Annotated in this window: 54 protein-coding genes, 1 tRNA gene and 2 pseudogenes (2 of these 57 cut by a window edge); 17 read left to right on the top strand and 40 right to left on the bottom strand. The window is 61.9% G+C overall.

The window, feature by feature from the left end; all coding sequences use genetic code 11:
• The 8 genes in view from NPS58_RS05025 to NPS58_RS04990 are tightly spaced (at most 16 nt apart) and all read right to left on the bottom strand, a layout consistent with a single transcriptional unit that may run on beyond the window.
• Nucleotides 1-332: the 5' portion of an acyl-CoA dehydrogenase family protein gene (locus tag NPS58_RS05025; protein ID WP_274114080.1), read on the bottom strand. The gene continues 727 nt to the left of window position 1, outside the view; 332 of the gene's 1,059 nt are visible here — the first part of the coding sequence; the start codon lies at nucleotides 330-332; its stop codon lies off the left edge, out of view.
• 9 nt (nucleotides 333-341) lie between these two features.
• On the bottom strand, nucleotides 342-1,505 hold the full coding sequence (locus NPS58_RS05020) for an acyl-CoA dehydrogenase family protein (RefSeq protein ID WP_274114079.1): 1,164 nt from the start codon (nucleotides 1,503-1,505) through the stop codon (nucleotides 342-344).
• 9 nt (nucleotides 1,506-1,514) lie between these two features.
• Nucleotides 1,515-2,267, bottom strand: a complete 753-nt coding sequence (locus NPS58_RS05015; protein ID WP_274114078.1) for an enoyl-CoA hydratase family protein — start codon at nucleotides 2,265-2,267, stop codon at nucleotides 1,515-1,517.
• Nucleotides 2,264-3,388, bottom strand: coding sequence for an NAD(P)H-dependent flavin oxidoreductase (locus NPS58_RS05010; RefSeq protein WP_274114076.1), 1,125 nt, complete (start codon nucleotides 3,386-3,388; stop codon nucleotides 2,264-2,266). The genes NPS58_RS05015 and NPS58_RS05010 overlap by 4 nt, the downstream gene beginning before the upstream one ends.
• Nucleotides 3,385-4,305, bottom strand: a complete 921-nt coding sequence (locus tag NPS58_RS05005) for an enoyl-CoA hydratase (protein ID WP_274114074.1) — start codon at nucleotides 4,303-4,305, stop codon at nucleotides 3,385-3,387. The genes NPS58_RS05010 and NPS58_RS05005 overlap by 4 nt, the downstream gene beginning before the upstream one ends.
• A 16-nt stretch (nucleotides 4,306-4,321) precedes the next feature.
• Nucleotides 4,322-5,119 (bottom strand): CoA-transferase subunit beta, encoded by a 798-nt coding sequence (locus NPS58_RS05000; RefSeq protein ID WP_274114072.1) that lies wholly within the window; start codon nucleotides 5,117-5,119, stop codon nucleotides 4,322-4,324.
• A gap of 12 nt (nucleotides 5,120-5,131) precedes the next feature.
• A complete protein-coding gene (locus tag NPS58_RS04995) occupies nucleotides 5,132-6,007 on the bottom strand; it encodes a CoA transferase subunit A (RefSeq protein ID WP_274114070.1) in 876 nt (291 codons plus the stop codon).
• A gap of 11 nt (nucleotides 6,008-6,018) precedes the next feature.
• Entirely contained in the window at nucleotides 6,019-6,909 is an 891-nt protein-coding gene (locus NPS58_RS04990) for a VOC family protein (RefSeq protein WP_274114068.1), read from the bottom strand.
• A gap of 193 nt (nucleotides 6,910-7,102) precedes the next feature.
• Here NPS58_RS04990 and NPS58_RS04985 point away from each other — a divergent pair, with 193 nt between their 5' ends.
• Entirely contained in the window at nucleotides 7,103-8,272 is a 1,170-nt protein-coding gene (locus NPS58_RS04985; RefSeq protein WP_274114066.1) for an acyl-CoA dehydrogenase family protein, read from the top strand.
• Nucleotides 8,269-9,456, top strand: coding sequence for an acyl-CoA dehydrogenase family protein (locus NPS58_RS04980; protein ID WP_274114064.1), 1,188 nt, complete (start codon nucleotides 8,269-8,271; stop codon nucleotides 9,454-9,456). The genes NPS58_RS04985 and NPS58_RS04980 overlap by 4 nt, the downstream gene beginning before the upstream one ends.
• Nucleotides 9,457-9,562: 106 nt before the next feature.
• On the opposite strand, the gene NPS58_RS04975 is transcribed toward NPS58_RS04980, so the two are convergent.
• The 9 genes from NPS58_RS04975 to NPS58_RS04935 form a co-directional block, all read right to left on the bottom strand.
• Nucleotides 9,563-9,847 (bottom strand): hypothetical protein, encoded by a 285-nt coding sequence (locus NPS58_RS04975; protein ID WP_274114062.1) that lies wholly within the window; start codon nucleotides 9,845-9,847, stop codon nucleotides 9,563-9,565.
• Nucleotides 9,825-10,580, bottom strand: coding sequence for a hypothetical protein (locus NPS58_RS04970; protein ID WP_274114060.1), 756 nt, complete (start codon nucleotides 10,578-10,580; stop codon nucleotides 9,825-9,827). The genes NPS58_RS04975 and NPS58_RS04970 overlap by 23 nt, the downstream gene beginning before the upstream one ends.
• A gap of 157 nt (nucleotides 10,581-10,737) precedes the next feature.
• Nucleotides 10,738-11,493, bottom strand: a complete 756-nt coding sequence (locus NPS58_RS04965; RefSeq protein ID WP_274114058.1) for a hypothetical protein — start codon at nucleotides 11,491-11,493, stop codon at nucleotides 10,738-10,740.
• A 157-nt stretch (nucleotides 11,494-11,650) separates the two neighbouring features.
• Complete coding sequence (locus NPS58_RS04960) at nucleotides 11,651-12,406, bottom strand: hypothetical protein (RefSeq protein WP_274114057.1); 756 nt, start codon at nucleotides 12,404-12,406, stop codon at nucleotides 11,651-11,653.
• 157 nt (nucleotides 12,407-12,563) lie between these two features.
• Nucleotides 12,564-13,319, bottom strand: coding sequence for a hypothetical protein (locus tag NPS58_RS04955; protein WP_274114056.1), 756 nt, complete (start codon nucleotides 13,317-13,319; stop codon nucleotides 12,564-12,566).
• 20 nt (nucleotides 13,320-13,339) lie between these two features.
• Complete coding sequence (locus tag NPS58_RS04950) at nucleotides 13,340-16,810, bottom strand: T6SS effector BTH_I2691 family protein (RefSeq protein ID WP_274114054.1); 3,471 nt, start codon at nucleotides 16,808-16,810, stop codon at nucleotides 13,340-13,342.
• Nucleotides 16,811-17,102: 292 nt separating this feature from the next.
• Nucleotides 17,103-17,732 carry a nuclear transport factor 2 family protein gene (locus NPS58_RS04945; RefSeq protein WP_274114052.1) on the bottom strand — a complete coding sequence of 210 codons (630 nt, stop codon included), beginning with the start codon at nucleotides 17,730-17,732 and terminating at the stop codon, nucleotides 17,103-17,105.
• Complete coding sequence (locus NPS58_RS04940; protein WP_274114050.1) at nucleotides 17,732-18,505, bottom strand: SDR family NAD(P)-dependent oxidoreductase; 774 nt, start codon at nucleotides 18,503-18,505, stop codon at nucleotides 17,732-17,734. Before NPS58_RS04940 ends, NPS58_RS04945 begins: the two co-directional genes overlap by 1 nt.
• A 10-nt stretch (nucleotides 18,506-18,515) precedes the next feature.
• Nucleotides 18,516-19,259: an SDR family NAD(P)-dependent oxidoreductase gene (locus NPS58_RS04935; RefSeq protein WP_274114048.1), complete on the bottom strand. Its 744-nt coding sequence runs from the start codon at nucleotides 19,257-19,259 to the stop codon at nucleotides 18,516-18,518.
• A 265-nt stretch (nucleotides 19,260-19,524) separates the two neighbouring features.
• Between NPS58_RS04935 and NPS58_RS04930 the strand changes: the two genes are divergently transcribed.
• Entirely contained in the window at nucleotides 19,525-20,358 is an 834-nt protein-coding gene (locus NPS58_RS04930) for an alpha/beta fold hydrolase (RefSeq protein WP_274114046.1), read from the top strand.
• Nucleotides 20,359-20,448: 90 nt separating this feature from the next.
• Here the strand turns inward: NPS58_RS04930 and NPS58_RS04925 are convergent, their stop codons facing one another.
• The 5 genes from NPS58_RS04925 to NPS58_RS04905 form a co-directional block, all read right to left on the bottom strand.
• Nucleotides 20,449-21,666, bottom strand: a complete 1,218-nt coding sequence (locus NPS58_RS04925; protein ID WP_274114044.1) for an NADH:flavin oxidoreductase — start codon at nucleotides 21,664-21,666, stop codon at nucleotides 20,449-20,451.
• 15 nt (nucleotides 21,667-21,681) lie between these two features.
• A complete protein-coding gene (locus tag NPS58_RS04920; RefSeq protein ID WP_274115362.1) occupies nucleotides 21,682-23,265 on the bottom strand; it encodes a DUF1302 domain-containing protein in 1,584 nt (527 codons plus the stop codon).
• Nucleotides 23,266-23,437: 172 nt separating this feature from the next.
• The gene (locus NPS58_RS04915; protein ID WP_425313021.1) at nucleotides 23,438-25,036 is read right to left on the bottom strand and encodes a FadD3 family acyl-CoA ligase; all 1,599 of its coding nucleotides are present in this window, start codon (nucleotides 25,034-25,036) and stop codon (nucleotides 23,438-23,440) included.
• 20 nt (nucleotides 25,037-25,056) lie between these two features.
• Nucleotides 25,057-26,079, bottom strand: a complete 1,023-nt coding sequence (locus NPS58_RS04910) for a ferredoxin--NADP reductase (protein ID WP_274114040.1) — start codon at nucleotides 26,077-26,079, stop codon at nucleotides 25,057-25,059.
• 56 nt (nucleotides 26,080-26,135) lie between these two features.
• On the bottom strand, nucleotides 26,136-27,323 hold the full coding sequence (locus tag NPS58_RS04905) for an acyl-CoA dehydrogenase family protein (RefSeq protein WP_274114038.1): 1,188 nt from the start codon (nucleotides 27,321-27,323) through the stop codon (nucleotides 26,136-26,138).
• Nucleotides 27,324-27,600: 277 nt separating this feature from the next.
• Between NPS58_RS04905 and NPS58_RS04900 the strand changes: the two genes are divergently transcribed.
• From NPS58_RS04900 to dmpG, 4 genes are all read left to right on the top strand, one after another.
• A complete protein-coding gene (locus NPS58_RS04900; protein WP_274115361.1) occupies nucleotides 27,601-28,374 on the top strand; it encodes a glucose 1-dehydrogenase in 774 nt (257 codons plus the stop codon).
• A gap of 71 nt (nucleotides 28,375-28,445) precedes the next feature.
• Nucleotides 28,446-29,237: a fumarylacetoacetate hydrolase family protein gene (locus NPS58_RS04895; protein ID WP_274114036.1), complete on the top strand. Its 792-nt coding sequence runs from the start codon at nucleotides 28,446-28,448 to the stop codon at nucleotides 29,235-29,237.
• 37 nt (nucleotides 29,238-29,274) lie between these two features.
• Nucleotides 29,275-30,201, top strand: a complete 927-nt coding sequence (locus NPS58_RS04890) for an acetaldehyde dehydrogenase (acetylating) (protein ID WP_274114034.1) — start codon at nucleotides 29,275-29,277, stop codon at nucleotides 30,199-30,201.
• 10 nt (nucleotides 30,202-30,211) lie between these two features.
• Nucleotides 30,212-31,234 carry a 4-hydroxy-2-oxovalerate aldolase gene (gene dmpG, locus NPS58_RS04885; RefSeq protein WP_274114032.1) on the top strand — a complete coding sequence of 341 codons (1,023 nt, stop codon included), beginning with the start codon at nucleotides 30,212-30,214 and terminating at the stop codon, nucleotides 31,232-31,234.
• A 97-nt stretch (nucleotides 31,235-31,331) separates the two neighbouring features.
• On the opposite strand, the pseudogene NPS58_RS04880 reads toward dmpG, so the two are convergent.
• Nucleotides 31,332-32,825: pseudogene (locus tag NPS58_RS04880) on the bottom strand (DUF1254 domain-containing protein).
• Nucleotides 32,826-32,871: 46 nt separating this feature from the next.
• Nucleotides 32,872-34,326 (bottom strand): DUF1254 domain-containing protein, encoded by a 1,455-nt coding sequence (locus tag NPS58_RS04875; RefSeq protein ID WP_274114030.1) that lies wholly within the window; start codon nucleotides 34,324-34,326, stop codon nucleotides 32,872-32,874.
• Between the two features lie 375 nt (nucleotides 34,327-34,701).
• On the opposite strand from NPS58_RS04875, the gene NPS58_RS04870 reads away from it, so the two are divergent.
• Nucleotides 34,702-35,013: a hypothetical protein gene (locus NPS58_RS04870; protein WP_274114028.1), complete on the top strand. Its 312-nt coding sequence runs from the start codon at nucleotides 34,702-34,704 to the stop codon at nucleotides 35,011-35,013.
• Nucleotides 35,014-35,167: 154 nt separating this feature from the next.
• On the opposite strand, the gene NPS58_RS04865 is transcribed toward NPS58_RS04870, so the two are convergent.
• Nucleotides 35,168-35,770, bottom strand: a complete 603-nt coding sequence (locus tag NPS58_RS04865; RefSeq protein ID WP_274114026.1) for a TetR/AcrR family transcriptional regulator — start codon at nucleotides 35,768-35,770, stop codon at nucleotides 35,168-35,170.
• A gap of 4 nt (nucleotides 35,771-35,774) precedes the next feature.
• Nucleotides 35,775-36,221 carry a MaoC family dehydratase gene (locus NPS58_RS04860; protein ID WP_274114024.1) on the bottom strand — a complete coding sequence of 149 codons (447 nt, stop codon included), beginning with the start codon at nucleotides 36,219-36,221 and terminating at the stop codon, nucleotides 35,775-35,777.
• Between the two features lie 140 nt (nucleotides 36,222-36,361).
• On the opposite strand from NPS58_RS04860, the gene NPS58_RS04855 reads away from it, so the two are divergent.
• Entirely contained in the window at nucleotides 36,362-36,772 is a 411-nt protein-coding gene (locus NPS58_RS04855; RefSeq protein WP_274114023.1) for a tautomerase family protein, read from the top strand.
• 20 nt (nucleotides 36,773-36,792) lie between these two features.
• On the opposite strand, the gene NPS58_RS04850 is transcribed toward NPS58_RS04855, so the two are convergent.
• Nucleotides 36,793-37,245, bottom strand: a complete 453-nt coding sequence (locus NPS58_RS04850) for an Lrp/AsnC family transcriptional regulator (protein ID WP_274115360.1) — start codon at nucleotides 37,243-37,245, stop codon at nucleotides 36,793-36,795.
• 120 nt (nucleotides 37,246-37,365) lie between these two features.
• On the opposite strand from NPS58_RS04850, the gene NPS58_RS04845 reads away from it, so the two are divergent.
• Entirely contained in the window at nucleotides 37,366-37,983 is a 618-nt protein-coding gene (locus tag NPS58_RS04845) for a LysE family translocator (protein ID WP_274114021.1), read from the top strand.
• A gap of 63 nt (nucleotides 37,984-38,046) precedes the next feature.
• Complete coding sequence (locus NPS58_RS04840) at nucleotides 38,047-38,520, top strand: MaoC family dehydratase (RefSeq protein WP_274114019.1); 474 nt, start codon at nucleotides 38,047-38,049, stop codon at nucleotides 38,518-38,520.
• An 11-nt stretch (nucleotides 38,521-38,531) separates the two neighbouring features.
• Here the strand turns inward: NPS58_RS04840 and NPS58_RS04835 are convergent.
• The 3 genes and pseudogenes from NPS58_RS04835 to NPS58_RS04825 form a co-directional block, all read right to left on the bottom strand.
• Nucleotides 38,532-38,990 (bottom strand): annotated as a pseudogene (locus tag NPS58_RS04835) (PhzF family phenazine biosynthesis protein); the annotation flags it as partial.
• An 89-nt stretch (nucleotides 38,991-39,079) separates the two neighbouring features.
• Nucleotides 39,080-39,358 (bottom strand): SDR family oxidoreductase, encoded by a 279-nt coding sequence (locus tag NPS58_RS04830; protein ID WP_274114017.1) that lies wholly within the window; start codon nucleotides 39,356-39,358, stop codon nucleotides 39,080-39,082.
• A gap of 334 nt (nucleotides 39,359-39,692) precedes the next feature.
• The gene (locus tag NPS58_RS04825) at nucleotides 39,693-40,475 is read right to left on the bottom strand and encodes a Crp/Fnr family transcriptional regulator (protein ID WP_274114015.1); all 783 of its coding nucleotides are present in this window, start codon (nucleotides 40,473-40,475) and stop codon (nucleotides 39,693-39,695) included.
• A gap of 48 nt (nucleotides 40,476-40,523) precedes the next feature.
• On the opposite strand from NPS58_RS04825, the gene NPS58_RS04820 reads away from it, so the two are divergent.
• Nucleotides 40,524-41,081 (top strand): HD domain-containing protein, encoded by a 558-nt coding sequence (locus NPS58_RS04820; RefSeq protein ID WP_274114013.1) that lies wholly within the window; start codon nucleotides 40,524-40,526, stop codon nucleotides 41,079-41,081.
• 262 nt (nucleotides 41,082-41,343) lie between these two features.
• Here NPS58_RS04820 and NPS58_RS04815 read toward each other — a convergent pair whose 3' ends face one another.
• The 5 genes from NPS58_RS04815 to NPS58_RS04795 all read right to left on the bottom strand — a co-directional run bounded on the left by NPS58_RS04815 (nucleotide 41,344) and on the right by NPS58_RS04795 (nucleotide 45,014).
• Complete coding sequence (locus NPS58_RS04815; protein ID WP_274114011.1) at nucleotides 41,344-42,879, bottom strand: arylsulfatase; 1,536 nt, start codon at nucleotides 42,877-42,879, stop codon at nucleotides 41,344-41,346.
• A 158-nt stretch (nucleotides 42,880-43,037) separates the two neighbouring features.
• The gene (locus NPS58_RS04810; protein WP_274114010.1) at nucleotides 43,038-43,271 is read right to left on the bottom strand and encodes a hypothetical protein; all 234 of its coding nucleotides are present in this window, start codon (nucleotides 43,269-43,271) and stop codon (nucleotides 43,038-43,040) included.
• Between the two features lie 178 nt (nucleotides 43,272-43,449).
• A complete protein-coding gene (locus NPS58_RS04805) occupies nucleotides 43,450-43,650 on the bottom strand; it encodes a hypothetical protein (protein ID WP_051939439.1) in 201 nt (66 codons plus the stop codon).
• 317 nt (nucleotides 43,651-43,967) lie between these two features.
• Nucleotides 43,968-44,270: a hypothetical protein gene (locus NPS58_RS04800; RefSeq protein ID WP_274114007.1), complete on the bottom strand. Its 303-nt coding sequence runs from the start codon at nucleotides 44,268-44,270 to the stop codon at nucleotides 43,968-43,970.
• A gap of 441 nt (nucleotides 44,271-44,711) precedes the next feature.
• Complete coding sequence (locus NPS58_RS04795) at nucleotides 44,712-45,014, bottom strand: hypothetical protein (protein ID WP_274114005.1); 303 nt, start codon at nucleotides 45,012-45,014, stop codon at nucleotides 44,712-44,714.
• A gap of 134 nt (nucleotides 45,015-45,148) precedes the next feature.
• Between NPS58_RS04795 and NPS58_RS04790 the strand changes: the two genes are divergently transcribed.
• Entirely contained in the window at nucleotides 45,149-45,271 is a 123-nt protein-coding gene (locus NPS58_RS04790) for a hypothetical protein (RefSeq protein ID WP_274114003.1), read from the top strand.
• Between the two features lie 98 nt (nucleotides 45,272-45,369).
• Here NPS58_RS04790 and NPS58_RS04785 read toward each other — a convergent pair.
• Nucleotides 45,370-45,443, bottom strand: a tRNA-Cys gene (locus NPS58_RS04785).
• Nucleotides 45,444-45,751: 308 nt separating this feature from the next.
• Between NPS58_RS04785 and alkB the strand changes: the two genes are divergently transcribed.
• The 3 genes from alkB to NPS58_RS04770 all read left to right on the top strand — a co-directional run bounded on the left by alkB (nucleotide 45,752) and on the right by NPS58_RS04770 (nucleotide 49,848).
• Nucleotides 45,752-46,408 (top strand): DNA oxidative demethylase AlkB, encoded by a 657-nt coding sequence (alkB, locus tag NPS58_RS04780; protein WP_274114001.1) that lies wholly within the window; start codon nucleotides 45,752-45,754, stop codon nucleotides 46,406-46,408.
• Between the two features lie 77 nt (nucleotides 46,409-46,485).
• A complete protein-coding gene (locus NPS58_RS04775) occupies nucleotides 46,486-47,763 on the top strand; it encodes a bifunctional O-acetylhomoserine aminocarboxypropyltransferase/cysteine synthase (protein ID WP_274113999.1) in 1,278 nt (425 codons plus the stop codon).
• Nucleotides 47,764-47,934: 171 nt separating this feature from the next.
• Nucleotides 47,935-49,848, top strand: coding sequence for a DNA topoisomerase III (locus NPS58_RS04770; protein WP_274113997.1), 1,914 nt, complete (start codon nucleotides 47,935-47,937; stop codon nucleotides 49,846-49,848).
• A gap of 14 nt (nucleotides 49,849-49,862) precedes the next feature.
• Here the strand turns inward: NPS58_RS04770 and NPS58_RS04765 are convergent, their stop codons facing one another.
• Genes NPS58_RS04765 through NPS58_RS04755 form a run of 3 tightly spaced genes read right to left on the bottom strand, consistent with a single transcriptional unit; the run spans nucleotide 49,863 to nucleotide 53,427 of the window.
• Nucleotides 49,863-50,687, bottom strand: coding sequence for a class I SAM-dependent methyltransferase (locus NPS58_RS04765; protein ID WP_274113995.1), 825 nt, complete (start codon nucleotides 50,685-50,687; stop codon nucleotides 49,863-49,865).
• A 47-nt stretch (nucleotides 50,688-50,734) separates the two neighbouring features.
• On the bottom strand, nucleotides 50,735-52,828 hold the full coding sequence (locus tag NPS58_RS04760) for a TonB-dependent siderophore receptor (protein WP_274113993.1): 2,094 nt from the start codon (nucleotides 52,826-52,828) through the stop codon (nucleotides 50,735-50,737).
• Between the two features lie 56 nt (nucleotides 52,829-52,884).
• Complete coding sequence (locus NPS58_RS04755; RefSeq protein WP_274113991.1) at nucleotides 52,885-53,427, bottom strand: hypothetical protein; 543 nt, start codon at nucleotides 53,425-53,427, stop codon at nucleotides 52,885-52,887.
• A gap of 161 nt (nucleotides 53,428-53,588) precedes the next feature.
• Between NPS58_RS04755 and NPS58_RS04750 the strand changes: the two genes are divergently transcribed.
• Nucleotides 53,589-54,596, top strand: coding sequence for a GlxA family transcriptional regulator (locus tag NPS58_RS04750; protein WP_274113989.1), 1,008 nt, complete (start codon nucleotides 53,589-53,591; stop codon nucleotides 54,594-54,596).
• Here NPS58_RS04750 and rarD read toward each other — a convergent pair.
• Nucleotides 54,560-55,457, bottom strand: partial view of an EamA family transporter RarD gene (gene rarD / locus NPS58_RS04745; protein WP_274113987.1) — the 3' portion only. Its footprint extends 41 nt past the window's final position; only the last 898 of its 939 coding nucleotides appear in the window; its start codon lies off the right edge, out of view; it ends in the stop codon at nucleotides 54,560-54,562. The two genes, NPS58_RS04750 and rarD, sit on opposite strands and share 37 nt — an antisense overlap.

The raw sequence follows: 55,457 nt of genomic DNA, 5'->3' as shown, positions 1-55,457 counted from the left end.
AGCCGGGCCCGGGCCGGGTGATCGACCGGCAGGCTGGCCAGCAACCCGGCAGCCACGTAGGCGGTATCGGCCAGCGAGTCGGGAATGGCGTAGTAGCCCAGTTCCTGGGTCATCAGCGCCCACGCCACATCGTCCATGCCCAGGCCACCTTCGGCCTCGGGCACCGACAAGGCGGTCAGGCCCTGGGAGGCAATCTTGTTGCGCAAGTCCGGGGAGCGCCCGGCGTCGGTGTCCCAGATTTCCCGGAGCATTTCCGGCGCCGCCTCGGTCATCAGAAAACGGCTGATGGCCTCGCGGAACGTCAGCTGATCATCGCTAAAGGTGAAGTCCATGGCCTGCTCCTACTTCGGCAAACCGAGCATCCGCTCGGCAATGATGTTGCGCTGGATTTCGTTGGTGCCGGCATAGATCGGCCCGGACTGGGCGAACAGGAAGCCCTCCAGCCAGCCACCGGCATCGCCTGCGGCCGGGGCACTGGCCAGCAGCTCGCCACGGGCACCGAGCAGGCGCATGGCGGTTTCGTGCATCTTCAGGTCAAGCTCCGACCAGATGATCTTGTTGATGCTCGACTCGGCGCCGATCTGCGCGCCCTGGCTCAGGCGCCCGACCGTGTGGTAGGCCGACAGGGCATAGGCCTCGGCGGTCATCCAGCAGTCCTGCACGGCGTCGCGCAGGCCAGGATCGCGGTCGGCGCTGGCCTGGTGGGCCAGGTACAGTTCCACCAGCTTGCGTGCGGTGTACTGGAAGCGCGCCGGCGAACGCAGCAGCAGGCCGCGCTCGAAGCCGGCGGTGGCCATTGCCACGTGCCAGCCTTCGCCCTGGGCGCCGATACGATTGGCCACCGGCACCCGCACATCGTCGAAGAACACTTCGGCAAAGGCATCCTTGCCGTTCAGGGCCTTGATCGGCCGGATGCTCACCCCAGGGGCGTTCAACGGCACCATCAGGAACGACAGGCCATGGTGACGAGTGGAGCCCGGTTCGCTGCGGAACAGGCCGAACAGCCAGTCGGCGTAGATCGCCCGGGTCGACCAGGTCTTCTGGCCGTTCAGCACGTAGTGGTCGCCGTCGAGCAACGCCTTGCTGGTGATCGCCGCCATGTCGGAGCCGGCATTGGGTTCCGACCAGCCCTGGGCCCACATGTCGGTGCTGGCCGCCATGCGTGGCAGAAAGTGCTTTTTCTGCTGCTCGGTACCGAACTCCATCAGGGTCGGGCCGAGCAGCAACTGGCCATTCTGGTTGACCCGCATCGGCGCACCAGCGCCGTAGTACTCCTCTTCGAAAATCAGCCATTCGATCAGGCCGCAACCGCGACCGCCGAGCTCGGCCGGCCACATCACCATCGACAGGCGGCTGTCGAACAGCTTGGCTTCCCAGGCGCGGTGCTGCTCGAAGCCCTCGCGGGTGTCGTAGCTGGCCAGCGGTTCGGCCGGCAGGTTGTGTTTGAGCCAGGCGCGCACTTCGGCGCGAAAGGCGATCTGTTCAGGCGTATAGGTAAGCTCCATGGCGTTCCCTCAGAACTTCGCGTCGCGTTTTTCGACGAAGGCCCGGCGCGTCTGGGCCGAGTCCGGGCTGTTGTAGGCCTGCAGGGTGAAGCCTTGCTCCCAGCGGTATTTGTCTTCCAGGTTGCCGTCTTCGATACCGTTGAGCGCCTCCTTGGCGATGCGGATCATGTGCGGGCTCTTGCTGGCGATACGCCCGGCAATCTCCAGGGCGGTTTCGCGCAGTTGCTCGCGCGGCACCACGCGCTCGATGAAGCCGTGCTGGCTGGCCTCGCGGGCCCCGATGCTGTCGCCGGTAAAGAACAGGTAGCGCACCTTCTGCACCCCGAACAGGCGCTGCAGGTGGGCGCCGCCGCCCATGGCGCCACGGTCGACTTCCGGCAGGGCAAAGCTTGCGCACTCGGCGGCCACCACGATGTCGGCGGCACCGGTGATGCCGATGCCGCCGCCGAGCACGTAGCCGTGCACGGCCACGATCACTGGCACGGGGCTGCGGTGCACGGCCTTGAAGGTGGCGTAGTTGCCGGCATTGACCGCGACGATGCGCTCGGGGTGGGCGTCGAGTTCCTTGATGTCGACACCGGCGCAAAAGCCCCGGCCCTCGGCACGAATAACGATCACCCGCACCTCGGGATTGGCGCCCAGGGCTTCGATGTGTTCGGCCAGGCCCTGCCATTGCTGGCTGTCGAGGGCGTTGACCGGCGGGTTGGCGATCACAAGTTCTGCGATCCCGGCGTTGAGTTCAGAGGTAAAGGCAGGATTCACAGGGTTTCTCCAGTGTTCGCCAGGCGAATTGAGGGGGCAGGTTCACAGGCCGGCTCGCGCCGGGCCAACAGGGCGTTCAGACAGCGCTCGGCTTCCTCGGCGATGCCTTCGATGACCTCGCGGCAACTGAGCAGTTCGTTGATGGCGGCGGCCACCTGGCCGCTGGGCAAGATGCCCTCGTCGGGCAGGCCGTCGACCATCGAACGCTGCAACAGCACCGGCTGGTTGGCCGCCATCACCACCTGCGACAACGCCGAGGGGTCTTCACGCAGGCCGCGCATGAACACCCCGAGCATGTGCCCTAGGCTCATGCCGGTGTGCTGCTTCCACTGCCAGGCGCTGCCCAGGGCGATGCGCAGGCGGCCGAACGGCCCGGCCTGCTCCAGGCGGTTGATGAAGGGGTTTTCGATCATGCGGTGGCGCATGCCGTCGACGGCGGTCGTCACCCTCACCTGCTGCGGGTCGTTGACCTTCAGGTAGCGGGCCAGGGTCGAAGGCGGCGTGGGCGATTCGCGGGTCATCAGGAACCGCGTACCCATGGCAATGCCACTGGCACCGGCGGCCAGGGCCGAGGCCAGGCCGCGTCCGGTGGCAAAGCCGCCGGCTGCGATCACCGGCACACTGACCGCGTCCAACACTTGCGGCAGCAGGATCGAACTAGGCACGCCGCCGGTATGCCCACCGCCCTCGCCGCCCTGGATGGTGATCAGGTCGGCGCCCAGGGCCTGGGCCTTCTGCGCATGCTTGACGGCGCCGACGGTGGGAATGCACAGCACTTTGGCCGCCTTGAAGCGAGCAATGGTCTGCGCATCCGGCCCGCGGCCGTAGCTGACGGCACGCAGGCGATAACGAATGGCCAGGTCCACGCACTGCGCCGCGTTGTCCTGGAACATGTGGAAATTGAGGCCAAAGTTGCTGCCGCCGGTGGCGTCGATCACCTTGCGGATCTCGCCTTCCAGGTCCTTGCCGGCAATGGTCGCTCCCGCCAGGAAGCCAAAGCCCCCGGCACGGCTGGTGGCGATCACCAGGTTAGCGTCGGCCACCCAGCCCATGGCCGTCTGCACGATCGGGTAGCGGCAGCCCAGGGCCTCGGTCAGCGCAGTGTTCATCCAGGTGCTCATGACGACTGCTCCTGGCGGCTGGCGTGCTCCTGGCGATTGGCGTTGGCCATGCCCTTGGCGTCGAAGCCACCGAGCTTGTCGCCCGACAGCAGTTCGTTGTGGGCATGGGCAAAGTGGTGCCAGGCGAAGGCTGCGTCCATGGCCGTGCGCTTGCCTTGCAGGTCTTCGACGTGGTTGATCGCCTGCTTGGTCAGCGCCAGGCCCATGCGCGGCTGGCGGGCGATGCTGGCTGCCAGGGCGTAGGTGGCCTGTTCCAGTTCGGCGGCCGGCAGCACGCGGTTGACCATGCCCATCTCATAGGCACGGCTCGCCGACATGCGATCGCCCGTGAACAGGAACTCCTTGGCGATGCGCGGGTTGAGCTCATAGGGGTGGGCGAAATACTCCACCCCCGGAATGCCCATGCGCACCACCGGGTCCTGGAAGAAGGCATCGTCGCTGGCGACGATCAGATCGCACACCCAGGCCAGCATCAGGCCACCGGCGATGCAGGCGCCGTGGACCATGGCGATGGTCGGCTTGGGCAACTCGCGCCAGCGCCGGCACATGCCCAGGTATACCTCCTGCTCGCGTGCATACAACTGCTCGCCGCCGGGTTTGTTGGTGTGGTCCCACCACAGGTGCGCGCGCTCGAACGGTTTGTTGATATCGCGCCCCGGCGTACCGATATCGTGGCCGGCAGAAAAATGCTTGCCGGCCCCGCGCAGCACGATGACCTTGACCTGGTCATCGTCCACCGCCTGGCGCAGCGCGGCATCCAGCGCGTAGGTCATCTGCGAGTTCTGCGCATTGTTGAAGGTCGGCCGGTTCAGCGTCAGCGTGGCGATGTGCTCGGCCACGCTATAGAGCACGGGCGCCTCGGTCTCGTAGACCGCAAGGTCTTCACGTTCCACGAACTGGCTGTCGCTGCTGTGCATGTTGGCGCTCCTCGGATCAGGCGGTACGAATGCCGGGCGGGTTGCCCTTGATTGCCGCGGCGCGGTAATCGTGGGGATCGAGCCGGCGGATCAGGGCCAGTTGTTCGGCGCTGGGGTGTGCGGTTTCCTGCAGCAGTGGCGACTTGAGCAACGGGAAGCCGGTCTTGTCCTGGACCTCGTCGAAACTCACCCCTGGGTGCAGGGTGCGCACCTGGACGGCGCGACCGGGGCCATCGAAGTCCAGGGTGCAGAGGTCGGTGACCACCCGGCGGATGTCCATCAGGTCGCGGCGCACGCCCTCGGGCCAGCGCTCGGCCTTGAAGCCGACGCCCGAGACCATGTCCACTTCACCGCTGACGAACACGCGGTTGTTGTGGTTAGGCACGAAGAACGAGTTGAGGTGGTTGATGCTGTTGCCCGGCAAGCCGCGTACCCCGAGGATCGCGCTCTTGGGCTTTTGATAGTCACCGATGCACGACAGGTTGGTCTGGCCCCAGCGGTCGATCTGGGTCGGGCCGATCATGGCGTGGCGACGACCGCCCCACACGCATTCGAATACCCGCTCGAACGACAGATAGCCCGAGTAGCGCGGCTGGTAGCCGTCCCTTGGGCCCAGCGGCACCGGCTCTTCGACCAGGAACGCCTCGCTGTCGGTCATCAGCAGCTGCGGGCTGTGGGTCAGTTTGGCCAGGCTTGCCCCCAGGCGCGGAATCACGCCCAGGCCCGAGGCAATCACTTCTCCATCGCCACGCCAGGCTTCGGAGGCGGCGACGATCATCAGTTCGGCGAGGGTGAACTCACAGGTTGCAGACATTTTTCATCCTCCTCAGAACACAGGCAGGGGCAAGCTGCCCATGCGTGCGACGCCGCCGTTGGCGTCTTGATAGGCCTGCTCACCACCGGCCACGTAGGTGCTGACGTACTGCTCCCAGCCCTGCTCCTGCTGGCTGCTGGCGACGTAGCCCTTCAGGTGCTGAAGGTCCCAGCCGTAGTCCGATGGGCAGGAGGTGGGGTGCGCGCCCAGCGGTGCGTGCACCACACCGGTCACCAGGTAGCGCTCGAAGGTGTTCAGGCGAGCCTGCTCGGCGTCCAGCGACAGACGCTCCTCCAGGCGCTCGCACGACACGAAGCACTGCTGGGCGGCGCGGGCGAACAAGTGATCGAAATACGGGTCGGGGCCGGTCACCAGGCAATTGCCCAGGCGGTCGGCAACGTTGACGTGCAGGAACGCCACGTCCAGCTCCAGCGCCGGCATGGCCAGCAGCACCTCGCCGTCGGCATAGGGCGAGGCGATGGTCTTGAGCGCCGGGTTGAGCGCTGTCACATCGGTGGCCAGGCCGCAGCGGGTGGGCAGGAATGGCAGGCGCATGCCGGCGGCGCGCAGGCCCCACTGGAACATGCCTTCGTCCAGCTCCAGCAGTTCCAGCTCACCGGCTTCACGGGCCTTGCGGTAGTAGGGTTCCAGCGGGATGGCGTCGAGGGTGACAAAGCCGAAGATCAGCTTGCGCACCTTGCCGGCGGCGCACAGCATGCCCACTTCCGGACCGCCATAGGCGACCACGGTGAGGTCCTTGACCGGTGAGCGCAGGATCTCGCGCACAAGGGCCATGGGCTTGCGCCGCGGCCCCCAGCCACCAAAGCCGATGGTCATGCCATCGCGCAGTTGTGCGACCGCATCGGCCGCCGTCAGTTGTTTGTTCATGTGCAGGTTCCTTACTGTTGTCCGACCGAGAAGTCGTGCCCCCAGATGCTCACGCGGGTGAATTCGAACGCCGAATGCTCGGCCCAGTCGACCTGCAGGCCACCAAAGCCGTATTCCAGGTCAAAGGCCGACGGCGTCTTCATGTAGAAGCTGGTCATGCGGTCGTTCAGGTGCTGGCCCAGGCTCGCCGACAGGCGTACGTCGTGGGCCAGCAGACGGTCATGGGCGCGGCCGACTTCGGTCATCGAGTCGACCTCGACCATCACGTGCACGCAGCCTGAAGGCACCGGGTACTCGGCCAGGGCCAGGCTGTGGTGGCGGGCATTGCGACAATGCAGGAAGTGGATGCGGATCGGCGGCGCCGACGGATCAGGGCGGAAGTTGAAGATGTCCGACAGCTCGAAGCCCAGCACGTCCTTGGCAAAGGCCAGGGTGGCGTCGAAGTTCGGTGCCGGCAGCACGGTGTGGCCCAGGCCCATGTCACCGGTAATGAAGCGCGGCACCCCCTGGGGTGAGACGAACGGCTGGCAGTCGGAACGATGGCCCCAGCTCAACTCATGGCAGTTGCCCGACGGGTCGACCAGGCTGACCAGCGCTTGCACGCCGCGCTGCTCGACCTGCTCGGCGCTGCCGCGCTGGCACTCGATGCCACGCTCGCGCAAATGCGCCAGGGCCGCCTCGAATGCCTGCTCCGAGGCCAGCTCCCAGCCCGAGGCCACGTAGCGCGGTTCGCTGCCTTCGACGATCAACATGCGAAACGGACGCTCGTCCATCTTCACGTACAGCCCGCCCGCAGGCGCCGGCTGCACTTGCATGCCGAGTACGTCTTCGGCGTAGCGCTGCCACTGGCTGAGGTTCTCGCTCATGGCGACGAAATAGCTCAAACCACGAATCTCGATCATGCCGCTGCTCCTGAATGGCAAATCCGGTACTGGCTGCCATTGTGCGAAGCGCGCCGATCGCCCTCATCGTCCGTTGAGACTACGCCCCCTTGGTGCCGGGCCCGGCTTGCGGACTAGTCCGTTTCAATGATTCGTCGGCAAAAGCGCCGCTCCTAGACTCGGGCCTCTACCCGCCTTGACCGAGTCGACGCTTATGGAGTTCGCATTCAACGAAGAACAACTGATGATCCAGGACAGCGCCGCGCGCTTTCTCGCCCAGGTCAGCGATTCCCAGGCGGTGCGCGCCGCCATGGCGCTGCCCGGGGGCTACGACCCGGCCCTGTGGCAGCGTATCGGCGAAGAGCTGTACTGGCCGGCACTTATGATCCCGGAGCGCTTCGGCGGGCTGGGGCTGGGGTTTGTCGAGCTGGCGATCCTGCTGGAACAGAGCGGCCGCCACCTGTTGTGCGCACCGCTGTTCGCCACCACCTGCCTGGCCACGCCGGCCCTGCTGCTGGCCAGCAACCCGGCCGTGCAGGACCACTGGCTTGGCGCGATTGCCGGCGGCGCCTGCGCCACCCTCGCCTTTGCCAGTGCGCCCGGCCTCGATGCCGACAGCGTGCAGGCCGTGGCCGAGCCGGCAGGCGACGGTTACCGCTTGAACGGCCAGTACCTGCAAGTGATCGATGGTGCCCAGGCCCGGCTGTTGATCGTGGCGGCGCGCGCTGCGGGCAGCCAGGGTGACACGGGTATCAGCCTGTTCGCAGTGCCGGCGGACAGCCCCGGCATCACCCGCCACACCCTGCCCACCCTCGACCAGACCCGCCGCCTGGCGCGCCTCGAGCTCGAGGACGTCGCCGTAGCGTCGGCGCAACTGCTGACTGACGCGGGCCAGGGTTGGCCATTGCTGCGCGACGTGCTGCTGATCGGCGCCATCGGCCTTGCCGCCGAGCAGACCGGCGGCGCCCAGCAGACCCTCGACCTGACCTTGGCCTATATCGGCGAGCGGCATCAGTTCGGTCGTGCCATCGCCAGCTTCCAGGCCATCAAGCACCGCTGTGCCGACCTGATGCTGCAGCTGGAATGCGCCCGTTCGGCGGCCTGGTACGCAGCCTGCGTGGCCCAGGAGCGGCTTGACCCGGCTGGCGACGCGAGGGTTGCGGGTGAGTTGCTGGAAGCAGCCGCTACCGCGCAGATCCATGCCAGCGAAGCGTTTTTCACCTGCGCTGGCGAGTCGATCCAGTTGCATGGCGGTGTCGGCTTTACCTGGGAATACGACCCCCACCTGTATTTCAAACGCGCCCGCGCCAGCGAGCAGTTGCTCGGCAGCCCTGCCCTGCACCGCGAACGCCTGGCGGCGCAGCTATTTGGAGACGCACCATGAAAATCGGATTCAGCGCCGAGGATGAAGCCTTCCGCGCCCAGGTCGCCCAGTGGCTGAGCGAACACCTGCAGGGTGAGTTTGCGCCCTTGCGCTTTCGTGGCGGGCCCGGGGACGAGCACAGCTTTCCCGAACAACGCAAAGCCTGGGAACGGGAACTGGCCGCTGGTGGCTGGATCGGCGTGGGCTGGGCTGCAGCCGAGGGCGGGCGTGGGCTGAGCCTGAGCCGCCAGGTGATCTTCCATGAAGAATACGCCCGCGCCGGCGGCCCGGGCCGCATGGGGCACATTGGCGAAGGCCTGGTCGGCCCGACCCTGGCCGCCTTCGGCAGCCCGGCGCAAAAACAGCGGTTCCTGCCGGGCATCCTCAACGGCACCCAGTTCTGGTGCCAGGGCTACTCGGAGCCGGGCGCGGGCTCCGACCTTGCCAACGTACAGACCCGCGCCCGCCTGGACGACAGTGGCGAGCACTGGTTGATCAGCGGGCAAAAGGTCTGGACCTCACTGGCCCACGAGGCGGACTGGTGCTTCGTACTGGCCCGCACCGAACCGGGTAGCCGTGGCCATCATGGCCTGTCGTTCCTGCTGGTGCCGATGGACCAGGCGCAGATTCGCGTGCAACCGATCGAACAGATGACCGGCAGCAGTGAGTTCAACGAAGTGTTCTTCGACCAGGCCCGTACCTCGGTCGACAACATGATCGGCCAGCCCGGCGAAGGCTGGAAAATCGCCATGGCCCTTCTGGGCTTCGAGCGCGGCGCCTCGACCCTGGGCCAGCAGATGCAGTTTCACAATGAGCTGGCGCAAGTGATGGCGGTGGCCAAGCGCAATGGAGCGTCACGCGACCCGCTGATGCGCCAGCGCATTGCCCAGGCCTGGGCGGGCTTGAAAGTGCTGCGCTACAACTCCCTGCGCATGCTCTCCGGTGCCCAGGACGGCAGCCTGCGGCGTGAAGCGATGATCTACAAACTGGCCTGGTCGACCTGGCATGCCGAACTGGGCAAGCTGGCGATGGATGTGCTGGGGGATGAGGCCGAAGTGCTCGAAGGTGCGCCGTACCAGCTGAGCCGGCTGCAGGCGCTGTTCCTGTTCAGTCGGGCCGACACGGTGTATGGCGGCAGTAACGAGATCCAGCGCAACATCATTGCCGAACGGGCGTTGGGGATGCCGCGCGAGCCGCGGGCCTGAGGGCCTGTAGCGGATTCACCGGGTCTGCGTAGCAGGCCCATTTTTGGGGCCGCTACGCGCCCCATCGCGGCGGTCCGGCGTCCCGGTGAATGCGCTCCTGCAGGTTTCAGGCTGCAAGATCTATCTGGTGCGAATCTTCGGCTTCCCCCGCCCCGTGGCGCATCGTCAGCAGAAACTGCTCCAGCGGCCCCGGCTCGGCAATCTGCGGCAAGGCGACCCAGGCTTGCCATAGACGGGGTTGCTCTTCAGTGGTGTAAATAAAATCCGCTATGTGGAGGTTATTTCCTGGCTCGTCGGGCACTTCTCCGAGCAGCTTCGTACCGACCCGACGGTCATTAAAATGGTCGTAAAAGCTCGTATACGCGTCATCAATCGGTACTGAGTGGAACATTGACTTTAGCGTTAATGAAAGGCACACCTGGGGACAGATAAGGCCTGATGAGTTCCGCTACCTTTTCTTTCTGTTTACGTTTACAAAAAATATTTAGACTCCACCTGGTTACAAAGTCATCCCCCTCTAGGATAACGCTGCACTTCAAATCGACGACCTCACGATTGGTAGCGATAGCGAGCTGAGTAAACTCCTCCCACTTAAATTCATGGTGATGGTATTCAGTTTGCATTTCCTGGTAACTCTTTGAATTCGCCATGGAAAGGTACGTCAAAGCGAGGCCTCCTGGCCCTATCAACGCACCAAGCAAGAATGACGGATCAATAGTCGCCATGAAAACAAAGAAAATTGCCGTTATGCCCGTAAGCCATTTCAAAAACGTCAGCGCCCATTTTGGAAAATCCTTCCAATTACAATACTCCACACCAGATAGGGTGATGCGATAGGCAAAACTCATCCGTTGATGAGTCATACTGGCAATTACAAGGGAAAATATTACATAAAAGCACAGACTTGTTATAAGTCGATATAGAACATCCTCATCCCCCGCAGGAGTTGAGTACAGAAAATATGACAACCCCACTAGCACGACTGACATGAAGGCAAACATACAGTTAGCCACAAACGTATTGTAATTACGAGCCCGAATCGTCCAACCCAACAATTCAGGCTCATGCGCAAACTTCCATTCTAGCTGCGGCGGTAACGCAAGGGGCTTACTTAAACTAAACATACCGACACTCAATAATCACATACATAGGGGACGGACAGCTTTAATAGCTGTGTACGCTGATTGGAAAGCACAATGCCATCCTGCTCCAGCAGCTCACTATTAAACGCATCATTGGCACGGTCGGCCTCACTGGTGGCCCATTCCAAAGCCAGCCCCATCAATCCGTGCTGAGTGGAACATTAACTTTAGCTTTAATGAAAGGCACACCGGGAGATAGAAAAGGCTTGATGAATTCTGCTACGTCATGCTTTTGCTTGCGCCTGCAAAAAATATTGAGACTCCAATTTACTATTCGGCCAAGCCGCTTATCGAAATGAGTAAACTTTAAATCTACAACCTCTCTATTGGTTGCAATCGCCAGCTGCGTAAAGTCCTTCCACTCATAAATCAGGTGATGGTATTGGGTATGCATGTCTCGATAGCTCTTTGAGTATGCCATCGACAGATACGTCAAACCGAGACCACCTGGCCCTATCAGCGCGCCCAACAAGAAAAACGGGTCGATGGTCGCCATGAAAATAAAGAAAATTGCCGTTAGGGCCGTAAGCCACTTCAAAAAAGTCAGAGCCCATTCTGGGAAATCTTTCCAATTACAACACTCCACTCCGGATTGGGTGAAGCGAAAAGCGAAATTCATCCGCTGATGAGTCATACTGGCAATTACAAGGGAAAATATTACATAAAAGCACAGACTTGTTATAAGTCGATATAGAACGTCCTCATCCCCCGCAGGAGTTGAGTACAGAAAATATGACAACCCCACTAGCACGACTGACATGAAGGCAAACATACAGTTAGCCACAAACGTATTGTAATTACGAGCCCGAATCGTCCAACCCAACAATTCAGGCTCATGCGCAAACTTCCATTCAAGCTGCGGCGGAAGCGCAAGCGGCTTACTTAAATTCAACATACCAGTGTTCAACAATCAAATGAATGGGGAACGAACAGCTTTAAAAGCTGTGTACGCTGATTGGAAAGCACAATGCCATCCTGCTCCAGCAGCTCACTATTAAACGCATCATTGGCACGATCGGCCTCACTGGTGGCCCATTCCAAAGCCAGCCCCATCAATCCGTGCTGAGTGGAACATTAACTTTAGCCTTAATGAAAGGCACACCTGGGGACAGATAAGGCCCGATGAGTTCCGCTACCTTTTCTTTCTGTTTACGTTTACAAAAAATATTTAGGCTCCACCTGGTTACAAAGTCATCCCCTTCTAGGATGACGCTGTACTTCAAATCGATGACCTCACGATTGGTAGCGATGGCGAGCTGCGTAAAATCCTCCCATTTAAATGCATAATGATGGTATTCGGTTTGCATTTCCTGGTAACTCTTTGAGTTCGCCATGGAGAGGTATGTCAAAGCGAGGCCTCCTGGCCCTATCAACGCGCCAAACAAGAATGATGGATCAATGGCTGCCATGAAAATAAAGAAAATCGCCGTTATGCCCGTAAGCCATTTCAAAAACGTCAGCGCCCACTTTGGAAAATCCTTCCAATTACAATACTCCACACCAGATTGAGTGAAGCGAAAAGCGAAATTCATCCGCTGATGAGTCATACTGGCAATTGCAAGTGAGCAAACAATATAGAAACACAGGCTAACCAAATACGCGGACAAAACACTTTCATTTGGCCCTGGGGTTGTGTGCAAAAAATACGTCCAACCCATTATCAAGGCAGACATAAACAAAAACATGCAGTTTGCCACAAACGTATTGTAATTGCGCGCCCGAATCGTCCAACCCAACAATTCAGGCTCATGCGCAAACTTCCATTCAAGCTGCGACGGTAGCGCAAGGGGCTTATTTAAATTCAACATACCAGTGTTCAACAATCAAATTAATGGGGGACGGACAGCTTTAATAGCTGTGTACACTGATTGGAAAGCACAATGCCATCCTGCTCCAGCAGCTCACTACCAAACGCATCATTGGCACGATCGGCCTCACGGGTGGCCCATTCCAAAGCCAGCCCCATCAATCCGTGCTGAGTGGAACATTAACTTTAGCCTTAATGAAAGGCACACCTGGGGACAGATAAGGCCTGATGAGTTCCGCTACCTTTTCTTTCTGTTTACGTTTACAAAAAATATTTAGGCTCCACCTGGTTACAAAGTCATCCCCTTCTAGGATGACGCTGTACTTCAAATCGACGACCTCACGATTGGTAGCGATAGCGAGCTGCGTAAACTCGTCCCACTTAAATTCATGGTGATGGTATTCGGTTTGCATTTCCTGGTAACTCTTTGAGTTCGCCATGGAGAGGTATGTCAAAGCGAGGCCTCCTGGCCCTATCAACGCGCCAAGCAAGAGTGAGGGATCAATGACCGCCATGAAAACGAAGAAAATCGCCGTGATGCCCGTAAGCCATTTCAAAAACGTCAGCGCCCACTTGGGAAAATCTTTCCACTTACAATATTCCACTCCAGAGTGGGTGAGGCGAAAAGCGAAATTCATCCGCTGATGAGTCATACTGGCAACTACAAGGGAAAAAATTATATAAAAGCACAGGCTTGCTATTAATCGAGGTAAAACCCCCTCACCCCCTGCAGGAGTTGAGTACAAAAAATATGACAACCCCACTAGCACGACTGACATGAAGGCGAACATACAGTTAGCCACGAATGTATTGTAATTGCGCGCCCGAATTGTCCAACTCAACAGCTCAGGCTCATGCGCAAACTTCCATTCAAGCTGCGACGGTAGCGCAAGGGGCTTATTAAAATTCAACATACCAGCGCTCAACAATCAAATTAATGGGGGATGGACAGCTTTAATAGCTGCGTGTGCTGATTGGAAAGCACAATGCCATCCTGCTCCAGCAACTCACTACTAAACGCATCATTGGCACGATCGGCTTCACTGGTGGCCCATTCCAAAGCCAGTCGAAACATGTAACCGCGGTCATCTGATCGTTGCCACACCCCAGGTGGGTATTTAACCTCCAACTCAAGGGTCGGGCTGGCCGTCGTACAATCCACCCAGACTTGCCATAGGCGGTGTTGCTCCTTCGAGGTGGAAGTAAAATCCGCTGTGTGAAGGTTATTTCCTGGCCCGTCGGGCAACACTCCGAGCAGCTTCGGATCAACCCAATTGCCATCAAGAAACTGGCTGTAGAAGCTATCTTCCGTAGCCTCCAGTACATCGTGGGTAAAAGTGCGACGCTGAACCACTGTCGGTTGCAAGGTCAGGTCTTTGCCTGCCAACGCTGTAGGCAATTGAATTTGTACCCAGAAGCCCAGCCACCGCCGTGGAGTGCTACCGCCTCCGTGAGACAGGGCTCTTCCCACTACCGTGGGTCGCTGCAGGGTCTCCAACAGCGCTTGCATCTGCTCGAGATGCCCTTTTTCGCCTTGCCATTGCGCTGTTGCCCCGCGCCCCCAGCTGCAACGATACAACCACAGACGTAGCCCCTCACGTTTGACGCGGTTGGCGGCCATGGAAACCATCAAGTAAGTGATCCCGAGGAGCGCTAGTATGATCGTCACCGGTGTCGACATTACCCAGGCAAAGCTGAACCAATAGCCGAGGCGTGCACCAATTAGCTGGCCCGTGGCAACAGCAGCGATAGTCGCAGCAGAATATTGCTTCCATGACAGCATCGATTTCTCTTCCTTACTGGTAGCCCTGCCAACCTCTTCAGAAATCTGCCACGCCTCTAGCCCAGCTGCAACGGCCCCCAACGCTGCCCACGTCACCGTGCGGAAAATCAAACCTTTCGAAACCGCCGCAAATTCGTTTGCCAGCACGGCCTGAGCGCTGCCGCTGGCAGCAGTTCTGGCTTTTCCTAACCATTGAGAATATCCAGCCTGAGCAACCTTAAGCGTTTTCTCCCCCAACTTCGCAGTCATCCCCCCCGCCCGCTTCCATGCCGGCCCAACCCACAGCGCCGCAAGGGCATTGCCTGCATACGCGGCATGAGAACTCACCGTGCGCCACTCATCAGCAGTAAAACGACCGTCGTTCTGCGCTTGCTTAGCACTGTTCCAGAGGTTCCAGGCATTCAAGCCGACCAACAATGCCGGCAGGGCGTTACCGAGGTTTTGCCCCATCCAGGCTTTGGTGCGCGTCAGGTACTCAAAAGTACCGGCTATTTTCAGTTGCGCCCTCACCTCTCCCTGCCCCAGGTCGGCGAGCCAGCTGTTGATTTGCCCCAGGCTGGCATTCAGGCGCGTGGTTCCCGTTGCCTGGGCTATGACCTGATTAGGGCGTTTCAATAACAGCGCCTTCAGCTGCTCTTCATGGGTTTGCAGATAAATGCGCGCGCTGCGCTGGTCGTGGCGCTTACCGGAGCGCTGCAACACGCGTTTGGCGCCGCTTATCTTATTGCTCACAATTTGCACTTGCAGCAGCCAGGCCTGGTACTCGCGGGCGTAGACCGGATTCACCAGCAGCTGGGTGGCACTGGAGATTTCCGTGGAGATCAACACCTGGGTCGCCGCAAGGGTAAAGCCGATCTGTTGCTTCATGGCCGGCAGCAGTATGCCGCTCAGCCCATGCCAGGCATCCCGCGCCTGGTGGTTGGCGACTGTGACCAGGGTGCTCAGGGCTTGCCGGGCGGCGCTGTTCATGGCCTGGTAGTGCTGGCTGCGCTGTAGGGTCTCCAGGTCAAAGACCGCTTTGAGCTCATTGGCTCGGCTGGCCAGGCTGGAGGCATCCGCCGCCGAGCTCGGGGTTAGCGCGGGGGTGCTGCCATCGCCTTCACGGCCCTGATCGTCAAGCGTGCCGTAGGTACTGAAGTTGTGCGACACGGTTTTGATCAAGGTCGCCACTTGCGGGTTGAAGTTGAACAGTGCCAGGCCGAACAGGCTGCTCGGGCGCTCAGCCTGCCGGCACAGCCACTGTTGCCCGGCCTGCCCATTGGCCAGTACGGTGTACAGCGCATGGGCGGTCTCCAGCAGTTGGCTGGCCTGCTCGACGTTGCAGGTGTCGTGGTAAACGGCCTCTGCGCTGGGCTTCAGACGGTCAAGCCAGGTGAGCAGATCGGCTTCGCTGCGCTGGCAATGGTCCTGCAACCGTTGCGCCTGGGCCGTGGTCTGACTCAGGTACTGCTGTACGTCGTCAAAGCGCACGTCTTGGCGCCATAAGCGCTTGGCATTCCATTCTTCAAGCGCAGCTGGCCAGTCGCCTTGAGTGGGCAGTTGCCCCCAACGGGCCACAAACGAGGCCTTGACGGCAGTGATTGCCGAGGTTGCGCCCAATTCCACCACGCCGCCCAGATCGGCAGAGACCAGATCCTTGCCGCGCTCGACTTCATCCAGGGCGTTGAGCAAGCGGTACAGATCGTCGGTATAGGCTTGGCGTTGCAGTGGGTCGTGGAGCGTGTCCGGGATAAACGCATCGGTATCAAAACCACACAACCGCTCGACGGCGACAGCGCTTTCCAGCCTGTGTTGATGCAGGCTTTCAAACTGGCGCTGCTCCAGGACCCGACCTATAAGGTTCATGCTCAGGTCGTCGACCATGGCTAACGGATCGTCCAGGGCGATAAACAGCGCGGTGTCCTGTTCGGGCACCCTGCCGCGCACCAGCGCCTCCTCAAACGCGGGTTTGTACGGCAGGCCAGGCTCGCTCGCGATGGTGGGCAACAGCGTGCTGGTGAAGGTCGGCGCTGTTGCGCCATAGACGAAGATATCCGTCACGCGCTTGCCCAGCTCGGTAATCTCGTCGCCGTGCTCGGCTTGGCCGCTGGCGCAAAATCCCGGCAGATCGAGGCTGCGCATCCATTGGCGCTGTGCGTGGGGATTGCTGCGCATCAGCTCGCACAGGCGCCAGGTCCATTGCACTGGCGAATAGGCGATACGCAGCTGGCTGCGCCGAGAATAGAGCAGGTATGGGTGGGTTTCACCCGGGTTGTGACGAACATCCTGGTTCAACTGGCTGTCAGTCCACAGGTGACGCGTGAAGTGCTCACCGGATACCTGATATTCATGGAATGTCTGGTCGACACTGTTCCACACATACAGCCAGCCATCGCGTAACTGGCGCAGGGTGTAGCTGCGGGTGTGCAGTTCAGGCAGTTTGCTCGACCAGCCGGCCGGAAGTGGATTCGGCCCCTGGTGACTGCCTTTGCCAAGCGGGGATTCGTCCAGGGCATACCGCACCGGGAATATCGCCACCTCCGGCTGTTGCCAAGGGCACTGCCCCCTGCCGATAGGCGCGTTGGTGAATTGCTGGTTACGCCGGGCCCGTTTCAGTTCGGCTTCTGTTGCGGGCTTGTACATCGCACGTCCTTGTTCAAGTCGAGGTTATAACCGCCATTGGCGGGCGAGCTGCGGCTGCCCGCCGCGAGCATGGGTTTGTCCTTAAACCGGAGACAAAACAACGCCATGCCCAAGACGAATCGTGCTTGGGCCGGCGTGAAAGAGGGAAAATCTACCAAGAGTGGAAACAACTTGATGTCAGACGCTTCCTAAAATGCATCTACATTTTCTGGCTTCAGTTGAGGCAACGGTGGGAGCAACTGTCTTGATCAGTCAGCCTGGTGGGAGCCGGCCTTGCCGCCGATGGCCTCCACTACCGAACGCGAATCTTCGGCTCCCCCGCCCCGCGGCGCATGGTCAGCAGAAACTGCTCCAGCGGCGCCGGCTCGGCAATCTGCGGCAAGGCGTCCTTGTCCGGACGCTGGGCCCAGAACGTATCCCACGACGGAAACAGCTCATGAAAGCTGCCGGCATAAGGCTCACGCCCCGGCCAGCGCATTTTCATGCCGCCAATCGGTGGTTTGTTCAGGTCGGTGGCGTACCAGTAGCACGGCAGCCGCCGACGAAAGCACCACTGCCCGTCAACCCGCTCGTAATCGTCCCAGTACAGCATCTGCATGATCACCCACTCCGCCCCGGTCTCATGCTCGTTCTTCGAATAGACCACGCCGGTGGCATGGTCGGCATCGCTGAACTCGATGATGTGCTGGCCCAGGTGATGGGAGGTACCGTGGAACTGGCGGCGCATGGTGTCGTCCAGCCAGGCCTTGAAGTGCGCGCGGCCCTGTTTGTCGCGGCCGACGTTCACGTCCGGTACAAAGCAGTTGGCCATGGCGTCCATGTCGCGCATGTCCAGGGCCAGGGCGTACTTGCCTGCCAGCTGGCGGATGGCATCCAGCGACTCGAGGCGGTCGATGCGCGCGTGCAGCGCGTCCATGTCCATCACTCCAGCACCGTGTACAGGTCCGAGCTGCGCCCGCCATCCACCGCCAGGCTTGCACCTGTCACGTAGGAGGCTTCGTCGCTGGCCAGGAACAGGATTGCGTTGGCCAGCTCCACCGGCAGGCCGACCCGCTGCATGGGAATGACCTTTTCGGTGTTGCGACGGGTTTTCGCGTCGCTGAGCATGCCCGCGGTGGCCGGGGTGTCGACCACGCCCGGAATCACCACGTTGCAACGGATGTTGTGCGCCGCGCCTTCGCTGGCCACCGCCCGGCTGAAGTTGATCACCGCTGCCTTGGCCGCCGAGTAGCCGGCCATCCAGGCCGTGCCGAACAGGCCGCAGATCGAGGCGATGTTGACGATGGCGCCGCCGCCCTGGTCTTTCATCAGGCGCATGGCGGTGCGGGTGCCGAAGAAGGTGCCATCGACGGTGGTGCTGAAGTTGGCGTGCCAGTCGGCGGTCGACAGGGTATCGACGCCGCCCCATGTGTAGGCCATGGCGTTGTTGACCAGAATGTCCAGGCGGCCATGGCGCCGGGCCGCGTCTTCCAGGGCGCCGACATAGGCCTGCTCGTCGCTCACATCGGCCACGGCGATGTGACCCTGCCCGCCTGCGGCCTGGATCTGTTCCAGCACCTGCTGCAAGGGCTGCTCGCGTCGCCCGCACAGCACCACGGTTGCGCCCTCTTCGGCAAAGCGCAGGGCCGTGGCCTGGCCGATGCCGGAGCCTGCACCGGTGATGAAGGCAATCTTGCCGGTTAGTCGTTTGCTCATTGTTTCCCCCTCAGATAAAGGCCATGCCGCCGTTGACTGCAATGTTCTGGCCGGTGATGAAGCTGGCGTCGTCGCCTGCCAGGAACACCGCTACCCCGGCGATCTCGTCGGTTTCGCACAGGCGTCCCAGGGGCACGTTCTTGAGCATCGCCTGCATGTGTTCCTCGGCAACCCCGGCCATCATCGGGGTATTGGTCGGGCCCGGTACCAGGCTGTTGACGCGAATACCGGTGGGCGCAAGCTCGCGGGCGATAGAGCGGGTCAGGCCCATCACCCCGGCCTTGGAAGCGCAGTAGTGGCTTGGGCCTTCACCGGTCAGTGCGGCGGTGCTGGAGAGGTTGATGATCACCCCTTTGCGCGCACCCTTGACCATCAGCCGTGCGCCCTCGCGACAGCACAGGAAGGTACCGCCCAGGTTCACCCCGATCACCCGTGCCCAGCTCTCGTCGGGGGTGTCGAGGAAGCTGTCGAAGGCACCGACGCCGGCGTTGTTGACCAGAATATCGAGCCCGCCAAAACGCGCCTCGACCTGACCCATGGCGTCGGCTACCGAGGCGGCATCGGCGACGTTGCAGGCCAGCGCCAGTACCCGATCGTCGAGGTCGGCCAGATCTGCCAGGCTATTGCGCAGGGCCTCTTGATTGAGGTCCACCGCCACTACCCTGGCGCCTTCGGCAACGAAACGGCGCACCATGGCCTGGCCCATGCCCTGTCCTGCGCCTGTGACAAAAGCGACTTTGTTCAGCAACTTCATAGCGTTCTCCTGCGGTGCAGTGCGTAGAAGCCCACTGACAACACAGCAGGCCGGTCACTTGCATGATTAGGCCGCGACACGGCCACAGGCATCGTCCGATAGGACTACCGCCCAGCCTCGGTGCGTGGTCTGAATGGACGATGCCGCCCCGCTTGCAGCGATAGAGGATCGACCCTGCGCGAACCAGGCCCGGCACCTTCGCCCCTTCAGGCCACCGCGGCCTGGTGTACGCGCCCCATTCCCCTCGTCGACACGGAGACTCGTCATGACCTCAACCACCGACCTGCCGCTACCCACCGGCCACTACCTCACCACACCCGGCGGCCTGCGCCTGCACTACCTGGATGAAGGCAGCGGCCCTGTGGTGGTCTGGCTGCATGGCAGCGGCCCGGGCGCCAGCGGCTTCAGCAACTTCAAGGGCAACTACCCGCAGTTTGTCGAGGCCGGCTATCGCAACATCGTCCTCGACCTGCCCGGTTTCGGCCGCTCGGACAAACCCGAGGATGTGCAGTACCACCTGGATTTTTTCATCGACAACGTGGCGGCCCTGCTCGACGCCCTGGACATCGACCGTTGCACGCTGCTGGGCAACTCGCTGGGCGGCGCCATTGCCCTGGGCGTGGCGCTGCGCCTGCCGTCGCGGATCGAGCGCTTGATTCTGCTGGCGCCGGGTGGCGTCGAGGAACGCGAGGCCTATTTCAAGATGGAAGGCATCGTGCGCATGGTGAGTCTGTTCAACGCAGGGCCCGTCGGCCTCGAGGAAATGCGCAGCATGATGCGCCTGCAGTTGTTCGATGACTCGATCCTGCCGGAAAGCCTGTTGCTGGAACGGGTGGCGGTGGCAGTCACACAGCCGAAGAACCTGTTCAGCACCATGCAGGTGCCGAACATGGAGTCACGCCTGGGTGAATTGCAGTGCCCGATCCTGGGTTTCTGGGGCAGCAACGACAACTTCAACCCGGTCAGCGGGGCCCAGCGCATCATCGATGGCGCCGCCAACGCCCGCTTCATCGTGCTCAACCGCTGCGGGCACTGGGTTCAGGTAGAGCACTGTGAGTTGTTCAACCGCAGCTGCCTGGATTTCCTGCAGCACGGTTGAGGTCAGTTGGGAGCGGGCTTGCCCGGCGATGCGAGGTAACAGACAGATCGCTATCGCCGGGCAAGCCCGCCGCTTTCGGGAGGCAGGCGCCTAGGACGCCGCAGGCAGCCGGTTAAGCTCGGCATCACCCGGCTTGCCCAGCACGCACGAGGTGCCACCAGGGGTGTACATCATCGCCACGCAGCGGTTGCAGGCGGTGCAGATCGAGTCGGTGCTGGCGCCGGTGGCAAGCTTCTCTACATAGTCCGTCTCGGCCAGCAGCACCCTGCCCATGGCCACCAGGTCGAACCCCTCGGCCATCACCTGCTCGATGCTCTCGAGACTCTTGGCGCCGCCCAGGTAGGCCAGCGGCATCTTCACCGCCGCGCGCACCTTGCGGGCATGCTCGAGCAGGTACAACTCGTGGAACTGCACCACCGGGTCGCGCAGGCGCTGGATCTTCATGGCCAGGGCGATGATCGGATTCTTCTGCTGCACACGGTTTTCCTTCGGGAAGGAGGAACCGAACATGGTGGTGATCGACTCGACGTTCATGCCGGCGCTGAGCACCAGCAGGTGCGCCCCTTCCTGCTCCAGCATGCGCGCGATCCGCGCGCCATCCTCGGCGCTGTTGCCGGCGCGCGCACCCTCGGTGACGCTGTATTTGCAGATCACCGCCAGGTCACGACCTACCGCGTCGAGCACCGCCCGCAGCACCCGGCGCGGGAAGCGCAGGCGGTTCTCCAGGGTGCCGCCGTACTGGTCGCGACGCTTGTTGTACATCGGCGAAATGAACTGGCTGAGCAGGTAGCCGTGGCCCATGTGGATTTCCACCGCATCAAAGCCGGCCTCGCGGGCAAGCCGCGCGCCCTGGGCGAAATCCTCGACCACCTGACGCATGTCGGTCTCGGTCATGGCCTGCTTGAAGAACATGCCGCTCATCATGCCGATCTTGTTGAAGCCGCCACTGGCCGACAGCGGATAGCGGGTGGCGCGTTCGCGCAAAAACGTAAAGCAGCCACCATGGGTGATCTGCGCGCTGGCCAGCCCGCCCTCACGGTGCACTTCATCGGTCAGGGCCTTGAAGTGCGGCAGGCTTTCACGGGTGAGGGTCAGCTGATTGGGCAAGGTGCGCCCATCCTTGCTGACCGCGCAATAGGCCACGGTGGTCAGTGCCACCGCACCCCGGGCAAGCCCGGCGTGCAGCTTGACCAGTTGCTTGGAAGGCAGGCCCTGGGTGCTCATGCCTTCATTGGTGGCCGCCTTGATGAAGCGGTTTTTCAGGGTCAGCGGGCCGATCTGGATCGGACTGAAGGGAGACGTGTGCATGGCAGGGCCTTTTGATCAGAAGGTGTATTTGGCGTTGAACGACAGGTAATCGCGGTCGGCCAGCATGCGGCCCTGGGCGATGTCCGGTGAACTGAGGTAGGCAACATAGGTCAGGCCGACCTGGAAGTTGCCCAGGTACTTGAAGTCGCCGCCCACGGTCAGGCGTTTTTCGTCACGGCCCAGGCCCTGATAGGCACTGCCGTCGACGTTCTGGGTCCACACCACGCGGGTGTTCAGGTCCAGGCCGTCGGCGATGCCCAGGTAATCCATGTAGGCGCCGATACCGAGCAGGGTCTGGCCACGGGTCTGGGTGTCGGACTCGAAGTTGTCGAAGCTGCCATCGACGCCCGGGCCACCGCCGGTGATGTGCAAGGTGTCGACGCCTTCGATGTGCTGGTGCACCACTTCGGCCATGAGCGTGGTCTGATGGGCCAGGAAGCTGGGACCGATCATGTAGCTGCCGTTGAGGTTGCCCTGCCAGATCTGGCCACGGGCCGGGGCGCCGTTGTCCAGGTACACGGCGGCGCCGTCGCGGTAGCTGAGGTCACCGGCGAACTGCACCGAATCGCCTACCTTGGAGCTGAAGCTCGCACCGGTCAGCTCGACATCGTCGAAATAGCCCAGGCGATACACCGGGCCGCCGCCGGCGACGGCATAGTTGCCGATGCTGTGCAGCGAGGAGTACTGGGTCTGGCCGCTGAAGTCGAAGAACAGCGCACCGACCCGCTCGTGGTAGCGGTAGTGGAACAGGCCGACCTCGGTGTTCTCGGTGACCCTATACCGCACGCCCAGGCCCCACTGGCCGCTGTCGCGGGGCTCGACGTCACCGGCGTAGGTCACGCCGGTGAAGGTATTATCCGGCAGGCTGTCGATCACCCCTGCACCCAGGCGGTAGAACTCGGCGCCGGGGCCGAAAGTGTCGCTGCCGAAGTAGTCGCCCACCGGGTTGAGCTGGGTCTTCTCCCACTCGTACTGATAGAAGCCGACCAGGGCCAGGTCTTCGTTGAGCGACCAGGAAGCCGAGACCTGGCCCACCGGCAGGTAGGAATCCTTGGCTTCGGTACCGGGGACGTTGAACTTGGTGGCATCGACCGGTGCCTGTCCCTGGCTGATGTTGGCCCAGAACAGGCTCTCGCCCCAGGCCACCAGGTGGCGACCGGCCTTGATCGACAGGTACTGGCTTTCGGCGACATCGAAGTTGCCGTACACGTAGGCATCGAGCAGGCGCGCCTTGCTGCCGCTCAGGCGCCGGGTGTCTTCGGTAAAGCCATCGGCGCGGCCGATCTTGTTCACCGTGCCTGGCGAGTCGTTGTCGTTGCGGTTGTGATAGACGTCATCGTAGAAATGACTGCCCCGCAGCACCGCACCGAGGTTGTCGTGCTTGAGCAGAAGCTCGCCGAACAGGCTGACACGGTTGGTGATCAGCGCACCCCGGTCGAAGTTGCGCGTGCCGTCGTCGTTGTTGATGTCGTTGAGGTATTGATGGGCGGGTTTGGCGGTCCGCATCGAAGCGGTGTAGTTGACGGTCAGCGATGAGTCGAGGGTGGTGTCCTCGCCCAGTTCGATCCGTGGGCCGGCGTTGGCGTTTGCACAGGCCATGGTCAGTGTCAGCAGCAGCCCGCCTTGAGTCGCGTTGAACCTAGACATGCAGCAATCCTTTTCTTGTTGTTGTGGTTGACGTGCGCAGAGTGAAACGCGGCGGCGCGGTGAACATCATCCATTTGGCCTAGGCCGTCCGGCCTCATCGCTGGCAAGCCAGCGCCCACAGGTTTCATGTGGCGACCAACGCGCGCAACTCGTTCTTGGCCACCTTGGCCGACGGGTTCAACGGCAGCGCGCCCATGAAGCGCACATGGCGCGGCACCTTGTAGTTGGCCATCCGCTCGCGGCTCCAGGCGATCAGCTCCTGCGCCTGCAATTGCTCCCCCTCACGCAACACCACGCAAGCACACCCCACCTCGCCCATGCGTTCGTCGGCCACCCCCACCACCGCCACCTGGGCAATGGCCGGGTGGGCAATCAGCGCCGCTTCGATCTCTGCCGGGTAGCAGTTGAAGCCGCCGACGATGAACAGGTCCTTGAGCCGGTCGGTAATCGTCAGGTTGCCCGCCTCATCCAGCCGCCCCACATCGCCGGTGTGCAGCCAGCCGTCCTTGTCGATGGCTTCGGCCGTGGCCTCGGGGTTCTGGAAGTAGCCCTGCATGACATGAAAGCCCCGCAGGCAGATTTCCCCGGTCTCGCCAGTGACCAGTGCCTGGTTTTGCGGATCGCGAATACTCACCTCGGTACCGGCCAGCGGCCGGCCACTGGTGCCGGCGATCACTTCGGCCGAATCCTGCGGGTCGCACAGGGTCGCCAGGCCGCCGCATTCGGTCAGGCCGTAGGCGGTGGTCACGCAACTGAAACCCAACTCGCTGCGCATGCGTTCGATCAGGCTCGGGGGAATGCTGGCCGAGCCCGTGACGGCAATGCGCAGGCTCGACAGGTCGGTTTCGTGCAGGCGTGGATGGGCCAGCAACGACAGGTACAACGTCGGCGCGCCCGGCAGTACGCTGATGCGCTCATTGGCAATACGCTGGAACACCGCCTCGGCATCGAACACGGCATGGGGCAGGATGGTCGCCCCGGCGATCAGGCAGGTCAGCCAGCCGGCCTTGTAGCCAAAGGCATGGAAGAACGGATTGACGATCAGGTAGCGGTCGCCCGGCACCAGGCCGATCACCCGCACGTACTCACTGAAGGCACGCAGGCACTGGCCATGGCCGCTCATCACGCCCTTGGGCTTGCCGGTGGTGCCTGAGGTGAACAGCAGGTCGCACACCGCCTCTGGCTGCACCGCCAGGGCCCGACGCTCGGCCTTGAGCACCTCGACGGTCGCGGCCCCGGCGACGAACTGCTCGTAGCCGAGGTCGCAGGCCTCGCGCGGCGAGTCGCTGGCAAACACCACCAGGTGCTCGAGGCTGCCTGGACGGTGGGCCTCGAGCATCGCGGGGTAATCGACGTCCAGGAAACGCTGCTGCACGAACAACACCCGGCAGCCGCTACGCGCCAGTACGTCGGCCGCCTCGGTGCCTTTCATGCGGGTGTTGATCGGCACCAGCACGGCGCCTGCGCAATGAATACCCAGGGCGGCGATGATCCAGTCCCGGCCATTGGGCGCCCACACCGCCACCCGGTCGCCCGGCTGGATGCCCAGGGCCATCAGGCCGCGGGTAACGGTCAGGGCCAACGCCGGCAGTTCGGCGTAGTCGGTACACACGCCGCCGTCTTCAATGGCCGTGCGTCCGGCAAAACGCCGGGCACTGTCGAACAACAGCCGGGCGATGGTGGTCGGCGCGCTGGTGGCGGCATCGACCCAGGGTGAAGTCATGGCAAATTCATTCATCGGCATCACTCAGGAAAGCGGATTCGCAGGTGCGCGCTGGTGGGCACGGCCTGGCAGGCCAGGATCCAGCCCTCGGCCAGTTCGTCGGCGTCCAGCGCATCGTTGATCAACAGTTCGATATCGCCGCTTTCAAGGGTGCACATGCACGAGGCGCAGCCCCCTACCCGGCAGGCACTCGGCGGCTTGAGGCCGGCTCGCTCCATGGCTGCCAGCACGGTCTCGCCACTGTCGCAGGCAAGGCTGTGATCCTCGCCATCCAGGCGCACCGCCAGTTGTGCGGCCACGGCCGCGTCGCTGGCAACCACTTGGGCCACTTCGCTTTCGCCGGGCAACGAGACAAATCGCTCGACATGCACCCGTTCACTGGGCAGCCCCAGGTTTTTCAGCGCACTGACGGCGGTGTCCATGAACGGGCCCGGGCCGCAGATAAAGGCCTGGGCATCGATGAACGGCTGCGCCAACGCCGCCAGCTGCGCCGCGGCGGGAATGCCCTGCACCGAGTCCAGCCAGTGGACGATCTGCAAGCGTTCGGGGTGGGCGTTGGCCAGAAAGCGCAACTCGTCACGAAAGATCACCGAGCTTTCGTCGCGGTTGGCGTAGATCAACAGAATGCGCCCCTGCCCGGCCAGCAACGCCGAGCGCAAAATTGACAGCACCGGTGTCACCCCGCTGCCACCGCCGAACAGCAGCAGGTCGCCGTCCAGGTTGTGCGGCACGAATACCCCGGCCGGTGGCAGTACCTGCAGGGTCTGGCCTTCCTGCAGCTCGGCGCACAACCAGTTCGAAGCGCGCCCGTCGCGCACGCGCTTGACCGTCACTCGCAGGGGTTCGTCCAGCAGGGGCGTGCTCGACAACGAGTAGCAACGCGGCAGCCAGTCGTCGCCGTAAGGGATGCGCAGGGTCAGAAACTGCCCGGGCCGGTAGCGAAAGCGCTCGGCCAGGTGCTCGGGCACATCGAAGATCAGTGAACGGGCATCGGCCGTTTCCTCGACCACCCGCGCCACGCGCAAGGCAACAAAGTCATTCATGGCTCAACTCTCAAAGTCCCCTGCCCGGCAGGCGGGCAGGTAGACGGGCGATGGCTTCAGACGTATGGGTCCGGGTTGGGCAGGCCCAGTTGCACCGCGCCCAGCGTGCGGCCATAGGCCTGGTAGTTGTTGGCGATATGCCCGCGGGCCTGGTGCAGATCGCGGAACAGCCGCGCCACCGGGTTGCTGTTGTACAACCCCGAGGCCGCCATGCAGCGCAGCAACTCGTTGACCTTCTCGGCGCACAAGTTGGTGACATAGGCCGACTGGTAGCGGTACAGCAGTCGGGTTTCCACATCCGGGTATTCACCGGCACGGGCCAGCTGCATCAGGTGCTCGTAATTGCGCTCCAGCACCAGCTTGAGGCTGTCGACCGTCAGCGTGGCCTCGGCCACAGCGGTTTGCGCCGCCGGGTCGTCCGCCGTGCGCGCGCCGTGCTTGCCGATGTGCTGAGCAGCATTGGCACGGAACAGATCGATGGCCCCTTGCAGCGCGCCGATGGCCGAGGTGGACACCGCGCGGGAGAACACCTGGGCAAAAGGAATGGCGTAGATCGGGTTGGTGTTGACCTGCCGGCCTGGCGTGGCCTCCAGGGTGCAGTTGTTGGTGCGCTGCACCCGATGCGCCGGCACGAAGGCGTCCTCGACGACGATGTCGTGGCTGCCGGTACCACGCAGGCCGAGCACTTCCCAGTTGCGCTGGATCTGATAGTCGGCGCGCGGCAACAGGAACGTACCGTGCTCGGCTGCCAGCTCACCTTCGGCCGGCAGGATGCCGCCCAGCAACACCCACTGGCAGTGCTCGCTGCCGCTCGAGAAGCCCCAGCGGCCGCTGATGCGGTAGCCGCCTTCGACTACCGTCACCTTGGCGGTCGGCATATAGGTGGACGACACCAGGGTGTCGTGATCCTCGCTCCACACCTCGCGCTGGGTCTCGATCGGGTAGCGGGCCAGCTGCCAGGGGTGTACGCCCATCACGCCGTAGACCCAGGCGGTGGACATGCAGCCTTCGGCGAGGGTCATCTGAATCTCGAAGAAAGTCCGCGGGTCTACCTCGTAGCCGCCGAACGCCCGGGGCTGCAGGGCGCGCAACAGGCCGGCCGACTTCAGTTCGGCAATGCTTTCATCGGCGACCTTGAGGTCGCGATCCCCTTGCGCCGAGCGTTCGCGCAGCGCCGGCACCAGGCGCCGCGCCCGTTCCAGCAGTTCGATTTCGTCCTGGGTCTTTTCTCGCATGCTGTGCATCCTTCTTGTTCTCCCAATCTCGTTGCGCCAATGCGCGAGCCGTGATTGATGATCGGATTGCACAGCCGTTGCTTCATCGTCAAAGCGGACTAGGGCTGTGGGCGGCTTTGCGGCCTCTCGCGGGGCAAGCCGGCTCCCACAGGTTCAGCGCAGGCCAGCAAGCGCGCAGCATAAGGATATGCCCAGAAAAGCCTTAGTCCATTGAGACGATGCCCCCCATCGATCACCCGGAAATACTTTTGCCATGCGTCCACTCACGCTCAAGGAAAACCAGCCAATGAGTATCCTGCAACGATTCCAGCTACCAGGCAGCGTCGCGATCGTCACCGGCAGCGGCCGTGGCATCGGTCGCGCCATCGCCCTGGCCTACGCCGAAGCCGGCGCCGACGTCATCTGCAGCGCACGCAGCCCTGAAGACATCGAACGGGTCGCCGACGAAGTGCGCAGCCTCGGCCGCCGCGCCCTGGCGATCGCCTGCGACGTCAACGACAGCGAGCAACGCCAGGCCCTGGTACGCCAGAGCCAGGAACACTTCGGGCGCATCACCCACCTGGTCAACAACGCCGGCGGTGGCGGTCCCAACGATGCCCTGGGCATGTCCGCGGAGCAATTCGAAGAGATCCTGCACTTCAACGTGTCCAGCGCCTACGCCCTGTGCCAGTTGTGCGTGCCGCTGATGCGCGAGGCCGGCGGCGGCAACATCATCAACATAAGCTCGGTGGCGGCGCGCTACGCCCAGCGCCACTTCAGCGCCTACGGCACCGCCAAGGCCGCGCTGAGCCACCTGACCCGCCTGCTGGCCCAGGACTTCGCCCCCCAGGTGCGCGTCAATGCCGTGGCCCCCGGCCCGACCCTGACCGAGGCGCTGAACAAGGTCATGCCCACGGCGATGCGCGAGGCGATGGAAGCCAACACCCCGCTCAAATGCCTGGGCAGCCCCGAGGATATCGCCGCGGCGGCGCTGTACCTGGCAAGCCCGGCGTCAGGCTGGGTGACCGGCAAGATCATCGACGTCGATGGCGGCGCCGACAGCAGCGTCTGGCCCGGCTGAGGCCCCCTTTTTGCCGGTGCCCTGGACCCTTGGGACCGGCTTTTTTATTACCTGTACAGAGCGAAACCACCATGGATGCCTCTCTGATCACCGCCCTGGGCGATGAACTGTTCAATGCCCTGCGCGGGCGCACCACCCTCGCCCCACTGACCCAGCGCCACCCGGCCATCAGCCTGGACCAGGCCTACCGTATCTCACTGCGCTTCCTGCAGCGTCGCGAAGCCCTGGGCGAGCGCGTCATCGGCAAGAAAATCGGCGTTACCAGCCGCGCCGTGCAGCAGATGCTCGACGTCCACCAGCCGGACTTCGGGTTTCTCACCGACGCCATGCAGGTGGACGATGGCAGTGAAGTCAGCTTTGCCCGCTACCAGTTGATCCAGCCGCGGGCCGAAGGCGAAATCGCCTTTATCCTCGGTGAAGACCTCAAGGGCCCCGGCATTCGCGCCGAAGACGTGCTGGCAGCGAGCAAGGCGGTTGCGCCCTGCTTCGAGATCGTCGATTCGCGTATCGACAACTGGCAGATCCGCATCCAGGACACCGTGGCCGACAACGCCTCGTGCGGGGTCTTCGCCCTGGGCGAACAACGCATCGACCCGCGCGACCTGGACCTGGCCCGCGTCGAGATGCACATGCTCAAGAACGGCCAGCCGGCCGGCAGCGGCCTGGGCTCGGCGGTACAGGGGCACCCGTGCGAAGCGGTGGCCTGGCTTGCCAACACCCTGGGCGAGCTGGGGATCCCCTTTCGCCAGGGCGAAGTCATTCTTTCCGGTGCCCTGGCGCCCCTGGTACCGCTGGTGCCGGGAGATCGCATCAACCTGTCGATGAGCGGCCTGGGCAACGCCAGCCTGCGTTTCGTCGCCTGAGTACGCCCTCCTTTTTCCCTCCCAGGAGCGATGAATCATGAGCAAGAAAATCAAATGTGCGCTGATCGGGCCGGGCAACATCGGCACCGACCTGCTCTACAAACTGATGCGCAGCGAGGTACTGGAGCCGATCTGGATGGTCGGCATCGAGGCTGGCTCCGAAGGCTTGCAGCGGGCTCGCGAGCTGGGCCTGAAAACCACCGCCGAGGGTGTCGACGGGTTGTTGCCCCATGTGCTGGAAGATCAGGTGCAGATCGCCTTCGATGCCACCTCTGCCTACGTCCACGCCGAGAACTCGCGCAAGCTCAACGCCCTGGGCGTGCTGATGATCGACCTTACCCCCTGCGCCATCGGCCCCTACTGCGTGCCGCCGGTCAACCTCAAGGCCAACCTGGCGCGCGGCACGATGAACGTCAATATGGTCACCTGCGGTGGCCAGGCGACCATCCCACTGGTGGCGGCGGTGTCCAGCGTGCAACCAGTGGACTACGCCGAGATCATCGCCACCGCCGCGTCGAAGTCGGTCGGCCCGGGCACCCGCAAGAACATCGACGAATTCACCCGCACCACCGCCCGTGCAGTGGAACAGGTCGGCGGCGCAAAACAGGGCAAGGCGATCATCATCGTCAACCCCGCCGAGCCGCCGCTGATCATGCGCGACACCGTGCACTGCCTGACCGCGGACACCCCGGACGAGCCGGCCATCCGCGCCGCCATCGACGCGATGATCGCCCAGGTGCAGCGCTATGTACCGGGCTACAAACTGGTCAATGGCCCGGTGTTCGACGGCAATCGGGTGTCGATCTTCATGGAAGTCGAAGGCCTGGGCGACTACTTGCCCAAGTACGCCGGCAACCTCGACATCATGACTGCCGCCGCTGCCCGCACCGCCGAGATGTTCGCCGAGGAAATCCTCAAGGGCGACCTGGTGCTGCGCGCCACTCCCGAACCTGCCATTGCCTGAGGAAACGTCCATGGAACTTAGCGGCAAGCAAATCACCGTTCACGACATGTGCCTGCGCGACGGCATGCATCCCAAGCGCCACCGCATCAGCCTGCAGCAGATGAAAGACATCGCCTGCGGCCTGGACCAGGCCGGCGTGCCCCTGATCGAAGTGACCCATGGCGACGGCCTGGGCGGCAGCTCGGTGAACTACGGTTTCCCGGCACACACTGACGAGGAGTACCTGTCGGCGGTGATCCCGCTGATGAAGAACGCCAAGGTCTCGGCCCTGTTGCTGCCGGGCATCGGCACCGTCGACCACCTGAAAATGGCCTTCGAACTGGGGGTCAATACCATCCGCGTGGCCACCCACTGCACCGAGGCCGACGTCAGCGAGCAACACATCGCCCACGCTCGCCACCTGGGCATGGACACTGTCGGGTTTCTGATGATGGCGCACATGAACAGCCCCGAAGGCCTGGTCGAGCAGGGCCTGCTGATGGAGAGCTACGGTGCCAACTGCATCTACCTCACCGACTCGGCCGGCTACCTGCTGCCCCACGACGTCAGCGCGCGGGTGCAGGCCATGCGCGCGGCACTCAAGCCCGACACCGAGATCGGTTTTCATGGCCACCACAACCTGTCGATGGGCGTGGCCAACTCCATCGCCGCCATCGCCGCCGGCGCTACGCGCATCGACGCCGCCTGCGCGGGCCTGGGTGCCGGTGCCGGTAACACGCCGATGGAAGTGCTGGTGGCGGTATGCGATCGCATGGGTATCGAGACCGGCGTCAGCGTGTTCGGCATCCAGGACGTGGCCGAAGACCTGGTGGTGCCGATCATGGACTTCCCGATCCGCAGCGACCGCGATGCGCTGACCATGGGGTATGCGGGGGTGTATGGCTCGTTCCTGCTGTTTGCCAAGCGTGCCGAGCAGAAGTACGGCGTGCCGGCGCGGGAGATCCTGGTAGAGATGGGCCGACGCGGAATGGTCGGCGGGCAGGAAGACATGATCGAGGATACGGCGATGACCTTGGCGCGGTTGCGGGCCTGATTCATTGGGACCGCCCCCTGTAGAAGCGGGCTTGCCCCGCGATAGCGATTCGAACAGTACATCGCTATCGCGGGGCAAGCCCGCTCCTACCTGGCCGTTATTGTTTGATCAAGTCGCTGGGCTTCCAGCTCTGGTCGAAGAACGCTTGCTTGGGACCGTACAAGCGCACGATCACCAGGAAGCCTTTGCCTGGAACCGTACGAATCCAGTTCTTGCCCTCGCCCGGTGACTCGGGACCGAAATAGATATCGGTCGAGCCGTCGCTGTTCTGCGCCGGTTTATCCATCTGGTTGAGCGACGGGAACGGCTGGCCATTATCCAGGCCCGAAGCCGTATAGTTGTCGTAGGCGGTCACCGACCAGAACAACGCCGCTGGCACATTGGCGGGCAGGTTGAGCTTGTAGGCCTGGGCACCGTCTAGGAACTTGCCGTCGGCATCGCGCGTGGTGGCTGGGTACTTGGCGCCGGCGCCGACCATGTTCATCACCATGCCCGGGCTGTCGGAATAGGCCGATGTAAAGAACGCCACACGCTGCTCAAGGTTGGTAAAGGTGCCGCTGGCCTGGAACTCGGTATTTTCCCCGGCGAAGGTGTTCACATACTGCCGGTCCTTGTAGTAAAGGCCGCCCGGCTCTTTCATCAGCAGATGGCTGGTGACCACCTTGCTCATCTTGAACGCGGTACGCGCCGCGTCATCCAGCAGCTTGCGTCGCTGCTCATCCGGGGCGAAGGGCTTGCCCTTCTCGATGCCGATGGTATGCAGGAAGCCGCGCATGTCCATGTCCGCCGGGTCGACCGCCTCGGCCTCGATGAAACGTGACAGCAGTTCGAAATAGCGACCGTCCTGGGGGAACAGCATGTTGATCGGTGCGCCGGTGGCATCGGGGAATTGCATCGGCAGCGCCGAGTCCTTCTTGCCCAGCGGATAGATCTTGGTGCGCTCGACCTGGGCCACCGGCACGCTCAGGTCTTTAGGGTCTTTGAAGAAGGTGCGCCAGAACAGGAACACGTTGTTGGTGCGCGAGCGGTAGACGTAGCCTTCGGTGGGTTCCGGGCCGGTGTAGCCAGGCGGCAATAGCACATAGGTGCCACCCTTGCCCTTGTCGGGGCCGGCCAGGCCGACGTCGCCGCGCCAGGTCTTGCCATCGATGGTCGGGCCGACGATGGGCCGCTGGAAGAAGTCATCGAACATACCCTGCACGCCGGGCGGTGCCTCGACCACCAGCGGGCCATATTTTTCCAGGTCCAGATAGCTCATGGCGTAGACCAGGTCGGAGTTCGGCGTGGTCACCAGTGTCTTGGCGTTGATGCGCTTCTTTCAGGTCGGCAGGATGTTGTAGCCGGCACCGAACTGCTTCTCCGACGCTTCTTTCATCGACCAGATGTTGATGGCCGGCAAGGACCACAGGTAGGCCTGCACCGCGCGCTGGAAAATCAGCTCGTCGATCATGCTGCGGGCGGTGGCCTCGGTCGGGAAGCCGTTTTCGAATGGCTGATTGGCCAGTTCTTCGTAACGCGTGGCGGCATCGGCGACACCGCTCAGAGAAACCGCCACTGCCAGGGCGGTCAGGGTGGCTCGCAAACTGCTCATGAAATGTCCTTATGTTGCGCAGATTGAAGAGGATGCAGGCGCTGCCTCAGTTGACCTTGACCACCGCAGGCGGTGTCCACTGGCCGTTCATTGCAGCGGCCTGGGGCCAATAGGCCCGAACGTAGAGCGAGAAATCGGCGCCCTTGGGGGCCGGCAACCAGTTGCTTTCCTTGTCGGCGCCCGGGGACTCGCTCTGCACATACAGCGTCAGCGAGCCGTCGGCATTGGGCTTGAGCGATTTGTTCTTGGTGCCAAGGGAGTAGCGGCCCTGCGGATTTTCCGCGAAGAAGTGCTGCTCGTTGTACAGGGTCAGCGACCAGAAACCCTTGACCGGGGGCAAGGCATCTTTAGGGAATGTCACACTGTAGCGCTGGCCGCCATTGAGGCGCGTGCCGGACTGATCCAGGTCCTGGTAGAAGTACTTGGTCTCGATCTGCTTGTTGACGAAGATGTTCGAGCGGGCGACTGCGGTACGCAGAAAGTAGTCGGTGCCGAACGCTGCGCCGTTGTCGATGGTGCTCCAGTGGTTGGGCAGTTGCTTGCCATAGTTGCGGAACTGCAACAGCGGCTTGACCACCTCGGCATCGGACTTTTGCGCCTCGTCGATCATGGCCTTTTTCAGCTGGGGATCGCGCTGGGCTATCTGCGCCAGCGCCGACAGCTGCGCATAACGGGCCTCTTCGCCGGGCAACGGCTTGGCGTCCTTGAGGATCGCCGGCAACTCATCGAAGAATTTTTCCGGGAACACCCAGCGGGTTTCTTCGGCACCTGCCGCTTCTGACGGGAATTTCGGCGACTTGCTCCAGTCACGTTGCTTGAGCTTGCCGTCGTACTTGGACACCGGGTACATATCGATGCCAGACAGATACTGCTGGATCGCCTTGCGGTCCTCGGGGGTATCGTCCTGGAACACCCGTGGAATCACGAAACCGGTGTTGGTTTTTGCCCGGAACACCTGGGTGATGCCCTCGGGTACCTTGCCGTTCCAGTCAGGGCCCACCAACAGGTAGAAGCCGGGCTTGGTGCCGTACATCTTGCCCAGCTCGGCGAAACTGTCGGAGCGCAGGTCGACGACCTGATACACCCAGAACCGGTCGCCGAAGTCCGGCACCTGGAGTACTACCGGCTCCAGGTCCAGGGCAATGCTGCCGGCACCGTAGACCACGTCCTGGTTCGGGCAGGCCACCAGGCGTTCGCCCGGCGAGATGTAATCGGTGAGCATCGACAGGTGGTTGATCGGTGCCACGGGCACGATTCCGCCCATCAGCCCCGCTTGCGGCAGATCCTTGAACTTCTGGCGCCGGTTATAGATGTTGGCCATCGGCCAACCCCAGAAATACGCCTCGCGCGCCATCATGCGCACATAGGTTTCGGTCACCTTCACATCCGCTTCAGGCCCGGACACCTGGGCCGGCGGCTCGCTCTGGGCCTGAACCTCCGTCGCACCGAGCCACATCGCAGTGGCGAGCAGGCAACAGGTAAATAAAGGGGTCTTGTGCATGAAGGTGCTTCCTTGCTCGAGAGTTTTCGACAGAGGTGTTCCTGGCAGTGAACACATCGATGGAAAATCTAGCAGAGGAATCTGACTCGGCCAGAAAAAGGCATGAGAATCAGGGGAGCTTATTTCCTTTTATCAGGATTGCCGATCTGAACCGATGCTTTTCCGGTCTTGTTATTGGAGGTACTCGCAAGCACCTGAGGCGCCTGAAGTTTTGCCATTGTTGCGAATACGAGCGCTCTGGTCGGGCGTGCGCAGTACGCGCGTCTCCTGACGAGGCCTGAGCGGTCAGTGCACAAAGCCGTCGGTCACCTGCAGCCATTGTTTTTGCCCAGGGGTTCAAACTGCGAGGTGCGACTCTAACGGAGGCGTACGACAATGAGCACTACCAAAATGAGCGCGATGACCTTGGCGCTGCTGACCACAGCGTGCCTGACAGCGTTTGCAGACTCCTACGACGCGGCCGATAGCGCATCAGGGTATATGCAAGCAGTCGGGAGAAATGGTTCGCACTCGATGCACCCCAATGCGCCATTGGCGGCCGAGCAATTCGCCGACGATGACGCATCTGGGTACGTCCGGGCAGGCGGGAGAAATGGTTCACACTCGATGCATCCCGACGCGCCTGTAACAGCCGAACAATTCGCTAACGATAACGCGAAATTGCTACAGCAAACTGGAGATGAATAAGCACATTTTCCCAGGAGCTACTGAGCCTACCGTATGAGTGCTCGAAGCCCGCAGCCGTCGACGGCCGATACTGGAGTGACAATCATCCAGCACGGCACCCACAATCCGGCCTTCGCGGGCTTCGATCACTTCGCTCTTGCAGACGTGCCAATACTCAACGCTGCACGGGCATGCTGGCCGCCTGATTCACCGCTGTCTCCATCGCCTTGATCCAGGGTTCATCGCCCACGGCTTGTGCAAGCAGCCGCGCCCCCACCATCGCGGCAAACAGCACCATGGCCCTGTTTTCATCCTGCGCAGTGGGGGGGCCGCTGGCGTCGGCAGCGGTTACCTCATTGACGAAGGTTTCGAAGAGCGTTTCCGTCCCAGAAACGTAGACCTCGGCACAGGTGCCATCGACCTCCCCGGTTGCCACTGGCGCAGCGAACGCCAACAACGGACACCCCTTGGCCGAGGCGCGATTGCGAAGGTACTGGCGCACCAGTGCCGAGCAGCGACTCTCAGCCACCGAATCGGCTCGCTGGAAAACCTGGCCCCATGCCTGGCGGGACTGGTCGAACGCCAGCGCAAAAGCCTCCGCCACCAAGGCGTCCTTGGACTCGAAGTGCTTGTAGAAGCCTCCCACGGTCATGGCATTGGCGGCCATGACCTGTGCCACCGAGACATTCTCCACACCCGATTCGCGGAACATCCGGCAAGCGGTCTCGACGATCCTGGTGCGGTTTTCCTGCGCTTTTGCCTGCGACGAACGTCCCACCGGCCTACTCCTCCCGCCTGAAGCACACAACCTTGCTCGTCATGCGCTGCAATGCCTCGCCCCGTTGATTGGAAGTAACGCACTCAAGGACCACCATTCCCCGATCTGGACGGGACCGGGAAGGCGCGATGCTGGCCACCGTGCTCCGCACACGCAGGATGTCGCCGGGGCGGGTCGGCTGTGGCCAGCTCAGTTCGACAGTTGCACCAATCACGCCTCCGGCGAACGGAAGGCTGCCCACCAACAGCCTCATGGTAATCGCGCTGGTATGCCAACCGCTCGCAGCTAGCCCCTTGAAGAAAGTGCCCTGGGCAAGACTGTCATCCAGGTGAAACGGTTGCGGATCGTATTCGCGGGCAAAGCGGATGATCTGTTCGGCATCCAGCAGGTACTGCTCGCTGGTGAAGCTATCGCCCACCGCCAGGTCTTGCAGATAGATTGGTTCGCTCATTGCCAGGCTCCTCGAGAGGCTATCGCAAGGGCACGAAGCCCATCTTCACTCGCTTGCTCGAATAGATTATGTACATTATCTTATTTCTGGCAATGCCCGTTTTTTGCGTCTCGCCTGGTCACCTTCCCAAGGAGCCCCACATGCCACTGGTACGCATAGACATCAAGAGACACCCCGACCCCGCCCACCTGCAAAAGCTTGGACAGGCTGTATACAGCGCCATGAAGCGCACGATCGATGTCCCCGATCATGACAACTTCCAGGTGCTGACCGAGCACGATGGCGACCGCTTGGTGTATGACCCGCAATACCTGGGCATCCAGCGTTCGCAGGGCCAGGTGTTCATCCAGATCACGCTCAGTGAAGGGCGCACGACGGAGCAGAAGAAGGCGCTGTACCAGGCCATCGCCGAAGGGATCAACCGGGAGGCAGGCGTGCGCCTGGAGGACGTTTTCATCAATCTGGTCGAGGTCCACAAGGAGAACTGGTCGTTCGGTAACGGCGTCGCTCAATACGCCCATCCACATTCGACTGACAGGCGCCCCATGTAGAACCACATGCAGGCGGCCCATCACAAAGGAAGCGGCCTATCTTGGACGACCCGCTTCATGACGAGCGTCGAGGTCAGCCGTTGCACATTGGGTAACGTCGAAAGACTCTCATCGTAGAGCCTCTGGAAGGCTGGTAGATCCTGGGTGATTACGTGCAGCAGGTAGTCCGGCTCCCCGAACAGACGCTGGGCATCAACCACCTGGGGAATGTCGACCAGCGCCGTCTCGAAGGCGTCTACAGCTTGCCGGTCGCCCTCTCGAAGCGTGGCAAATACCATGGCGGAAAAGTTCAGGCCGAGCGCACCAGGATCGAGCTGTGCGCGATACCCCAGCAACACACCCGCCTCCTCCAGCGCCCGCACTCGCCGATGGCAGGGGGACAGGCTCAAACCCACGCGCTCGGCCAGTTCGGTGACCGACAGCCGACCATCCTTTTGCAGCTCGGAAAGAATCTTTCGATCAATCCTGTCCATATAGAAGAATCTCCCAATCTGAGCATTCATGATGATAATTTTTGAAAGTAAATTCTAATCAGATTTCACTATTCTTCCTTCAATCATTCATTGCCGTTGATTCAAGGAGCGGGTAGCACCATGACGTTCAGCGTTTTCGTTGCATTCTGGGCCGTGTCGATTCTGTTCATCATCACGCCAGGCGCAGACTGGGCCTACGCGATTTCGGCGGGATTGAAGCATCGAGTTGTCTTGCCCGCCGTGGGTGGCCTGTTATCCGGCCACTTGATTGCCACATTGATTGTTGCCGGGGGTGTTGGCACCTTGGTCGCCAACCATCCCCTGGCCTTGTCGGCGATGACGATTGCCGGCGCGGGTTACCTGCTCTGGTTGGGCGCCAACATGCTTGCCCGCCCTTGCACACCTCACGCGGATGAGACTCGGACGCCAGGTTCGTGGCAGCGCTGGGCGCTCAAGGGGCTCTGCGTGAGCGGGCTGAACCCGAAGGTTTTCCTGCTGTTTCTGGCGCTCTTGCCTCAATTTGCCGACGCCACCGCTCCCTGGCCGGTACCGATGCAGATGATTGCGCTCGGGCTCGTCCACATTGTCAGTTGTAGCGTGGTCTATCTGTTGGTCGGATTCGGCTCGCAGGTTGTTCTTCAGGCCCGCCCTGTCGCCGCTCGCCGGGTCAGTCAATTTTCCGGAGTCGCCATGATCATCATTGCGCTGGTGCTGCTGGTGGAGCAGATCCACGTTTGATCCCACATCAGCGATGACAGTTTCCACTTTCAGCCATTGCTTCATCCCAACCAGGGAGCGCTTATGAAAAGCCCGAGAGAACGTGCCGCCGAAGGCCTGCAGGTCGGTGATCGGTTCACCCTAGTCCGCACTTTTACAGAGGATGATATTCGCCAGTTCGCGCAGATCTCTCGTGACTACAACCCGGTTCATTGCGATGCGCGCTACGCGCAGCTGCGCAGGTTCAAATCACCCATTGCCCACGGTCTTCTGACCGCCAGCCTCGTCACCGAAATTGGCGGGCAGATCGGCTGGCTGGCAACAGGGATGAGTTTCGAGTTCAAACGACCGGTTTATCCAGGCGAGCAGATCACCTGCTACTGGCTCATCGCCGACATCGATGAACGGGGTCACGCTAAAGCCGAAGTCCGGATTCTCAACGCGCAGGGAGTCACGGTGCTGGAGGCAACGACAACTGGCGTGCTACCCGGTACTGAAGAGCGGGAGCACCTCAACCAAATGCTGGTCGAGGGTGATCTCACTAACGGCGCTCGCTGAATGTGCGTGGGTTAGATAAAGATCTTGCCTCGCAGGTAAAGCGCTGCGTGACCACTGATAATGACCCGGTCGCTGTCCAGGACTTCGCAGTGCAGCTGGCCTTTGCGTGCCCCGCCTTGCTCGGCACTCAGGGCCCGTTTACCTAACCGCTCCGCCCAATAGGGCGCAAGGGAGGTATGGGCGGAGCCGGTGACCGGGTCTTCATTCACGCCCACCCGCGGCCCGAACCAGCGAGAGACAAAGTCGAAGTCACGACTCGGCGCGGTTACAGCGATACCACGCACATCGAATGCGGCCAGAGCCACGAAGTCGGGGTCAAGGTCAGCAATGATGGACTCGTCCCTGACCACAACCAGGTAGTCATCCGTGCGATAAAGCGCCTCAACCTCTTCGAGGCCCAAGGCTTGAAGCAGGCCAGGCGGAACGACAACTGCCTCAGGCTTCTTGGCCGGGAAGTCCATGGCCAGGCGACTACCTTCGCGACGCACTCGCATTACCTGAGCAAAAACAATCTTCTACGGCGGTGTTGCAATGGTCAAGGAGGAGGCTCGCCGACCGCTTATGCCTGAATCTCCCCCTTGGAGCGAGTTGCGCGGGCTGCGACGTAACCACCGTCCACGGGAAGGGTTACGCCATTGATATAGCGTGCCGCCGGCGATGCCAGGAAGATCGCCGCGCCGGCCATGTCTTCGGGCTCGGCCCAGTCGCCGGAGGGAATGCGCGAGACGATCTGGGCGTTGAGCTCGGTGATTTCACGGCCGACTTGGCTGCACCGTAGGCAGGCACATTCGGTGCAGAACGCCGTCAGTGTTTCGCCCAAGCAAGCCGCATTGCTCAATCGTGAATTTCACTTTGGCGTCGTCGCTGCCGCTCGCATGCCTGTCATATTCAAGACACTCGAGAACATCTGGGTGACTATGGGCCGTTGCTAGGGACTTTTCACACTGAAGTGCCCGTGCGAGACCTGGCCGCGGGTGAGCACAAGCATCTTGAGGTGCTGGAAGCGCTTCGGACCCGTAACGGGCCGACGGCCAAGGCCGCACTGCAGGCTGATATTGCCTGGAGCGAGGTGATGGTTGGTTGGCTTGAGCGCAAGAGGAACTGTGCAAGGTGTAGGTGTCTTCCGTACAGGTACCTGAGATCCGCTTCAGCCCGTCGTGGACCATCGCCGATCACGTCGTCTGCTCGAGCCCCCTCAAAGCCTCCATAGAGCTGATCCTGATCCGACCGTATTCAATGGAAAGGATGCCGCGCGCGACCATTTCCTTGAGTTCGAGCGCGAGTGTCTGGCGGGTGATGCCTAGCATCATTGCCAGCATCTCTTGGGTAATGGCGACCACATGGCCACTGCCGCTTGCCGTCGCCTCTGCTCGAGCCAGCCTGTGCAACTGGCGGGCGACCCGGGCCCTGGTCGAGCGTAGCAGCGCATCCTCGATCAACTCATAGAGCGAGCGCATGCGCGCTGCCTGCAACCGTGCAATCGATCGAGCGAAACTGTTGCGGTGCATCAGCTCGGTAAAAACGTCGCTGCCGACGCGAAGCACGTTCGAACTCTTGAGCGCCGTTACATCATGAGACCTCGGCAGGCCATCGATTATCGACGCTTCACCGAACCAGGTTCCCGGTTCAAGCACACCCAGAATGGCTTCCTTGCCGTTTTCCAACAGCGTAGAGCCCTTAACGGCCCCCTCGACCACTGCGTAGAAGCCGTCAGCCCGGTCGCCTTGGCGGAACACGAATTCGCCCGGCCCAAAATGCAGTGGCGTGGCTTCACAGAGAAGCACCTTTTGTTCGTGAAGGTCCAACGCACCGAACCACGGCGCTGAGGACATGCGCTCCAACAAGGTGTCTTTGGCCAAGTGCATCGAACGGTACTCGTAAAAAGTGGATGGATTCCAGGATTGCAAGATTTCTTGCAGTTCGGCCCCGAGCAGGTCGGCACTATGTATCGACACAGGCCTGTTTGCCCTGGCAAGTCGATTCGCCCCTACCTCGGAGCCGTCATGAACAATCGTGCAACGTTCACCAGTTTCCAAAACAGCACCAGGCAAGACTGGCAGTTGATCAGTAACGAATTTCTTGCCTACTCGAAACAACTTCCAGACCGAGTGATGGCACACCTTCGTCTGCTCGAGGGAGATTGCGGCGGCTTTCCCATCGATCGATATGCCCATTCGCTGCAAACGGCCACGCTGGCACTTCGCGACGGGCGTGACGAAGAGTACGTCGTCTGCGCGCTACTGCATGACATCGGTGACACGCTCGGCTTCGCGTCCAATCATCCCGACATCGCAGCCGCGATACTCAAGCCTTTTGTCAGCGAAGCCAACCACTGGATGGTGCTGAACCATGGCATCTTCCAGGGCTATTACTACTTCCATCACCTCGGTGCGGACAGGAACATGCGCGACATGTTCAAAGACAGCCCGCACTACGCCCACACCGAAGAGTTCTGTGCGCTTTACGACAGCATGGCCTTCAACCCGGACGCCGAGACCCTTGCGCTCAGCGTGTTCGAACCCATGTTGCGTCGCGTGCTGGCGAAGCGGCGCAACATGTAGCTGTACCTAGCAAATGCAATGCGTATTGCTCTTGCCAATCACTGGTAAAACCGGTCGCTTTTTCTTCTTTGGCCAGCGCCGGTGTCAGCATCAGCGCACACGCCAGTGCAGGAAGGGAAACATCCAAAGTTCTCATCGTTACCTATCTTGTTATTCGATGAAAAGAGGCAAACATCCACGGTAAGTCGGCAGCCGGCACAGGGGCCGGTTTGATGCGGGGCATTGGGGTGCCCGGGAGCCTGAGCGCAGCAAGCCAGGCAGCTCACGGGACAGCCTTCTGCTCTCCCGTTGCAGCTGTACTTTGCTGCTTGCCGTAATGCGGCAGCACGTCATTGGACTGTCCCGGCGCCAGATTAGGGTACTGCTTCAGGCTTTCACGGTAGCCCGCGATAACCGGCTGTATCTTTCTGCTTAGCCAGGTGTTTTGCCAGATGATATTGAAACGCTCCTTAGGATCGGAGGCCAGGTTGAAAGCCTGTGGGAACGACCACTCCTCGACGACCCCATCGACGCGGTCGAGGCCTGCCATGTGGATCTTGTAGTTCCGCCATTTGACGGCCATCAGGCGGTCGCCGACGAACACCAGCACGGATTCACGGTTGGACTTCTCCTGTTTGGCAGTAAGGAAGTCGAGCTGGTCCACGCCGTCAATCGGCCGGTCGGTCGGGACCTTGCCACCGGCGATGTGCGCGATGGTCGGGAACAGGTCGACTGCCGAAACGATCTGATTGCTGACGCGTCCGGCAGGAATGTTGCCTGGCCAGCGCATGATGTAGGGGGTGCGTATGTTGCCTTCCAGCGCGGTGCCGATCTCCCCTCGCCACGGCCCGGCGTCGCCATTCGTCCAGGTCGGCGTATTGGTCGGCAACGGGGATGGCCCATTGTCGCTCGCCCATACCACGACCGTTTTGTCGTCCAACCCCGCCGCCTTGAGCGCATCGAGAATGCGACCGACATTATGGTCGTGCTCCAGCAGGCTGTCGCCAAACTCACCAGCGGGCGACTGCCCCTTGAACTCCGGGTTGGCAAGCACAGGGTGATGGGCGAACGCGAACGGCACATACAGGAAGAACGGCCGTTTATCCTTTGCACTGGCGGCGAGGTACTCGACGGCGCGATCGGTCACCATCCGGTCTATCTGCCGACGGGTGTTCTGGTCATACACCTGCAGGTTGCGAGGCGCCCCACCCTTGCTGGCCTCGCGAATGTAATCCACATCCCGCAGCGGCATATCGGTGTCTCCCGCCCAATAACTGACATCGCTGGTCTCGAAACCAAACCACTGGTCGAAGCCCTGGTCTGTCGGCAAGCGTCCCGGGCCCGTGCCCAAATGCCATTTGCCCAATAGTGCCGTCCGATAGCCTGCGTCACCTAGCATCTCGGCCAGGGTGATTTCCCATCGATGCAACCCGCCCTCGGCACCGGAGCCAATCGCCTTGCCAATACCGGAACGAATCGGCAGTCGCCCGGTCAACAACGCAGCGCGACTTGGGGTGCATTGGTTCTCGACATTGAAGTTGGTCAGCCGCACACCTTCGGCGGCCAGCTGATCAATGCGCGGCGTCGGGGTGTCGAGTATTCCGCCGTTGTAGCTGGAAGGCACGCCATAGCCGACGTTGTCGGCAAGCAAAATCACAATGTTGGGTTTGCTGGCGCTGCCCGGGCGGCTATCGGCCTGCGCCCACGTGGTTTGCGCCAGCACGCCCAGGCTCACGCCAACGAGCAATGTGAGGGCCATGCGAGCCCGCTTCGCTGGAGGGTTCTTTACTGAAGCCGGCGTGTTATCGAGAAGGATCATGTTCGCGTCCTTGCCCTTGTCAGGTAGGGGGTCTTTTGAACTGAGCCCCACGCTAATCGTTACCCCGCGCATCTACCCCCCTCGGGGAGAGGGGGTGAATCATGGCGAGTGGTAGCGGCCCTGCTTCCAATCAAGCGCTCACATGACGGACCGAAGGTTTAGCGTTGCCCCTCCTGCACGGTGACCCTCACGCCGGTGGCCACGATCTCGTACTGCGTCTCGGAGATTTTCTTCACCTCGCCACCAAACTGCATTTCGAAATGCTTCAGGCCTTCATGTCGAACCATGCCGTGTGGTGAACGCTCCACCGTTTCGTCCTGATATATGTTGATCACATATTTCAGATTATCCGTGCCAATTCCCACTATTTTCCCGACATATTTATCTGCCATGTCCGAACTCCTTGGGTGAAGCCTCAAAGTAGCTGGTACCGCCAGATCAATCCACCGCTCATAAAAAACCCGGCGCAACGGCCGGGTCTTTTCATCCATTGGGCGCGCAGGACGAGGCGATGGCCTGAAGATTCATCACCTGCATGGGCTTGGCCAAGCGGATTTCCAGGAAAGCTGGTTACTTGAGCTGCAACCGAAGGTTGTTCAAATGCTCAAGGGCAGCTTCCTTCTCCTCCATGCCGACCGGGCCCTCGCTGCCCATGATGGATGAGTACGCATCTTCATAGACCTTCGCCACAATCTGGGCGCTCTCGGACCGTTTCAGGAAAGCCATTAGAAGGTGTTCTACCGCATCGACTTGCGCTTGATTCAAGCTCACAACGACCTCCTAGACCCGGCCCCATGCCGGTCACCCGTAATACCCCATCCGCACCCAAATTGCCACCTGCTCTCCCCGTGTTCGGGGGCGGCCCAGCCCCTATGAAGGGGCCACTGCCGTTCAGGGCCTGGCCCGCAGATAGGTCCAGATCGCCACGACATCAACGACGACCACGATCGCGACCAGGAAAATCGTGAAATAGACAGCCCTCATTAACATGACCAGGTACCTTCCGCTGGTTGGGTCGCTGAAACAGAGCAATTCCTGTTCCAATTCCCCGGCTGTGGCGGCTTGGGGGCGTCTGTCGTTCACGGTGATCAGAAGTCGGGCAAATCAGATATTCGCCTGCCCGGCTGGGGGCTCCCTTCAGTCAACGACCCTTTTCCATCGAGGTGTATCGACCCACCTCCTATCCAGGATAAAGGTGAGCCAAAGATCAGCTGAAACTTGTCGCCCTCATGAATCAGCCCAATGACTTCATCTACGGAGAATGCTCGCGGATCGGGGCTGACTTGGGCAGGAGCCGCGGCAACCTCGATGCCGTGCGTCTCGAACCCCTGCAGTGCGACCAACTTTCCCGTTTTGTCTCGTCTCGCTGCGTTCACGTTGTAAAGAGCCATGGCAGGCACCTCCCGATGAACCTTGAATTATAGCTTTCTGCGCAGGTATCCCCTGCGTGCGCAAGACTGGCCTAGAAACATTGAGTAGAGGGTGAGAGGGCTGAGGACTACTTGCGGATCCGTTTTGATTCTTTCTGATCGGCGCGGGCATAAAACTACCCACGAAAAAACACTCGCCGGCCCCACAAGCCAACTGACGGTCGTTCCTGGACTGACAACTGGCACGACGATAGTGAGTGCGAACAGGCCACGTAGCGCTGGCCGAGGCCAGGAAGACCGGCATATGCCGCGATCTACGCATTCGAGCCAAGGGCATGGTCACCGATGCGGCCGGCAAGCGGGCTATCAACAACAAGACCAAGACACCAAAGGTTGGCTGGGTAGACTTACAGACCTAAACACTATCTGACCAAGGAGTACATCTGCACTTCCACAGACATATCAGACCTTTTGCGAGCGCATCGGCGCCTCGGGCACGCCCTTCTCGGCAACATGACGGGCCTTGCCTACACCCCAGGCCAGAGACCGGGTCATCGACTCGCCCTTGCGGCAGTCGATGCCCTCTTCGTAGAGAGCCTGACCCGATGCTGCGTACACCCCAATGAACAACTGAGTAGCGCCCGTGCGGGACAACCGGACCTGTACGTCGATAGATGCCCCATCGCTGAGTTCCTCATTATGAATTCTGCAATGAAGCGTGGGATCCGCCCACTTCCAATAGGCACTGCCTCTGATGCGCTGCATTTGAATCCTCCTGGTCGATCTTCAAGTAGGACACACAGGGGGATGAACGGCTACATCGATATGCCCGTTCTTTGAACTGATATGAACTCTCAACACGAAAATCATGATAGCCGCAGTTACCGCAGGAGAAAGACATGCCTGAAAAGAAACGCCCTATCCTGTTCAACGGGCCGATGGTTCGCGCGGTGCTGGATGGTCGGAAGATTACGGAGCGGGTCTACCGCCGAATCGTCGCGATTGCCAAGCCTTCAAAATAGGAAAGTTTCGGAGCCCCTAGCCAAAAGTTTCGAAACTCCGAGCTTTTTAGCGCGCAAAGAAAAACCCCGCAGACGTTAATCTGCGGGGCTTTCAATAATGGAGGCCGAGGTCGGAATCGAACCGGCGTAGACGGATTTGCAATCCGGAGCATAACCACTTTGCTACTCGGCCTCAAATGCTCGAGATCCTTGAAACAGCAATCTCAAACATATACAACTCTTTAAGGAAACAACTCACTACAACTGCTATCTCCTTGAAAACGCTAGGCTTTTCAGCTGCCTCGTTTTCGATGGACGCAATTATGTACTCATTCTTTTGTGCTGACAACCCCTTGAATTCAAAAAGTTTTATTTTTTTCAATCAAGGGGACTGGCGTGCCGTGGTGTCGGGGTTCGCCCCCAGGCTTCGGGGTGACGCCGGCCCGGCAAAGGGTCTTATCATACAGGTTATGCCCTGCCCCGTTACGGATATCCGCGCCGATGATGCAAACCGAACTGGATCTGTTCGATCCCACAAGCCCGCAGCCTCCGCAGTGGGTCGCTGCGCGGGCGGTGCTGCTGCCAGGGTTTGCTTTACCGGCGGTACAGGCGTTGTTGCCAGCGTTGCGCAAGGTCATCGCCGATGCCCCCTTTCGCCATATGGTCACGCCGGGTGGCTTGACGATGGCGGTGGGGTTGACCAACTGCGGCTCTCTGGGCTGGGTCAGTGATGTTCAGGGCTATCGCTACAGCCCGGTCGATCCGCTCAGTGGTCGTCCCTGGCCAGCGTTGCCCGAGGCGCTGCTGGTGCTGGCCGGCAATGCCGGCGCTGCCGCTGGGTTCGCAGAATTTTTACCCGATGCCTGCCTGGTCAATTGCTACCGCCCCGGCAATCGATTGAGCCTGCACCAGGACCGCGACGAGCGCGACTTCACGCAGCCTATCGTGTCGGTGTCCCTGGGATTGCCGGCGGTGTTCTTGTTGGGCGGTCATACGCGCGGCGACCCCACTCGGCGCATCGAACTGCGCCATGGCGATGTGTTGGTCTGGGGTGGCGAGGACCGGCTGCGCTTTCATGGCGTGCAACCCCTCAAGCCTGGGGTGCATCCGCTGCTGGGCAGTCGGCGCATCAACCTGACCTTGCGCAAGGCCGGATGACCCGCCCCACGCCTTGACCCGCGCCAGGCAGGCGCTCCATGATCGGCCTCTTTCCCCGCCTTTCAAGGAACGATTGCATGAAGCTGGAAACCCTGGCCATCCACGCGGGCTTCAGCCCCGACCCCACCACCAAGGCCGTGGCCGTGCCGATCTACCAGACCACCTCGTTCGCCTTCGACGACACCCAGCATGGCGCCGACCTGTTCGACCTGAAAGTTGCCGGCAACATCTACAGCCGCATCATGAACCCCACCAACGATGTGCTCGAACAGCGCATGGCCGCCCTTGAGGGCGGGGTCGGCGCCCTGGCGGTAGCGTCGGGCATGGCGGCCATCACCTATGCGATCCAGACCGTGGCCCAGGCCGGTGACAACATCGTATCGGTCGCCAAGCTCTATGGCGGCACCTATAACCTGCTGGCCCATACCTTGCCACGCTTCGGCATCCAGACCCGTTTCGCCGCCCATGACGATATCGCCGCCCTCGAGGCGCTGATCGACAGCAACACCAAGGCGGTGTTCTGCGAGTCGATCGGAAACCCGGCCGGCAACATCGTCGACCTGCAGGCGCTGGCTGATGCCGCCCACCGCCATGGCGTGCCGTTGATCGTCGACAACACGGTGGCCACGCCCATCCTGTGCCGGCCTTTCGAGCATGGCGCCGACATCGTCGTGCACTCGCTGACCAAGTACATCGGCGGCCATGGCACCAGCATCGGCGGCATTGTGATCGATTCGGGCAAGTTCCCCTGGGCCGATCACAAGGACCGCTTCGCCCTGCTCAACACACCCGACCCGTCCTACCACGGCGTGACCTACACCGAAGCCTTCGGCCCGGCGGCCTTTATCGGTCGTTGCCGGGTGGTGCCGCTGCGCAACACCGGCGCGGCGCTCTCGCCGTTCAACGCCTTCCTGATCCTGCAAGGCCTGGAAACCCTGGCCTTGCGCATGGAACGTCATACCGAGAACGCCTTGAAGGTTGCCCAGTACCTGCAGGCCCATGACCAAGTGGCCTGGGTCAAGTACGCAGGCCTGCCCGACCATCCCGAGCATGCGCTGGCCCTGCGCTACACCCAGGGCAAACCGGCTTCGATCCTTTCGTTCGGGATCAAGGGCGGGCAAGAGGCCGGTGCACGCTTTATCGATGCGCTCAAGCTGGTGGTGCGCCTGGTCAATATCGGCGATGCCAAGTCCCTGGCCTGCCACCCGGCTTCCACGACCCACCGCCAGCTCAATGATGAAGAGTTGGAGAAGGCCGGCGTGCCACGCGACATGGTGCGTTTGTCGATCGGGATCGAGCACTGCGATGACATCATTGCCGACCTGAGCCAGGCACTGGAGGCCAGTGGCTCGTAACACTGCCATCTAGGAGCGGGCTTGCCCCACGATAGCGATCTGGCCGCCGCATCGCATCGCGGGGCAAGCCCGCCCCTGCAGGCTGTATATGCATACAGATAAAACTTGCCACTCCCGGCAATCCTGCGCATGCTATGCCCCTCCCCAGCCACAGAACGACACCCTGCCGGCATGCGCCTGTTTCTCTGCGAAAAACCCTCCCAGGCCAAGGACATCGCCAAGGTCCTCGGCGCCAACCGCCGTGGCGATGGCTGCTGGGTAGGCGCGGATGTCACCGTCACCTGGTGCATCGGCCACCTGCTCGAAACCGCTCCGCCCGACAGCTACGATGCCCGCTACAAGCGCTGGGTATTGGCCGACCTGCCGATCATCCCCAGCCAATGGAAGATGCTGGTCAAGCCCAAGACCGCCAGCCAGTTCAAGGCCGTCAAGCGCCTGCTGGGCGAAGCCCGGGAACTGGTGATCGCCACCGACGCCGACCGTGAGGGCGAGATGATCGCCCGTGAGCTGGTGGAGCACTGCCGCTATCGCGGGCCGATCCGCCGGCTGTGGCTGTCGGCACTGGATGACGCCTCGATTCGCAAGGCCCTGGCTGCACTCAAGCCCGGCAACGAGACCTTCAGCCTGTATCACTCGGCACTGGGCCGCTCGCGCGCCGACTGGCTGATCGGCATGAACATGAGCCGACTGTTCACCCTGCTGGGGCGTCAATCCGGTTACCAGGGCGTACTGCCGGTGGGCCGGGTGCAAACCCCGACCCTGCGCCTGGTGGTAGACCGCGACCGCAGCATCGCCGACTTCGTGCCGGTGGCGTTCTGGGCCATCGATGTACAGCTCGACAGCGCCGGCACTCGCTTTACCGCGCAGTGGCGCGCCGCCGAAGACGCCTGTGACGATCAGGGTCGCTGCCTCAATCAAGACCTGGCCCGCCAGGCCGCAGCCGCCATTGGCAACGCCGCCACGGCCCGGGTGATGAAAGTCACCACGGAACGCATGCGAGAAGCCGCGCCCCTGCCCTTCGACCTCGGCACCCTGCAGGAGCTGTGCTCGAAAAAACTCGGCCTCGGCGCCCAGGAAACCCTCGACATCGCCCAGGCACTTTACGAAACCCACAAGCTCATCACCTACCCACGCAGCGACTGCGGCTACCTGCCGCAAAGCCAGCACGCCGAGGCCCCGGCCATTCTGGCCGCCTTGCTGCGCGCAGACCCAAGCCTTGCGCCGCTGCAAGGGCACCTGCAGGCCCAACGCCGCTCACGGGCCTGGAACGATGCCAAGGTCAGCGCCCACCATGGCATCATCCCGACTGCCGCCGCCAGCGACCCGTCACGGTTGCCGCCCAAGTACAAGGCGGTCTACACCCTGATCCGTGCCCGCTACCTGGCGCAGTTCCTGCCCAACCACGAGTACGACCGTACCCAGGCAGACTTCGACTGCGCAGGCGTCGCCTTGCGGGCGGTGGGCAAGCAGATCGTCGAGCCTGGCTGGCGCCGCGCCCTGCCCGAAGCCCTGACCCCGGCCAGAGGCCGTGAGGCACCGGTGGCCCAGGTACTGCCGACATTGCAAGAAGGACAGGACTGCGCCGTGGCCGAGGTCAACCTCAAAGACCTGTGGACCCAGCCGCCCAAGCCTTTCACCGAAGGCGACCTGATCAAGGCGATGAAGAACGTCGCCAAGCTGGTCGACGATCCGCGCCTGAAGCAAAAGCTCAAGGACACCACTGGCATCGGTACCGAAGCCACCCGTGCCGGCATCATCCAGGGTTTGCTGGATCGCGGCTACCTGGTCAAGAACGGCAAGGCCCTGAGCGCCACCCCGGCAGCCTTCAGCCTGATCGACAGCGTGCCCCGGGCCATTGCCGACCCGGGTACCACCGCCATCTGGGAGCAGGCCCTGGACATGGTCCAGAGCGGCGAGATGAGCCTGGAAGAGTTCGTCGCCAAACAATCGGCGTGGATGAGCAAACAGGTTGAGCGCTGCGCCGGATTGAGCCTGACCATCAGCGGTCCGGCGCCAGCGCGTACGCCGTGGAAAAAAAAGCGCAAGGCCAGCACCCGCAAGCCCAAAGCCAAAGCCAAACCGTAGGAGCGGGTTTTTCGTTACCTCGGCTTCATGGCCTGCAGGGTGTAGCTCAACGGCAACCGCCAGCGGTCCTGGCTCAATACCCACTCGCCGTTGTCCTGCAGGCACATCTGCCCCGGCAAGGCTTCCCACGGGATGCTGTCGTGCTCCACCAGGGCAGTAATCTGCAGGCCCTGGCCCAGCAGGGCGCTGACCACCTCGCCCAGGCCATGATTCCATTCATGGGTGACGGTCTTGGTCAGCAGCGTGTCGGTCTGCACATAGGTCTGTTCACTGTCCCAGACCATCGGCGCCTCACGCTCGAAGTACGGGTACTCAATCACAAGCTTGTCCCGATGATCCTCGTTCACTGCCAGCAACATTGGGTGCCCTTCACGCAAGAACAAGCGCCCTCCAGGCTTCAGCAAAGCCGCCACCGTACGCGCCCAGCGTTCGATGCTGGGCAGCCAGATCAACGCACCGATGCCGGTGTACACCAGATCGAAACTACCTGCTGCCAGCACCTGGTCTGCGGCATACACATCGGCCTCGACATACTCGATCGAAGCCCCGCACCGCCCAGCCAGGGCACGGGCCTGTACCAGTGACTGCGCAGAAAAATCCAGCCCCGTCACCACAGCACCCAGTCGCGCCAACGACAGGGTGTCGGTACCGATATGACATTGCAGGTGCACCGCCCGCGCACCGCGAATGTCTCCCAGCCTTGGCAGGTCGAAGCGCACCACTTCGCTCAGGTGTTCGGGGTCGGCTACGAACGCATCGAACTCATAGTCGCTGGACGCCGCATGCAGCGGCGCCCGCTCGTCCCAGCTCTGGCGGTTCAGTTCCATTGAGTCGCTCATGACAGTCCTTGCAGGGTGATAGGCCAAAAGCTGGAACTATAGCCGGCTCAAAGCGCCAGGCTCAAACTGACCATCAGGTTGCGCGGCTCGCCCGGCAGGTTCCAAACCGCGTTGTAGCCGCGCTCGTAGTATTTGCGGTCGAACAGGTTGTTCAGGTTGAGGCCGACTGTGGCGTGTTCGCTGACCTTGTAGTGGGCGAGCAAATCCACGGTGCTATAGCTCGGCAACCTGAAGCTGCTGCCCGCCTGACCGGACCGTTCCCCCACATAATTGGCCGCTGCCCCTATATCTGACCCTTGCAACAAGCCGTGCTGGAATTCGTACACGGCCATCAGGCTGCCGCTGTGCTGCGGGATGCCCAGCAGGTCGCTGCCGCTGGGCAGGCTGGCGTCGCCTTTGGTCACCTCGGCGTCAATGTAGGCGTAGGCGCCGATCACCCGGATGGCCTCGCTCAGCTGACCGCTGAACTGCAGGTCGAAACCCTGGCTACGGGCCTTGCCGGCGGCGACGCTGTCACCGAAGGCGTCGGTGGTGATGACGTTCTCCTTGTCGATGTGAAACAGCGCCAGTGTCGCCCCCAGGCGGCTGTCGAACAGGTCGAGCTTCAGGCCCGTCTCAAAGCCCAGGCCCTTCTCCGGCTTGTACACCTGGCCCTGGGTGCCGATGCTGTTTGGCTTGAACGAGGTGGACGCGTTGGCGAACACGCCGACCTCGGGTACCAGTTGGTACAGCAGCCCCACTCGCGGGGTGGCCACGTCTTTTTCCTGGGTGTTGCTGACCTGGTTGGTACGGTTCTGCGCGGTCTGTTCGATGTGCTCCAGACGCACCCCTACCAGCCCGCGCAGGCGCTCGGTCAAGGTGATCTGGTCCTGCAGATTGAGCGCGTAGCTTTCGGTGCGCTCGAAGAAGTCGTTGGGGTTCACTAGTGCAGGCTTGGGCTTGCCATACACCGGGTTGTAGATATCCAGGCCATAGTCCGTTGAAGTCACGCTTTGCGGGTACTTCTGGCTGTTGCGGTAGTTCTCGTACTCAAGGCCGATCAGGCTTTGATGCTGCCAACCGGCAAACTCGAACTGACCGTGCAGTTCGGCCTGGGTGATGGTGTCGTTCCATTCGAAATCCCGCTCGCGGTAAAAGCGGCTGAGGGTCGTGCCTACCAGGCGTTGCGGCTCGGAACTGTTGCCCTTGAGCCGGCCCTGGGTGTAATGATTGGCCAGGCGCAGCTTCCAGCTGTCGGTGAGGTAGTGCTCCAGGGTCAGGTCGAGGGTCTGGTTGTCGTTGCGGATACGCCCGTCATTGGGTTCACCGAAAAAGCTCGAACGGCTCACCGAGCCCAGTTCATTGTTCACTGCCGGGATGCCGCGGTCGAATACCGACTCGGTGCGAGAAAACTCGCTGTCGATCGACAGCAACGTGTCCGGGCTCAACTGCCAGCTCAGCGAGGGGCTGACGATGCGCCGCTCGCTGCCGACGTAATCGCGAAAACTGCCATTGTCTTCCACCGCCATGTTCACCCGCGACAACACACGGCCGTCTTCACTGAGCGGGGTATTCGCGTCCAGGCTGCTGCGGTAGCGGTCCCAGCTACCGGCGCTCGCCTTGAAATGCGTGAAGGCCTCGGCCTGGGGGCGCTTGGTGACGATGTTCACCAACCCGCCCGGATCGCCTCGCCCATACAGGCTGGCCGCCGGCCCCTTGAGCACTTCGATGCGCTCGATGTTCGAGGTGTCCGGGGCGCTGTAGCTGCCGCGGTTGACGGCAAAGCCGTTCTTGTACAACTCGCCCGTGGTAAAGCCGCGCACGCTGTAATTGAGAAAGGTCAGGCCGCCGAAGTTGTTCTGCCGGCCCACCCCACCGGCAAAATCCAGGGCGCGGTCGATACGCGTGGTATTGAGGTCGTCGAGCACCTGGCTCGGCACCACGGCGATGCTCTGGGGGGTGTCGCGGATGTCGGTATCGGTCCTGGTCGCGGTACTCGAGCGCGTGGCGCGATAGCCTTGCACCGGGCCTGTGGCGGACTCCTCGAGTTGACGTTCGGTGACGCTCGAGGCTTCGAGCAAGACGGGGTCGGCGGCCGCTGCTGGCAAGGTGAGCAGTGAGGCAGACAAACCGAGGGACAACCTTCCTAGGGGGGCGTGCATGGGGGGCTCCTTAAAATTATGTAATAACATAACAATACGAAGCGAAACAGAAAAGCCTACCGGCCAAACACCACCAGTTCTCCCGCCGTTGCCAGCACCAGGCTAAGCCCGCTATAGGAAAATCCGAACGCGCGCACCTCGAGCTCCACCCCCAGTTTGTGAAACACCGCGGGTCGGTGATACCGCGCACCGTGCAGCCACGATCCGGGCTCGACCAGCAGCAAGTGCTGCTCGGGCCAGGCCAGGGTGATGTCTTCGATCATCCAGCCATCGGCAGTGGCCAACGGCAGGCGGCCGCCATGAATGCCGGCCATCTGGATGACCCGGTCCAGCAATGGCCCCAGGCCCCGGGTTTCCAGGAAGCGGTCGCTGCCCAGGTTATCGGTACGGTCGCGGGCGACCTTGTTCCCGGTGTGGCAGTCGATCACGCTGCGCCCGGAGCTTGAAGCCACCAGCAACAGTTCGCTGTCGCGATCAAAGCCGACCTCCATCAGGCCCACGATGGTAAAGCGCGCCTTCAATTGCCAGGGCGCGGGCGGTGGTGTGACGTGCAGCTGCGCGATCTCCCGGCGCAGCGGATCAAGGTGGGACGTGGGCATGTCGCGGCTCCGTAGGTGGGGCGGGCGTCAGGGTAGCACTTGCGATTAGGCCCTATCCCAGGCGCGAAAGCGATACGCCACACGCACATCGAGACGCGGTGCAACGCGCCATTCTCTGGCATCATCCAGAAGTGCCTTCCCCCTGCCCTGCGGAGCTCAAATTGCCCACCCCTCGTCACTTCAGCCAGAAAACCAGTACAACAAACATGCTGAACCTCAAGCCCTCGCAGGCACTGTCGCCGCCGACCTATCGCGTGGGCTTCCTGCTGCTGGAGAACTTCTCCATGGCCAGCTTTACCGTGGCCATGGACGTGCTGGTCACCGCCAATCTGCTGCACAACAATCTGTTCGCCATCACGCCCCTGTCGCTGGGCAGCGAACGGGTGACCAGCGACCTGGGCCTGGAGATTTACGCCACCGGTGTCGAGCGCAACACCCTCGAGTCGCTGGACATGCTGGTGGTCTGCGGCGGCCTGCGCACGCCGCTCAGATACCCTGAGCTCGACCGCCTGCTGGCCGATGCCGCCGCCCATGGCCTGGTCTTGGGCGGGCTGTGGAACGGCGCCTACTTTCTCGGTCGCGCCGGTGTGCTCGACAACTACAGCTGCACCATCCACCCCGAACAACGGGCGAGCCTGGCCGAGCGCAGCGCGCAGAGCACTATCACCCCGGCAAGCTTTGTGGTGGATCGCGATCGCCTGACCGCCGCCAGCCCCAACGGTGCGCTGGAGATGATGCTGGCGTTGCTCAAGGTACAGCAAGGTGAGGCACTGGCCGCCGGCGTCGAGGAGATCCTGGCATTTTCCGGCGCGCGCTTCCGGCGGGTGGACAGCAGCTCGAAAAAGTCCATGAGCGCGCCACTGCGCACCATTGTCGAGCTGATGGAAAACAACCTGGAGGAAACCCTGAGCCTGGACCAGCTTGCGCAGTACAGCGGACGCTCGCGCCGCCAGATCGACCGCCTGTTCCAGGCCCAGCTGGGCACCTCGCCCAGCCGTTACTACATGGAACTGCGCATCACCAAGAGCCGGCGCCTGCTGCAGTATTCGGACCTGCCGCTGATGGATGTCGCCATTGCCTGCGGCTTTGTCTCGGTGTCGCACTTCAGCAAGTGCTACAGCGCCTACTTCGGCTATCCGCCTTCACGGGAGCAACGGCTGGGCGAATAGCCGCGCGGGCGATTGCCCAGGTGCATGGCCCCTTCCACCACCAGCACCAGCACCGCCAGCCAGATCGCGATATAGGTGGGCCATTGCGCGGGGGCGATGGTCTCGCCCAGCAGCACCGAGGCCACCACCAGCAACACCGGCTCAACGTAGATCAACAGGCCGAACAGGGTCAGGTTCAGGCGGGGCCCCGACAGCGCCTGCAGGGCCAGGGCCGACGCACTGATCGCCCCCAGCCCCATCACCAGCCAGGGCAAGGCCGAGCCACTGCCAGCCACGCCCAGCACCACCCCGCCCTTGAGCACCAACAGCAGACTGACCGGCAGGCTCAGGCTCATGTCGAACCACAGTCCACCCATGGTATTGCTGTCGCTGACCCGGCGCAGCCAGAAGTACAGCGGATACCCCAGCCCCACCGCCAGCACCGGCCAGGTGATGGCCTGGGCAATGGCGATCTGGTTGATCACGCCCAGCGCCGCCAACGCGCAAGCCAGCAGTTGCAGGCGGCTGATGCTGTCGTTGAAAGCCAGGCGGCCAACGATGACCATGGTCAGCGGCATCAGGAAATAACCAAGCGACACATCCAGGCCATAGCCGTTGATCGGTGCCCACATGAACAACCACAGCTGCACGCCGAGCAACGCCGCCGAGACCAGGCGCACGGCCCAGAACAGGCGCTCGCGCAGCACCCGCGCGAACAGTCGGCGTACCTCGTGCCAATGGCCACTGGCGATGACCATCAGGGTCAGGCAAGGCACCGTGAGGAGGATCCGCCAACCGTAGATCTCCTCACCGCCCAGCGCCTGCAGCAGATGGGTATAGGCGTACATCACCGCGAAAAGCACCGAGGCCAGAATATTGAGC

Origin of the sequence: Pseudomonas putida (assembly GCF_028682455.1) — a bacterium.
GTDB classification, from domain to species: domain Bacteria; phylum Pseudomonadota; class Gammaproteobacteria; order Pseudomonadales; family Pseudomonadaceae; genus Aquipseudomonas; species Aquipseudomonas putida_AA.
Note: the sequence above shows the minus strand (reverse complement) of the source record. Positions and strands in the feature narration are given on the sequence as shown.

Excerpts from the sequence above, each read along its gene's own strand:
- NPS58_RS05020 (WP_274114079.1), bottom strand. The coding sequence starts at position 1,505 with ATGGAGCTTACCTATACGCCTGAACAGATCGCCTTTCGCGCCGAAGTG.
- NPS58_RS05010 (WP_274114076.1), bottom strand. The coding sequence starts at position 3,388 with ATGAGCACCTGGATGAACACTGCGCTGACCGAGGCCCTGGGCTGCCGC.
- NPS58_RS05005 (WP_274114074.1), bottom strand. The coding sequence starts at position 4,305 with ATGCACAGCAGCGACAGCCAGTTCGTGGAACGTGAAGACCTTGCGGTC.
- NPS58_RS05000 (WP_274114072.1), bottom strand. The coding sequence starts at position 5,119 with ATGTCTGCAACCTGTGAGTTCACCCTCGCCGAACTGATGATCGTCGCC.
- NPS58_RS04995 (WP_274114070.1), bottom strand. The coding sequence starts at position 6,007 with ATGAACAAACAACTGACGGCGGCCGATGCGGTCGCACAACTGCGCGAT.
- NPS58_RS04990 (WP_274114068.1), bottom strand. The coding sequence starts at position 6,909 with ATGATCGAGATTCGTGGTTTGAGCTATTTCGTCGCCATGAGCGAGAAC.
- NPS58_RS04985 (WP_274114066.1), top strand. The coding sequence starts at position 7,103 with ATGGAGTTCGCATTCAACGAAGAACAACTGATGATCCAGGACAGCGCC.
- NPS58_RS04980 (WP_274114064.1), top strand. The coding sequence starts at position 8,269 with ATGAAAATCGGATTCAGCGCCGAGGATGAAGCCTTCCGCGCCCAGGTC.
- NPS58_RS04975 (WP_274114062.1), bottom strand. The coding sequence starts at position 9,847 with ATGTTCCACTCAGTACCGATTGATGACGCGTATACGAGCTTTTACGAC.
- NPS58_RS04970 (WP_274114060.1), bottom strand. The coding sequence starts at position 10,580 with ATGTTTAGTTTAAGTAAGCCCCTTGCGTTACCGCCGCAGCTAGAATGG.
- NPS58_RS04965 (WP_274114058.1), bottom strand. The coding sequence starts at position 11,493 with ATGTTGAATTTAAGTAAGCCGCTTGCGCTTCCGCCGCAGCTTGAATGG.
- NPS58_RS04960 (WP_274114057.1), bottom strand. The coding sequence starts at position 12,406 with ATGTTGAATTTAAATAAGCCCCTTGCGCTACCGTCGCAGCTTGAATGG.
- NPS58_RS04955 (WP_274114056.1), bottom strand. The coding sequence starts at position 13,319 with ATGTTGAATTTTAATAAGCCCCTTGCGCTACCGTCGCAGCTTGAATGG.
- NPS58_RS04950 (WP_274114054.1), bottom strand. The coding sequence starts at position 16,810 with ATGTACAAGCCCGCAACAGAAGCCGAACTGAAACGGGCCCGGCGTAAC.
- NPS58_RS04945 (WP_274114052.1), bottom strand. The coding sequence starts at position 17,732 with ATGGACATGGACGCGCTGCACGCGCGCATCGACCGCCTCGAGTCGCTG.
- NPS58_RS04940 (WP_274114050.1), bottom strand. The coding sequence starts at position 18,505 with ATGAGCAAACGACTAACCGGCAAGATTGCCTTCATCACCGGTGCAGGC.
- NPS58_RS04935 (WP_274114048.1), bottom strand. The coding sequence starts at position 19,259 with ATGAAGTTGCTGAACAAAGTCGCTTTTGTCACAGGCGCAGGACAGGGC.
- NPS58_RS04930 (WP_274114046.1), top strand. The coding sequence starts at position 19,525 with ATGACCTCAACCACCGACCTGCCGCTACCCACCGGCCACTACCTCACC.
- NPS58_RS04925 (WP_274114044.1), bottom strand. The coding sequence starts at position 21,666 with ATGCACACGTCTCCCTTCAGTCCGATCCAGATCGGCCCGCTGACCCTG.
- NPS58_RS04920 (WP_274115362.1), bottom strand. The coding sequence starts at position 23,265 with ATGGCCTGTGCAAACGCCAACGCCGGCCCACGGATCGAACTGGGCGAG.
- NPS58_RS04915 (WP_425313021.1), bottom strand. The coding sequence starts at position 25,036 with ATGACTTCACCCTGGGTCGATGCCGCCACCAGCGCGCCGACCACCATC.
- NPS58_RS04910 (WP_274114040.1), bottom strand. The coding sequence starts at position 26,079 with ATGAATGACTTTGTTGCCTTGCGCGTGGCGCGGGTGGTCGAGGAAACG.
- NPS58_RS04905 (WP_274114038.1), bottom strand. The coding sequence starts at position 27,323 with ATGCACAGCATGCGAGAAAAGACCCAGGACGAAATCGAACTGCTGGAA.
- NPS58_RS04900 (WP_274115361.1), top strand. The coding sequence starts at position 27,601 with ATGAGTATCCTGCAACGATTCCAGCTACCAGGCAGCGTCGCGATCGTC.
- NPS58_RS04895 (WP_274114036.1), top strand. The coding sequence starts at position 28,446 with ATGGATGCCTCTCTGATCACCGCCCTGGGCGATGAACTGTTCAATGCC.
- NPS58_RS04890 (WP_274114034.1), top strand. The coding sequence starts at position 29,275 with ATGAGCAAGAAAATCAAATGTGCGCTGATCGGGCCGGGCAACATCGGC.
- dmpG (WP_274114032.1), top strand. The coding sequence starts at position 30,212 with ATGGAACTTAGCGGCAAGCAAATCACCGTTCACGACATGTGCCTGCGC.
- NPS58_RS04875 (WP_274114030.1), bottom strand. The coding sequence starts at position 34,326 with ATGCACAAGACCCCTTTATTTACCTGTTGCCTGCTCGCCACTGCGATG.
- NPS58_RS04870 (WP_274114028.1), top strand. The coding sequence starts at position 34,702 with ATGAGCACTACCAAAATGAGCGCGATGACCTTGGCGCTGCTGACCACA.
- NPS58_RS04860 (WP_274114024.1), bottom strand. The coding sequence starts at position 36,221 with ATGAGCGAACCAATCTATCTGCAAGACCTGGCGGTGGGCGATAGCTTC.
- NPS58_RS04855 (WP_274114023.1), top strand. The coding sequence starts at position 36,362 with ATGCCACTGGTACGCATAGACATCAAGAGACACCCCGACCCCGCCCAC.
- NPS58_RS04850 (WP_274115360.1), bottom strand. The coding sequence starts at position 37,245 with ATGGACAGGATTGATCGAAAGATTCTTTCCGAGCTGCAAAAGGATGGT.
- NPS58_RS04845 (WP_274114021.1), top strand. The coding sequence starts at position 37,366 with ATGACGTTCAGCGTTTTCGTTGCATTCTGGGCCGTGTCGATTCTGTTC.
- NPS58_RS04840 (WP_274114019.1), top strand. The coding sequence starts at position 38,047 with ATGAAAAGCCCGAGAGAACGTGCCGCCGAAGGCCTGCAGGTCGGTGAT.
- NPS58_RS04820 (WP_274114013.1), top strand. The coding sequence starts at position 40,524 with ATGAACAATCGTGCAACGTTCACCAGTTTCCAAAACAGCACCAGGCAA.
- NPS58_RS04815 (WP_274114011.1), bottom strand. The coding sequence starts at position 42,879 with ATGATCCTTCTCGATAACACGCCGGCTTCAGTAAAGAACCCTCCAGCG.
- NPS58_RS04810 (WP_274114010.1), bottom strand. The coding sequence starts at position 43,271 with ATGGCAGATAAATATGTCGGGAAAATAGTGGGAATTGGCACGGATAAT.
- NPS58_RS04800 (WP_274114007.1), bottom strand. The coding sequence starts at position 44,270 with ATGGCTCTTTACAACGTGAACGCAGCGAGACGAGACAAAACGGGAAAG.
- NPS58_RS04795 (WP_274114005.1), bottom strand. The coding sequence starts at position 45,014 with ATGCAGCGCATCAGAGGCAGTGCCTATTGGAAGTGGGCGGATCCCACG.
- NPS58_RS04790 (WP_274114003.1), top strand. The coding sequence starts at position 45,149 with ATGCCTGAAAAGAAACGCCCTATCCTGTTCAACGGGCCGATGGTTCGC.
- alkB (WP_274114001.1), top strand. The coding sequence starts at position 45,752 with ATGATGCAAACCGAACTGGATCTGTTCGATCCCACAAGCCCGCAGCCT.
- NPS58_RS04775 (WP_274113999.1), top strand. The coding sequence starts at position 46,486 with ATGAAGCTGGAAACCCTGGCCATCCACGCGGGCTTCAGCCCCGACCCC.
- NPS58_RS04770 (WP_274113997.1), top strand. The coding sequence starts at position 47,935 with ATGCGCCTGTTTCTCTGCGAAAAACCCTCCCAGGCCAAGGACATCGCC.
- NPS58_RS04765 (WP_274113995.1), bottom strand. The coding sequence starts at position 50,687 with ATGAGCGACTCAATGGAACTGAACCGCCAGAGCTGGGACGAGCGGGCG.
- NPS58_RS04760 (WP_274113993.1), bottom strand. The coding sequence starts at position 52,828 with ATGCACGCCCCCCTAGGAAGGTTGTCCCTCGGTTTGTCTGCCTCACTG.
- NPS58_RS04755 (WP_274113991.1), bottom strand. The coding sequence starts at position 53,427 with ATGCCCACGTCCCACCTTGATCCGCTGCGCCGGGAGATCGCGCAGCTG.